57 protein-coding genes (2 of these 57 running past the window's edge) are annotated in these 54,446 nt (G+C 68.8%); 30 read left to right on the top strand and 27 right to left on the bottom strand.

Annotated elements, in window-relative coordinates; genetic code table 11:
* On the bottom strand, positions 1-430 hold the beginning of the coding sequence (locus ACG04R_RS05080) for a sulfate ABC transporter substrate-binding protein (RefSeq protein WP_394406907.1). Its footprint begins 563 nt before the window's first position; 430 of the gene's 993 nt are visible here — the first part of the coding sequence; its start codon is at positions 428-430; its stop codon lies off the left edge, out of view.
* A gap of 75 nt (positions 431-505) precedes the next feature.
* Entirely contained in the window at positions 506-1,480 is a 975-nt protein-coding gene (locus ACG04R_RS05075) for a CysB family HTH-type transcriptional regulator (protein ID WP_394406905.1), read from the bottom strand.
* Between the two features lie 127 nt (positions 1,481-1,607).
* On the opposite strand from ACG04R_RS05075, the gene ACG04R_RS05070 reads away from it, so the two are divergent.
* On the top strand, positions 1,608-2,483 hold the full coding sequence (locus ACG04R_RS05070) for a dienelactone hydrolase family protein (RefSeq protein WP_394406903.1): 876 nt from the start codon (positions 1,608-1,610) through the stop codon (positions 2,481-2,483).
* A gap of 62 nt (positions 2,484-2,545) precedes the next feature.
* On the opposite strand, the gene ACG04R_RS05065 is transcribed toward ACG04R_RS05070, so the two are convergent.
* The 7 genes from ACG04R_RS05065 to ACG04R_RS05035 form a co-directional block, all read right to left on the bottom strand.
* A complete protein-coding gene (locus ACG04R_RS05065; protein WP_394406901.1) occupies positions 2,546-3,109 on the bottom strand; it encodes an RBBP9/YdeN family alpha/beta hydrolase in 564 nt (187 codons plus the stop codon).
* A 169-nt stretch (positions 3,110-3,278) separates the two neighbouring features.
* Positions 3,279-3,497: a TOBE domain-containing protein gene (locus tag ACG04R_RS05060; RefSeq protein WP_394406899.1), complete on the bottom strand. Its 219-nt coding sequence runs from the start codon at positions 3,495-3,497 to the stop codon at positions 3,279-3,281.
* A 110-nt stretch (positions 3,498-3,607) separates the two neighbouring features.
* Positions 3,608-3,943: a hypothetical protein gene (locus ACG04R_RS05055; protein ID WP_394406897.1), complete on the bottom strand. Its 336-nt coding sequence runs from the start codon at positions 3,941-3,943 to the stop codon at positions 3,608-3,610.
* A 145-nt stretch (positions 3,944-4,088) separates the two neighbouring features.
* Complete coding sequence (locus tag ACG04R_RS05050; protein ID WP_394407259.1) at positions 4,089-5,147, bottom strand: sulfate/molybdate ABC transporter ATP-binding protein; 1,059 nt, start codon at positions 5,145-5,147, stop codon at positions 4,089-4,091.
* The gene (gene cysW / locus ACG04R_RS05045; protein ID WP_394406896.1) at positions 5,147-6,028 is read right to left on the bottom strand and encodes a sulfate ABC transporter permease subunit CysW; all 882 of its coding nucleotides are present in this window, start codon (positions 6,026-6,028) and stop codon (positions 5,147-5,149) included. Before cysW ends, ACG04R_RS05050 begins: the two co-directional genes overlap by 1 nt.
* Complete coding sequence (cysT, locus tag ACG04R_RS05040) at positions 6,025-6,864, bottom strand: sulfate ABC transporter permease subunit CysT (protein ID WP_394406894.1); 840 nt, start codon at positions 6,862-6,864, stop codon at positions 6,025-6,027. The genes cysW and cysT overlap by 4 nt, the downstream gene beginning before the upstream one ends.
* A 158-nt stretch (positions 6,865-7,022) precedes the next feature.
* Positions 7,023-8,033 carry a sulfate ABC transporter substrate-binding protein gene (locus tag ACG04R_RS05035; protein ID WP_394406892.1) on the bottom strand — a complete coding sequence of 337 codons (1,011 nt, stop codon included), beginning with the start codon at positions 8,031-8,033 and terminating at the stop codon, positions 7,023-7,025.
* Between the two features lie 192 nt (positions 8,034-8,225).
* On the opposite strand from ACG04R_RS05035, the gene cynS reads away from it, so the two are divergent.
* The 3 genes from cynS to ACG04R_RS05020 all read left to right on the top strand — a co-directional run bounded on the left by cynS (position 8,226) and on the right by ACG04R_RS05020 (position 9,971).
* On the top strand, positions 8,226-8,669 hold the full coding sequence (cynS, locus tag ACG04R_RS05030; RefSeq protein ID WP_394406890.1) for a cyanase: 444 nt from the start codon (positions 8,226-8,228) through the stop codon (positions 8,667-8,669).
* A gap of 121 nt (positions 8,670-8,790) precedes the next feature.
* Positions 8,791-9,606, top strand: a complete 816-nt coding sequence (locus ACG04R_RS05025) for a hypothetical protein (protein WP_394406888.1) — start codon at positions 8,791-8,793, stop codon at positions 9,604-9,606.
* Positions 9,603-9,971 carry a hypothetical protein gene (locus ACG04R_RS05020; RefSeq protein ID WP_394406886.1) on the top strand — a complete coding sequence of 123 codons (369 nt, stop codon included), beginning with the start codon at positions 9,603-9,605 and terminating at the stop codon, positions 9,969-9,971. The genes ACG04R_RS05025 and ACG04R_RS05020 overlap by 4 nt, the downstream gene beginning before the upstream one ends.
* On the opposite strand, the gene ACG04R_RS05015 is transcribed toward ACG04R_RS05020, so the two are convergent.
* Genes ACG04R_RS05015 through modB form a run of 4 tightly spaced genes read right to left on the bottom strand, consistent with a single transcriptional unit; the run spans position 9,949 to position 12,870 of the window.
* Positions 9,949-10,746 carry a TOBE domain-containing protein gene (locus ACG04R_RS05015; protein WP_394406885.1) on the bottom strand — a complete coding sequence of 266 codons (798 nt, stop codon included), beginning with the start codon at positions 10,744-10,746 and terminating at the stop codon, positions 9,949-9,951. The genes ACG04R_RS05020 and ACG04R_RS05015 overlap by 23 nt on opposite strands.
* Complete coding sequence (locus ACG04R_RS05010) at positions 10,743-11,453, bottom strand: ABC transporter ATP-binding protein (RefSeq protein ID WP_394406884.1); 711 nt, start codon at positions 11,451-11,453, stop codon at positions 10,743-10,745. The genes ACG04R_RS05015 and ACG04R_RS05010 overlap by 4 nt, the downstream gene beginning before the upstream one ends.
* On the bottom strand, positions 11,450-12,190 hold the full coding sequence (gene modA / locus ACG04R_RS05005) for a molybdate ABC transporter substrate-binding protein (protein WP_394406883.1): 741 nt from the start codon (positions 12,188-12,190) through the stop codon (positions 11,450-11,452). Before modA ends, ACG04R_RS05010 begins: the two co-directional genes overlap by 4 nt.
* Positions 12,187-12,870 carry a molybdate ABC transporter permease subunit gene (gene modB / locus ACG04R_RS05000; RefSeq protein ID WP_394406881.1) on the bottom strand — a complete coding sequence of 228 codons (684 nt, stop codon included), beginning with the start codon at positions 12,868-12,870 and terminating at the stop codon, positions 12,187-12,189. Before modB ends, modA begins: the two co-directional genes overlap by 4 nt.
* Positions 12,871-12,954: 84 nt before the next feature.
* Here modB and ACG04R_RS04995 point away from each other — a divergent pair, with 84 nt between their 5' ends.
* Both ACG04R_RS04995 and ACG04R_RS04990 read left to right on the top strand, forming a co-directional pair.
* Entirely contained in the window at positions 12,955-13,890 is a 936-nt protein-coding gene (locus ACG04R_RS04995; RefSeq protein ID WP_394406879.1) for a VTT domain-containing protein, read from the top strand.
* A gap of 122 nt (positions 13,891-14,012) precedes the next feature.
* Positions 14,013-14,189, top strand: coding sequence for a hypothetical protein (locus ACG04R_RS04990; protein ID WP_394406877.1), 177 nt, complete (start codon positions 14,013-14,015; stop codon positions 14,187-14,189).
* A 175-nt stretch (positions 14,190-14,364) separates the two neighbouring features.
* Here ACG04R_RS04990 and ACG04R_RS04985 read toward each other — a convergent pair whose 3' ends face one another.
* Positions 14,365-15,159, bottom strand: coding sequence for a DODA-type extradiol aromatic ring-opening family dioxygenase (locus ACG04R_RS04985; protein ID WP_394406875.1), 795 nt, complete (start codon positions 15,157-15,159; stop codon positions 14,365-14,367).
* A 100-nt stretch (positions 15,160-15,259) separates the two neighbouring features.
* On the opposite strand from ACG04R_RS04985, the gene ACG04R_RS04980 reads away from it, so the two are divergent.
* The 4 genes from ACG04R_RS04980 to ACG04R_RS04965 are packed head-to-tail and all read left to right on the top strand — an operon-like array spanning position 15,260 to position 20,487.
* Positions 15,260-16,558, top strand: coding sequence for a hypothetical protein (locus ACG04R_RS04980; RefSeq protein ID WP_394406874.1), 1,299 nt, complete (start codon positions 15,260-15,262; stop codon positions 16,556-16,558).
* The gene (locus tag ACG04R_RS04975; RefSeq protein ID WP_394406872.1) at positions 16,555-17,238 is read left to right on the top strand and encodes a hypothetical protein; all 684 of its coding nucleotides are present in this window, start codon (positions 16,555-16,557) and stop codon (positions 17,236-17,238) included. Before ACG04R_RS04980 ends, ACG04R_RS04975 begins: the two co-directional genes overlap by 4 nt.
* Positions 17,238-20,054 (top strand): ATP-binding protein, encoded by a 2,817-nt coding sequence (locus ACG04R_RS04970; protein ID WP_394406870.1) that lies wholly within the window; start codon positions 17,238-17,240, stop codon positions 20,052-20,054. Before ACG04R_RS04975 ends, ACG04R_RS04970 begins: the two co-directional genes overlap by 1 nt.
* On the top strand, positions 20,047-20,487 hold the full coding sequence (locus ACG04R_RS04965; protein ID WP_394406868.1) for an acyl-CoA thioesterase: 441 nt from the start codon (positions 20,047-20,049) through the stop codon (positions 20,485-20,487). The genes ACG04R_RS04970 and ACG04R_RS04965 overlap by 8 nt, the downstream gene beginning before the upstream one ends.
* On the opposite strand, the gene ACG04R_RS04960 is transcribed toward ACG04R_RS04965, so the two are convergent.
* Positions 20,484-20,993 carry a hypothetical protein gene (locus tag ACG04R_RS04960; RefSeq protein WP_394406866.1) on the bottom strand — a complete coding sequence of 170 codons (510 nt, stop codon included), beginning with the start codon at positions 20,991-20,993 and terminating at the stop codon, positions 20,484-20,486. The two genes, ACG04R_RS04965 and ACG04R_RS04960, sit on opposite strands and share 4 nt — an antisense overlap.
* A gap of 86 nt (positions 20,994-21,079) precedes the next feature.
* Here ACG04R_RS04960 and ACG04R_RS04955 point away from each other — a divergent pair, with 86 nt between their 5' ends.
* Together ACG04R_RS04955 and map are read left to right on the top strand one after the other, a co-directional pair.
* Positions 21,080-21,340, top strand: coding sequence for a ParD-like family protein (locus tag ACG04R_RS04955; RefSeq protein WP_394406865.1), 261 nt, complete (start codon positions 21,080-21,082; stop codon positions 21,338-21,340).
* Positions 21,337-22,128, top strand: coding sequence for a type I methionyl aminopeptidase (gene map, locus ACG04R_RS04950; RefSeq protein WP_394406863.1), 792 nt, complete (start codon positions 21,337-21,339; stop codon positions 22,126-22,128). Before ACG04R_RS04955 ends, map begins: the two co-directional genes overlap by 4 nt.
* 20 nt (positions 22,129-22,148) lie before the next feature.
* Here map and ACG04R_RS04945 read toward each other — a convergent pair whose 3' ends face one another.
* Positions 22,149-23,063 (bottom strand): S1/P1 nuclease, encoded by a 915-nt coding sequence (locus ACG04R_RS04945; RefSeq protein WP_394406862.1) that lies wholly within the window; start codon positions 23,061-23,063, stop codon positions 22,149-22,151.
* A gap of 776 nt (positions 23,064-23,839) precedes the next feature.
* The gene (gene metE / locus ACG04R_RS04940) at positions 23,840-26,167 is read right to left on the bottom strand and encodes a 5-methyltetrahydropteroyltriglutamate--homocysteine S-methyltransferase (protein WP_394406860.1); all 2,328 of its coding nucleotides are present in this window, start codon (positions 26,165-26,167) and stop codon (positions 23,840-23,842) included.
* Positions 26,168-26,263: 96 nt separating this feature from the next.
* Here metE and ACG04R_RS04935 point away from each other — a divergent pair, with 96 nt between their 5' ends.
* The gene (locus tag ACG04R_RS04935; RefSeq protein ID WP_394406858.1) at positions 26,264-27,187 is read left to right on the top strand and encodes a LysR family transcriptional regulator; all 924 of its coding nucleotides are present in this window, start codon (positions 26,264-26,266) and stop codon (positions 27,185-27,187) included.
* Between the two features lie 98 nt (positions 27,188-27,285).
* Positions 27,286-27,636 (top strand): hypothetical protein, encoded by a 351-nt coding sequence (locus ACG04R_RS04930; RefSeq protein WP_394406856.1) that lies wholly within the window; start codon positions 27,286-27,288, stop codon positions 27,634-27,636.
* A 1-nt stretch (position 27,637) separates the two neighbouring features.
* On the opposite strand, the gene ACG04R_RS04925 is transcribed toward ACG04R_RS04930, so the two are convergent.
* Positions 27,638-28,741 carry an acyltransferase family protein gene (locus tag ACG04R_RS04925; RefSeq protein ID WP_394406855.1) on the bottom strand — a complete coding sequence of 368 codons (1,104 nt, stop codon included), beginning with the start codon at positions 28,739-28,741 and terminating at the stop codon, positions 27,638-27,640.
* 202 nt (positions 28,742-28,943) lie between these two features.
* On the opposite strand from ACG04R_RS04925, the gene ACG04R_RS04920 reads away from it, so the two are divergent.
* The gene (locus ACG04R_RS04920; RefSeq protein WP_394406853.1) at positions 28,944-29,327 is read left to right on the top strand and encodes a hypothetical protein; all 384 of its coding nucleotides are present in this window, start codon (positions 28,944-28,946) and stop codon (positions 29,325-29,327) included.
* 45 nt (positions 29,328-29,372) lie between these two features.
* On the opposite strand, the gene acnA is transcribed toward ACG04R_RS04920, so the two are convergent.
* Positions 29,373-32,096 carry an aconitate hydratase AcnA gene (gene acnA, locus ACG04R_RS04915; protein WP_394406851.1) on the bottom strand — a complete coding sequence of 908 codons (2,724 nt, stop codon included), beginning with the start codon at positions 32,094-32,096 and terminating at the stop codon, positions 29,373-29,375.
* 77 nt (positions 32,097-32,173) lie between these two features.
* Between acnA and ACG04R_RS04910 the strand changes: the two genes are divergently transcribed.
* The 12 genes from ACG04R_RS04910 to dut all read left to right on the top strand — a co-directional run bounded on the left by ACG04R_RS04910 (position 32,174) and on the right by dut (position 43,876).
* A complete protein-coding gene (locus ACG04R_RS04910; protein WP_394406849.1) occupies positions 32,174-33,523 on the top strand; it encodes an MATE family efflux transporter in 1,350 nt (449 codons plus the stop codon).
* Positions 33,524-33,600: 77 nt separating this feature from the next.
* Positions 33,601-34,575 (top strand): BMP family lipoprotein, encoded by a 975-nt coding sequence (locus ACG04R_RS04905; RefSeq protein WP_394406847.1) that lies wholly within the window; start codon positions 33,601-33,603, stop codon positions 34,573-34,575.
* A gap of 8 nt (positions 34,576-34,583) precedes the next feature.
* Positions 34,584-36,119 carry an ABC transporter ATP-binding protein gene (locus ACG04R_RS04900; protein ID WP_394406845.1) on the top strand — a complete coding sequence of 512 codons (1,536 nt, stop codon included), beginning with the start codon at positions 34,584-34,586 and terminating at the stop codon, positions 36,117-36,119.
* On the top strand, positions 36,116-37,219 hold the full coding sequence (locus ACG04R_RS04895) for an ABC transporter permease (protein ID WP_394406843.1): 1,104 nt from the start codon (positions 36,116-36,118) through the stop codon (positions 37,217-37,219). Before ACG04R_RS04900 ends, ACG04R_RS04895 begins: the two co-directional genes overlap by 4 nt.
* Complete coding sequence (locus tag ACG04R_RS04890; protein ID WP_394406841.1) at positions 37,219-38,184, top strand: ABC transporter permease; 966 nt, start codon at positions 37,219-37,221, stop codon at positions 38,182-38,184. The genes ACG04R_RS04895 and ACG04R_RS04890 overlap by 1 nt, the downstream gene beginning before the upstream one ends.
* A gap of 1 nt (position 38,185) precedes the next feature.
* The gene (cdd, locus tag ACG04R_RS04885; RefSeq protein WP_394406839.1) at positions 38,186-38,602 is read left to right on the top strand and encodes a cytidine deaminase; all 417 of its coding nucleotides are present in this window, start codon (positions 38,186-38,188) and stop codon (positions 38,600-38,602) included.
* An 8-nt stretch (positions 38,603-38,610) separates the two neighbouring features.
* On the top strand, positions 38,611-39,447 hold the full coding sequence (locus ACG04R_RS04880; protein WP_394406837.1) for a purine-nucleoside phosphorylase: 837 nt from the start codon (positions 38,611-38,613) through the stop codon (positions 39,445-39,447).
* The gene (gene deoC / locus ACG04R_RS04875; protein ID WP_394406835.1) at positions 39,444-40,208 is read left to right on the top strand and encodes a deoxyribose-phosphate aldolase; all 765 of its coding nucleotides are present in this window, start codon (positions 39,444-39,446) and stop codon (positions 40,206-40,208) included. Before ACG04R_RS04880 ends, deoC begins: the two co-directional genes overlap by 4 nt.
* Positions 40,209-40,210: 2 nt before the next feature.
* A complete protein-coding gene (gene deoA / locus ACG04R_RS04870; RefSeq protein WP_394406833.1) occupies positions 40,211-41,521 on the top strand; it encodes a thymidine phosphorylase in 1,311 nt (436 codons plus the stop codon).
* Entirely contained in the window at positions 41,521-42,222 is a 702-nt protein-coding gene (gene trmB, locus ACG04R_RS04865; RefSeq protein WP_394406831.1) for a tRNA (guanosine(46)-N7)-methyltransferase TrmB, read from the top strand. The genes deoA and trmB overlap by 1 nt, the downstream gene beginning before the upstream one ends.
* A complete protein-coding gene (gene coaBC / locus ACG04R_RS04860) occupies positions 42,222-43,427 on the top strand; it encodes a bifunctional phosphopantothenoylcysteine decarboxylase/phosphopantothenate--cysteine ligase CoaBC (RefSeq protein ID WP_394406829.1) in 1,206 nt (401 codons plus the stop codon). The genes trmB and coaBC overlap by 1 nt, the downstream gene beginning before the upstream one ends.
* On the top strand, positions 43,427-43,876 hold the full coding sequence (gene dut, locus ACG04R_RS04855; RefSeq protein ID WP_394406827.1) for a dUTP diphosphatase: 450 nt from the start codon (positions 43,427-43,429) through the stop codon (positions 43,874-43,876). Before coaBC ends, dut begins: the two co-directional genes overlap by 1 nt.
* Positions 43,877-43,916: 40 nt before the next feature.
* Here dut and ACG04R_RS04850 read toward each other — a convergent pair whose 3' ends face one another.
* Complete coding sequence (locus ACG04R_RS04850) at positions 43,917-44,435, bottom strand: FKBP-type peptidyl-prolyl cis-trans isomerase (protein WP_394406824.1); 519 nt, start codon at positions 44,433-44,435, stop codon at positions 43,917-43,919.
* A gap of 40 nt (positions 44,436-44,475) precedes the next feature.
* On the opposite strand from ACG04R_RS04850, the gene ACG04R_RS04845 reads away from it, so the two are divergent.
* Positions 44,476-45,591: a JmjC domain-containing protein gene (locus ACG04R_RS04845; protein ID WP_394406822.1), complete on the top strand. Its 1,116-nt coding sequence runs from the start codon at positions 44,476-44,478 to the stop codon at positions 45,589-45,591.
* A complete protein-coding gene (locus tag ACG04R_RS04840; RefSeq protein ID WP_394406820.1) occupies positions 45,588-46,085 on the top strand; it encodes a hypothetical protein in 498 nt (165 codons plus the stop codon). Before ACG04R_RS04845 ends, ACG04R_RS04840 begins: the two co-directional genes overlap by 4 nt.
* Positions 46,086-46,586: 501 nt before the next feature.
* Here ACG04R_RS04840 and ACG04R_RS04835 read toward each other — a convergent pair.
* The 7 genes from ACG04R_RS04835 to ACG04R_RS04805 all read right to left on the bottom strand — a co-directional run bounded on the left by ACG04R_RS04835 (position 46,587) and on the right by ACG04R_RS04805 (position 52,996).
* Positions 46,587-47,366 carry an MBL fold metallo-hydrolase gene (locus ACG04R_RS04835; RefSeq protein WP_394406819.1) on the bottom strand — a complete coding sequence of 260 codons (780 nt, stop codon included), beginning with the start codon at positions 47,364-47,366 and terminating at the stop codon, positions 46,587-46,589.
* A 91-nt stretch (positions 47,367-47,457) separates the two neighbouring features.
* Entirely contained in the window at positions 47,458-48,627 is a 1,170-nt protein-coding gene (gene bamC, locus ACG04R_RS04830; protein ID WP_394406817.1) for an outer membrane protein assembly factor BamC, read from the bottom strand.
* 121 nt (positions 48,628-48,748) lie between these two features.
* Positions 48,749-49,630: a 4-hydroxy-tetrahydrodipicolinate synthase gene (gene dapA, locus ACG04R_RS04825; RefSeq protein WP_394406815.1), complete on the bottom strand. Its 882-nt coding sequence runs from the start codon at positions 49,628-49,630 to the stop codon at positions 48,749-48,751.
* A gap of 30 nt (positions 49,631-49,660) precedes the next feature.
* On the bottom strand, positions 49,661-50,170 hold the full coding sequence (locus tag ACG04R_RS04820) for a class I SAM-dependent methyltransferase (protein WP_394406813.1): 510 nt from the start codon (positions 50,168-50,170) through the stop codon (positions 49,661-49,663).
* Positions 50,171-50,175: 5 nt separating this feature from the next.
* On the bottom strand, positions 50,176-50,301 hold the full coding sequence (locus ACG04R_RS04815; protein ID WP_394406811.1) for a hypothetical protein: 126 nt from the start codon (positions 50,299-50,301) through the stop codon (positions 50,176-50,178).
* On the bottom strand, positions 50,298-51,524 hold the full coding sequence (locus ACG04R_RS04810) for an MFS transporter (RefSeq protein WP_394406809.1): 1,227 nt from the start codon (positions 51,522-51,524) through the stop codon (positions 50,298-50,300). Before ACG04R_RS04810 ends, ACG04R_RS04815 begins: the two co-directional genes overlap by 4 nt.
* Before the next feature lie 14 nt (positions 51,525-51,538).
* Positions 51,539-52,996 carry an amidohydrolase family protein gene (locus ACG04R_RS04805; protein WP_394406808.1) on the bottom strand — a complete coding sequence of 486 codons (1,458 nt, stop codon included), beginning with the start codon at positions 52,994-52,996 and terminating at the stop codon, positions 51,539-51,541.
* Between the two features lie 56 nt (positions 52,997-53,052).
* Here ACG04R_RS04805 and ACG04R_RS04800 point away from each other — a divergent pair, with 56 nt between their 5' ends.
* Positions 53,053-54,446 carry the 5' portion of a DNA topoisomerase IV subunit B gene (locus ACG04R_RS04800; protein ID WP_394406807.1) on the top strand. The gene runs 601 nt beyond the window's last position, so only the first 1,394 of its 1,995 coding nucleotides appear in the window; its start codon is at positions 53,053-53,055; the stop codon falls past the right edge of the window.

The following is a 54,446-nucleotide window of genomic DNA, read 5'->3' as shown; positions in this document are numbered from 1 at the left end:
TGGGCGTGATGACGTCGACGCCGGGGCGGACCAGGTCCGGCCAGTCCTTGATGTGCTTGGGGTTGCCCTTGCGCACCAGGAGCACGATGGTGGACGTGTAGGGCGTGGCGTTGTTCGGCAGCTTCTTCTGCCAGTCGAGCGACAGCAGCTTGGCATCGGCCAGCGCGTCCACGTCGTAACCCAGGCCCAGCGTGACGACGTCGGCCTCCAGGCCGTCGATGACCGAGCGGGCCTGCTTGCCCGAGCCGCCGTGCGAGGCCTTGATGCTCAGCGTCTCGCCGGTCCTGGCTTTCCAGGCCGCGGCGAAAGCCTTGTTGAAGTCCTGGTAGAGCTCGCGTGTCGGGTCGTAGGAGACGTTCAGCAGCGAGGTCTGGGCGAAGGCGCCGTTGGCGGCAATGGCGAGCGAGAAGGCGGTGAGAAGGCGGCGCATTGTGTTTGAGTTAGGGAGGGAGACCTCACTCTAGGGAGGCCGGGTTATGCGGGGAACGAAGAAGAGCGCGCTAGCTCATGCGGCTTTCGACCAAGCCAGCACCGGCTCGCGGCTGTCCGTGGGTACAGGCGCCGGCTCGTGGCGCGCGGCGTCCACGACCTCGCGCTTCAGTGGCGAGGCGAAGGTCTGGATGAACTCGTAGACGTAGTCGCGCAGGTAGGCGCTGCGGCGCACGGCCAGGCGGGTCATGTTGTCCTCGAACAGGTGGCGTGCGTCGATGGCGCGCAGGTGTCGGTCGCGCTCCTCGTCAAAGGCGATGGCCGCGACGATGCCCACGCCCAGCCCCAGCTCCACATAGGTCTTGATGACGTCGGCGTCCATCGCGCTCAGCACGATGTGCGGCGTGAGCTGTGCGGCCGAGAAGGCGTCGTCGATGTGCGAGCGGCCGGTGTAGCCGGGCTCGTAGGTGACGATGGGGAACTGCGCGACGCGGGCCAGCGTGAGCGGCCCTTCCAGCAGCGGGTGGCCCGGCGGCACGATGACCGAGTGCGTCCAGCGGTAGCAGGGCAGCGCCACCAGTTCGGGGTACTGCGCCAGCGCCTCGGTGGCGATGCCTACGTCGGCCTCGCCATCCAGCAGCAGCCGCGCGATCTGCTGCGGCGAGCCCTGCTGCAGGTGCAGGCTGACGTCGGGGTGATGGGCGCGGAAGTCCCGCACGGCGGGCGGCAGCGCGTAGCGCGCCTGGCTGTGCGTGGCGGCGATGCGCAGGCGGCCGCTGCCGGCCTGGGCGAAGTCGTCGGCCGCGCGCTTGAGGTTCTCGGCCTCCTGCAGCAGCCGCTCGATGACCGGCAGCACCTGCTCGCCGGGCTCGGTCAGGCCGGTCAGCCGCTTGCCGAAACGCACGAACAGCTCGATCCCGAGTTCCTCTTCAAGCTCGCGGATCTGCCGGCTGACACCGGGCTGCGAGGTGTGCAGGGCCTGAGCGACTTCGGTCAGGTTGAAGCCGCGGCGCTGGGCTTCGCGGACGGAGCGGAGTTGCTGGAAGTTCATGCGGGGCGATTCTGCAAACCGCGCCTTCCTCTGTCGTCGAATGATTCGCCATATCGTTATGCGTTTCCCGGCAGTTGCGGGCGTCGGATCGACATCTACAGTCAGTCCACCTTTCAGGAGCCTGCTCATGCATAAGCCCATTCCGCCCCAGGCCTGGCCTTTGTTCGACCGCTACGTGCACGGCGACCTCAGCCGGCGCGGCTTTCTCGAGCAGGCCGCCACCTTTGCCGGCGGCCCGGCCGGTGCCGCCGCGTTGCTGGCGACGCTGAGCCCTGACTTCGCTGCCGCGCAGCTGGTCAAGCCCGACGACGCGCGCCTCGTCACGCGCAAGCAATCCTTCTCGTCGCCTGACGGCAACGGCCAGGTGCACGGCTACCTCGCCAAGCCGGCCGTTGCTGCGGGCAAGCTGCCGGCCGTGCTGGTGGTGCACGAGAACCGCGGCCTGAACCCGCACATCGAGGACATCGCCCGCCGCGTTGCGCTGGCCGGCTACGTGGCCTACGCACCCGACGCGCTGGCGCCGCTGGGCGGCTACCCGGGCGACGAGGACAAGGCCCGCGAGTTGTTCGGCAAGCTCGACCCGGCGAAGGCGCGCGCCGACATCGTGGCCGGCGCACGCGGTTTGCTGACGCTGGCCGATGCGAATGGGAAAGTCGGTGTCGTCGGCTTCTGCTACGGCGGCTCGCTATCCAACCATATCGCCACTCAGGTGCCTGAATTGGCCGTGGCCGTGCCGTTCTACGGCGGCGCGCCCGCGCTGCCGGACGTGCCGCGCATCAAGGCACGGCTGCTGCTGCACTTCGCGGGCAACGACGAACGCGTCAACGCGACCTGGCCGCCATACGAAGCCGCGCTGAAGGCCGCTGGCGTGCGCTATGAGGCGTTCACCTATGCCGGCACGCAGCACGGCTTCAACAACGACACGACGCCGCGTTTTGATGCGGCAGCGGCGCAGCAGGCGTGGGAGCGGACGTTGGCTGTGTTCAAGGCAGTACTCGGCTGAGTGATCGCGGATGTGGAGCGGGCCGCTGCGAAGCGGCCCGTTTCGCTTTCGGCGAGTTCAGCTCAGACGGCGAACGCCCACTCTCGGAACTCCGCGTGCCGCGCCCGTGCCGCCTCGACCCAGCTCTTGGCCACCGGCAGCGGCCCGAAGCCGGCCTCGGCATTGATGTGGCCCACGGCGCCGAGGTTGCTGTAGCTGGCGCCCCAACGGTGGGCCCAACGCGCGGCGCTGGCGGCGCTCATCCACGGGTCGTTGCTGCTGGCCAGCAGCCGCGAGCGGCACGGCAGGCGGTGGTGGGGCAGGGCTTCGGCCAGGCCGAACTTGTCGGGCTCGGCCGGCGCGACGAACAAAGCCTCGCGGATGGGCGAGTCGGGGTGGTCCGCCAGATGCCGGGCCAGCGCCAGGCAGCCGAAGCTGTGCGCGACGGCCAGCCATTCGCCGTCGCCCGCAACCTCCAGCGTGCGCTGGATGCGCTCGGCCCAGCGCTCCAGTTCCGGTTTGCTCGGGTCGCGCTGCGTGACGCGGCGAGCGTCGCGGTACTGGCCCTGCAGCCAGCTCTGCCAGTGCGCTGGCCCGCTGTCGTGCAGGCCCGGGATGATGAGGATGCGAGGAGCGCTGTACGGCATGGCGGCCTCAGAGGGTGGGAGGGAGTCCGGCGTGCCCGAAAGGGCTCGCCAAGGCGGTCCGATCTAGGCGCAAAGCGCAGCCGCAGCCAGGGCTACGGCGAGCATTTGCAACGACGAGCGGGGCGTTTTGGTGAGTCGAGGCAGGCATGCTGGATTCCTTCTCACCCTCTTAGAGCGTGGCGATGGACACCTCGGTGGACTTGACGAGGGCCACCACTTCGCGGCCGACCTCGAGCCCGAGATCCTTGACCGAACGCGTCGTGATGACCGACGTGACGACATCGCCGCCACGCGTGACGACGTCGACCTCGGAGACGACAGGGCCTTCGATGATTTCCTTGATGGTGCCGCGGAACTGGTTGCGGACGTTGATGGCGGTGATGCTCACGAGAGGCTCCAGAAGATGCGTGGAGCCAGTGTGCGCAACCCGGCGTTCCCAGAGAACGAAGCAATCCTCAGCAGCGCATGCGGCTGCCGATTAAGGCGTGTGCGCCCGTGTCAGCGCGGTTTGGCAGCCTTGGTGACTGCCTTCGCGTTGGGTGGATCGTTGGGCAGCAAGGCGGAGCAGTCGGTGTACAGGCCGTCCGGGGAGGGGTGTTCGATGCAGTACTCGTAGTCCGCGCGCGTCGGGCCGTGTGGGCCGGCGGCGGGCGGGTCGAAGTGCAGCGGTGTGTTGTCGGCGCGTTTCGGCATGCCGGTGGCGCTGGCCGCACTGGCGGCCGCCGCCGGGCGGGGCTTGTCGGCGGCGCCGGCGTGCTGGGGCAGCGCGCAGAAGCCGAGGGCGGCACAGGTGGCGAGGTCGAGCAATCGACGCGTGGGGGTTCGAGCAGGCATGGCGGTCTCCCGGGCAGGGTCCGCCGGCAGCTGTAGTCGGCGTCGACCCTTGCCTTGAAAGACGAGAAAACTACGCCAAACCGGCCAGCCGCAAATCCGTAACCTTGTGGAAGAGCGGACTTGCCAGGAAATCCCTGGGGCGCGCCTAGATGCCCGCGCCGGCCTCGAACAGGCTGAGCCGGTTGGCCGCCAGCTTGACGCGCTGGCCGCCCTGCAGGCGCAGCGCCTCGGCCTCGTCGCGGGTCAATTCGGCTTCCAGCGGCTGGCCGTCCGGGCCGATCAGCTCGACGCGGGCGCTGGCGCCGAAGGACAGCACACGCTCCACCGTGGCCGACAGGCCGGGAGCGGCCTCGTCGGTCAGGATGCGCAGGTCGTGCGGGCGGGCGTAGGCCTGCACCTCGCCGCCGTCGTGCGAGCCGGCGTGCGGCAGCTGGTGCTCGCCGATGTGCAGCACGTTGCCGCGCGCCTGGCCGACGAAGCGGTTGGCCGCGCCGAGGAAGCCGTAGACGAACGGCGTGGCCGGGCGCTCGTAGACCTCCTGCGGCGTGCCGACCTGTTCCACCCGGCCGTGGTCCATCAGCACGATGCGGTCGGCCACTTCCAGCGCTTCGTCCTGGTCGTGCGTGACGAAGATGCTGGTGATGTGCAGCTCGTCGTGCAGGCGGCGCAGCCAGCGGCGCAGTTCCTTGCGCACCTTGGCGTCCAGCGCGCCGAAGGGCTCGTCCAGCAGCAGCACGCGCGGCTCGACGGCCAGCGCGCGGGCCAACGCAATGCGCTGGCGCTGGCCGCCGGAGAGCTGCGGCGGGAAGCGGTCGCCCAGCCAGTCCAGCTGCACGAGCTTGAGCAGCTCGGTGACGCGCTTCCTGATCTCGGATTCCGGCAGGCGCTGCTTGCGTGGCTTCACGCGCAGGCCGAACGCGACGTTGTCGAACACCGTCATGTGGCGGAACAGTGCGTAATGCTGGAACACGAAGCCCACCTGGCGCTCGCGCACGTGCGTCTCGGAGGCGTCCTCGCCGTCCAGCAGCACGCGACCCGCGTCGGCCTGTTCCAGGCCGGCAATGATGCGCAACAGCGTCGTCTTGCCGCAGCCCGACGGGCCCAGCAGCGCGACCAGCTCGCCGCGCGGGAAATCCAGCGAGACGTCACCCAGCGCCGTGAAATTGCCGAAGCTCTTGTGGATGTTCTGGACCTGGATGCCCATCATGCTTCCTTCGACGCGACCGACGCGCGCCATTCGATGATTTGCTTGATCACCAGCGTCGCCAGCGCCAGCAGCGCCAGCAGCGAGGCCACGGCGAAGGCCGCGGCGAACTGGTATTCGTTGTAGAGGATCTCGACGTGCAGCGGCAGCGTGTTCGTCAGGCCGCGGATGTGGCCGGACACGACCGACACCGCGCCGAACTCGCCCATCGCCCGCGCGTTGCAGAGGATGACGCCGTACAGCAGGCCCCACTTGATGTTGGGCAGCGTGACTCGGCGGAAGGTCTGCCAGCCGCTGGCGCCCAGCACGGTGGCGGCTTCCTCCTCGTCCTTGCCTTGCGCCTGCATCAGCGGGATCAGCTCGCGGGCGACGAAGGGGAAGGTCACGAACACGGTGGCCAACACGATGCCGGGCACGGCGAACACGATCTTCAGGTCGTGCGCCTGCAGCCACGGGCCGAACCAGCCGTTGGCGCCGAAGATCAGCACGTACATCAGACCGGCCACGACGGGCGACACCGAGAACGGCAGGTCGATCAGCGTGATCAGCAACTGCTTGCCGCGGAACTCGTGCTTGGCGATCAGCCAGGCCGCGCTGACGCCGAACACGACGTTCAGCGGCACGGAGATGATGGCGGCGGTCAGCGTCAGCTTGATGGCCGCCACCGTGTCCGACTCGCTCAGCGATGCGAAGTACAGCTCCCAGCCCTTGCGCAGCGCCTCGGTGAAGACGGCCACCAGCGGCAGCAGCAGGAAGATGGCGAAGAAACCCAGGCCCAGCGCCAGCAGCGTCAGCCGCACGCCGGTGGACTCGCGTGTGGCGGGGTTGTCCTGATACTTGGCGCGAGCGCGCGCCGGGGCGACGTGCAGAGCGGTACTCATTTGCGGACACCCCGTTGCGAACTCCAGGCCTGCAGGCCGTTGATGAGCAGCAGCAGCACGAAGCTGAAGATCAGCATGACGGCGGCGATGGCCGTGGCGCCGACGTAGTCGTACTGTTCCAGCTTGGAGATGATCATCAGCGGCGTGATCTCGCTGACCAGCGGGATGTTGCCGGCGATGAAGATCACCGAGCCGTACTCGCCGACGGCGCGCGCAAAGGCCAGCGCGAAGCCGGTCAGCAGCGCCGGCAGCAGCGTGGGCAGCACGACGAAGCGGAAGGTCGTCCAGCGCTGCGCGCCCAGCGACGCGGCGGCTTCCTCCAGCTCGGTCTCCATGTCTTCCAGCACCGGCTGCACGGTGCGCACGATGAACGGCAGGCCGATGAAGATCAGCGCCAGCAGCACGCCCAGCGGCGTGAAGGCGATCTTGATGTCGTACTTGGCGAAGATCGAGCCGACCCAGCCGTTGGGTGCGTACAGCGCCGTCAGCGCGATGCCGGCCACGGCCGTGGGCAGCGCAAAGGGCAGGTCGATCAGCGCGTCCACGAGCTTCTTGCCCGGAAACTCGTAGCGCACAAGGCACCAGGCCAGGATGAGACCGAAGACAAGATTGATGACGGCTGCGATCAGCGAGGCGCCGAAGCTGAGCTTGTACGACGCGATGACGCGTGGCGACGTGGCGGCGGCCCAGAAGGCGTCGAAACCATGGCCCGACGATTTCAGGAACACCGCGGCCAGCGGGATCAGCACGATCAGGGACAGGTAGAACAGCGTGAAGCCCAGCGTCGGCGCAAAGCCGGGCAGGACACGCCGTCTACTCAGGGAGAAGGAAGTCATGTGGTTTTAGTGTTTTGGCATTTCGGGCCAAGCGCCGGGCCGCTCCCAAGCCGGCCCGCCTTGGCGATGTGCCTGGCGGTCGATCCGCCAGGCATCGCCGTCCCCTCGGGGGACCGATCAGCTTCGCCCGCGTTCAGCGCGGCGAACTGAGCGAGGGGTCAGCGCTTGATCGCAGCCATCACCTGATCGAACGTGCCGCCATCGGCGAAGTGCTGCTTGCTGACCTTGGCCCAGCCGCCCAGCGTCTGGTCGACGGTGAACAGCTTGATGTTGGCGAAGCGCTGCGCGTGCTTCTTGAAGACGGCCGGGTCGCGCGGGCGGAAGTTGTTCTTCGCAATGATTTCCTGTGCCTCGGGGCTCCAGTGGAAGTCCAGGTAGGCCTTGGCCAGTGCGGCCGTGCCCTTCCTGGCGGCGACCTTGTCGACGATGGCGACCGGCGCATCGGTCTCGATGGAGACGCTGGGGTTGACCTGCTCGAACTGGCCGCGGCCGAACTCGTTCTCGATCAGCTCGACCTCGGCTTCGAACGTGACCAGCACGTCGCCGATGCCGCGTTGTGTGAACGTCGTTGTGGCGCCGCGGCCGCCGCCGTCCAGCACGGGAACGTTGGCGAAGACCTTGGTCACGAAGTCCTTGGCCTGGGCTTCGCTGCCGCCGTTGGCGACGACGCTGCCCCAGGCGGCCAGGTAACCATAGCGGCCGTTGCCGGTGACCTTGGGGTTGGGGATGATGACCTGCACGCCGGGTCGGGCCAGGTCGGCCCATTCCTTGATGCCCTTGGGGTTGCCCTTGCGGACGAGGAAGGTCATCGTCGACGAGTAGGGGGCGGCATGGTTGGGGAAGCGGTTGCGCCAGTCGGCAGGCGTGAGGCCGGCGCTGGCGAGCTGGTCCACGTCGGTGGCCTGGTTCATCGTCACGACATCGGCTTCCAGCCCGCTGATGACCGCGCCGATCTGCTTGCTGGAGCCGCCATGGCTCTGGTTGACGGTCACGTTCACGCCCTTGGCCTTCTGCGCGGCGACGAAGGCGGGGTTGATCTGCTTGTAGAGCTCGCGGGCCACGTCGTAGGAGACGTTCAGCAGCGTCGGGTCGGCGGCGAACGCGGGCAGCGTGGCAGCCGAGGCGATCAAGGCCAGGACGGTACGGCGAGAGGGCAGGAAGGAGGGCATGGCATGGCCGGGCTATGAACGAAGCCGAGAGGGTGCCCGAAGTTGCTTATGCGAGGAACGACAGTTTCCTTATTTCCTTATTCGATCCGCACCATTGCGTGGCATGGCGCTTGCTGCCGCATGAGCGGGCACCAGCACGGCGCAGGCCTGCTTGCCGTGTCCACCTGTTTCCCAACCCCTGCCGGAGCCGACATGAGCCGCCTCGAAGTCACCGAAAAAATCATCGCCACCAAGGTGGCCAAGGGCCTGAAATGGGCCGACGTTGCGAAGGCCGTGGGCCTCAGCAAGGAGTGGGTCACCGCCGGCTGCCTGGGTCAGATGACCTTCAACGACGCCCAGGCGGCCACGCTGGCCGGGCTGTTCGACCTGACCGAAGCCGAGACGCAATGGCTCAAAGTGGTGCCTTACAAGGGCAGCCTCCCCACCTCGGTGCCGACGGACCCGCTGATCTACCGCTTCTACGAGCTGATCAGCGTCTATGGCACGACGTTCAAGGAACTGATCCACGAGGAGTTCGGCGACGGCATCATGAGCGCCATCGACTTCAAGATGGACCTGCAGCGCGAGCCCAACCCAGCGGGGGACCGCGTCAGCATCGTCATGAGCGGCAAGTTCCTGCCGTACAAGACCTACTGAGCCGGTTCGGGTTCGTGCAGCTGCGATAGCCGTGCTTGCGCAGATGCAAAGCCGCGCCCCGGGGGCTTGGCTGTACATTGCCGCCCGCATTCACCAGGGCGCCGCAGCGCGGGAAACGAACATGAGCACGGAACACGACACCACGGGCAGCAGCAATCCGCAGGACATCTCGGCCCGCTTCACCGCCGCCCGCGCTGCCGGCCAGTCGCTCCAGGCCTACCCCGGCATGCCGCCCACGACGCTGGACCAGGCCTACGCCATCCAGGCCGCGGCCGTCGCCCGCTGGCCTGACGCCGTGGCCGGCTGGAAGGTCGCCCGCGTGAACCCGGCCTTCGCCGCGCAGTTCCCCGAGGAGCGCCTCATCGGCCCCGCCTTCGCGGCCAACATCCATCGCGTGGCGGCTGGCGAGGCCGCACGGTGCCCCGTGTTCGACGGCGGCTTCGCGGCCGTCGAGGCCGAGGTGGTCATCGTCGTCGCCGAGGACGCGCCCGCCGGCAAGGCCGACTGGACGGCCGACACGGTGCTGCCCTTCGTCAAGTCCATGCACATCGGCGTGGAAGTGGCCAGCAGCCCGCTCGCCACGCTGAACGACATCGGTCCCGGCGCGATCATCTCCGACTTCGGCAACAACTGGGGCGTCGTCGTCGGCCCGGAGATCGTGAACTGGCGCGAGCTGGAGACGATAGCCGTCGAGACCTTCATCGACGGCCAGTCGGTGGGCACCGGCAAGGTCGCCATCAAGCCCGGCCCGCTGGGCGCGCTGGCCTTCACGCTGAACAAGCGCGCGCTGCAGGGCACGATCCTGCGCGCGGGCGACGTCATCTCCACCGGCATGATCACCGGCGTGCACGACATCCGCATCGGCCAGCAGTCGCGGCATGTGTTCGCGGGTGTGGGCGAGGTGGCGGTGCAGATCACCAAGGCGGCCGGGCGGTGAGCCGTATCCCGCCGCCCAAGGTCGCACCGGTCGTCGTCGATGGCATTCGCTACGCCCAGATGGCTGGCGATCTGGCGGCAGACGGTCAGATGGGCGGCATGCTCGCCGCGTTCGGCGCCGGCGGCGAGGTGCTGTGGACGCTGAAGGTCTACGACAACCGTCGGCTCATCACCAACCTCGAAGGCGATGTGCAGGACGTCTTCTTCCGCTCGATGTCCGTCGACCCGGATAGACGGCTGCGCATCATCAACGAGAGCGGCGGCATTTTCCTTGTCGACCTGCAGACGCGCAGCGTGACGGCGGCCGGGGAAGTCAGGCGGGTGCACCCTGACGGGCTGCAGTTCATGCCCGAACCGCCAGCATGACCGCGTAAGCCTTGAACACCGCCGTCGCCGGTTGCCCCACGGCCAGCCCCAGGCCGTCCACCGCATCGTTGGTGACGCTGGCCGTCACTATCGTGCCGCCCGGCAGCGTCAGCCCGATGAGCGACGACACTGCGCCGCGGTCCACGCGGGAGATCGTGCCGGCCAGCTGATTGCGGGCCGACAGCCGGTAGCCGCCGAAGTCCGTCACCAGCACCACCTCGCTGGACTTCACGAGCGCCAGCGCTTCCTTGCCGGTCTGCACCTTCAGCTCCTGCGCGGCCTGTGTCGTCAGCGATGCAGTGACCTCCTGGCCACCGTCCAGCGCGATGCGCACCGTCGTCGTGGCAGGCCCCGGGTTCACGCCGGCGATGCGGCCGAAGAACTGGTTGCGGGCGGTGGTCTTCATGCTCATCCTTTTCAGCAGCGCATCCAGCGCCGGTTGGGTGGCCAGCCAGGCGGCCTGATCGTGCAGGAAGGCCGTGTGCCGGGCCTGCAGCTCGCGCCATGCGGCCAGCAGTGCGTGGCCCTCGGCCGTCAGCGTCGTGCCGCCGCCGCCCGCGCCGCCGGTGGCCTTGTCGACCAGCGGCGCGTGGGTCAGCGCGGTCGCGGCGTCCAGCACCAGCCAGGCGCCCTTGTAGCTGTAGCCGGCGGCCTTGGCTGCCTTCTGCAGCGAGCCGGTCAGCGCCAGCGCGGCCAGCAGGTCGAAGAAGCGGCCATCCAGCCGGCCGGCCAGGCGCAGCTCGCCCTGCAGCAGCGGGTGGTCGCCCGTGCTCATGGCGCAGCTTCCAGTGCTGCGCGCAGCCCGGGGTCATCGGCCTTAAGGCTGCTCTGGACGCCGCCGCCGTCAAGCAGAAAGACCTCGTCGGCGAGCGCGATGACATCCTCGGGGTCGTGGCTGACGATGACGGCAGGGATGCCCAGGCGCTGGCGCAGGTCGCGCAGCTCGGCGCGCAGTTGCCGGCGCAGCGTGGTGTGCAGCGCGGCGAAAGGCTCGTCCAGCAGCAGTACTTGCGGGTTGCAGGCCAGCGCGCGGGCCAGCGCCACGCGCTGCTGCTGGCCGCCGGACAACGTCGCCGGGCGGCTGCGGGCCATCGCCGTCAGGCCGAAGGACTCGATCAGCTCGTCCACGCGCGTGGCGTCGTCGGCCTTCAGCCGCTTGCGCCAGCTTGTCAGCCCGAAGGCGACGTTGTCGCGCACGCTGAGGTGCGGGAACAGCGCGTAGTGCTGGAACAGATAGCCCACGCGGCGGGCCTCGGGCGGCAGGTCGATGTTGGCCGCGGTGTCCAGCAGCGCGCGGCCATTCAGCTTCACGTGCCCGGCCCGCACGGGCAGCAGCCCGGCCATGGCCTGCAGCGTCAGTGACTTGCCGGCACCCGACGGGCCGTACAGCGCGACGAAGGGCGCGTCGGTCGCGAAGGCAATGTCGAGGTCGAAGCGGCGGCGCTTGTCGCTGACCGAGAGCTGGAGCGAGACGTCGATCAAGGCTTGCCGAAGCCGTAGCGCGCCAGGACGGCCTGCGCCTCGGCGCCGCCGAGGAAGGTGACGAAGTCGCGCGCCAGCGCGGCCTGCCTGCTGTCCGCGACGACAGCGACGGGGTAGGTGACCGGTGCATGCCCGCCCACCGTCATCGCGATGGCGACCTTGCCCCTGGCCAGCTCGGCATCGGTGCGGTAGACGAAGCCGGCCTCGACCTCGCCGCGGGCCACGTAGTCCAGCACCTGGCGCACGTTGTCTGCGAACACGAGCTTGGGGCTCAGTGCGGACCACAGCTGCGCGCTGCCCAGCGCCTGCTGCGTGTAGCGGCCCACCGGTACCGAGGCGACCTTGCCGACGGCGATGCGCTTCACCTCGGGCTTCTTCAGGTCGATCAGCGTGGCGATGGCCGGTGCGCCTTGGGCCGGCGTGACCAGCACCAGCGTGTTGGCGGCGAAGTCGCGCCGCGTGTCGACGGCGATGACCTTCTGATCCACGCCGCGGTTCATGGTCTCCTGGTCGGCGCTGGCGAACACGTCCACCGGTGCGCCCTGCGCGATCTGCTGCAGCAGCACGCCCGAAGCGGCGAAGTTGAAGCGCAGCGTGGCGCCCGGCCGGGCAGCCTCGAACTTCGGCGCGATCTCCTTGAACGCGTCCGTCAGGCTGGCGGCGGCCGAGACGGTGAGTTGCTGGGCGGACGCCAGCAAGGGGAGGGCGAGGGACAGCGACAGCAGCAGGCGTTTCATGACGGCGAACGTTGGAGGAATCGGTTGGACAGGACGAGGACGGACACCGACACGGCGGACACGATGAGGGCAAGCAGCAGCGCCAGGTCGTCGCGGCCGGCCTGCACGGCGTCGTAGATGGCCATGGACGCGGTCTGCGTTTGGCCGGGGATGGAGCCGGCCACCATCAGCGAGGCGCCGAACTCGCCCATCGCGCGGGCGAAGGCCAGCAGCGTGCCGGCCAGGATGCCGGGCCAGGCCAGCGGCAGCGTCACGCGCACGAAGGTGCTCCAGGGCGACTGACGCAGCGTGCGCGCGGCAGCCTCCAGGTTGCGGTCCACCTGCGCGAAGGCGCTGCTGGCACCCTTGAGCACCAGCGGCAGCGCCACCAGCGTGGACGCGATGACGGCGCCGTGCCAGTTGAAGATGACCGTGTAGTCGAAGTGCTCGCGCAGCCAGCCACCCAGCGCGCCGTGTCGCCCCATCAGCACCAGGATGCCGTAGCCCAGCACCGTGGGCGGCAGCACCAGCGGCAGCATGCAGACCGCCTCCAGCACGCCGCGGCCAGGCAGCTTCGTGCGTGCGAACAGCCAGCCCAGCGCCACGCCCAGCGCCAGCGCCAGCAGCGTGGCGACGACGGCCACCCGCAGCGTCAGCGCGAGCGGCGCGGCGTCGAACTGGGTCCAGAGGTCGGTGGGCATGGGTCGTAATGTAATCAAGTACATCGCGATGGACTTGACCCAGCGCGGGACGCGCGGCGGCACTATGCTGGCCGGCACAACGCCATGGACCTGCTGACCGACCTCTTCTCCCACTACGGCCTCGTCGCCGTTGCGCTGGCTGTGCTGCTGGAGCAGCTGGGCGCGCCGCTGCCGTCCACGCCCGTGCTGCTGCTGGCAGGCGTGGCGTCCGCCGAGCGCGACGGCTTCGCGGTGCAGTCTTTTCTTGTCGCGACGCTGGCCGCGCTGCTCGCCAACGGCCTGTGGTTCTGGGCCGGCCGGCGGCTGGGGCGGCGCGTGCTGGCCACGCTGTGCCGCATCTCCATCTCGCCGGACAGCTGCGTGCGCCAGAACGAGGCCAGCTTCGCCCGTCGCGGCGTGCTGACGCTGGTCATCGCCAAGTTCGTGCCGGGGCTGTCCATCCTGGCGCCGCCGCTGGCCGGGGCGCTGGGCATGCCGGCGCGGCGCTTCCTGGGCTGGAACCTGCTCGGCTCGGCGCTGTGGGCCGGTGTGTCGGTCGCCGCGGGCCGCGTGTTCCACGCGCAGATCGACGCGCTGTTGAACGTGCTCAGCCGTCTCGGCAGTCTCGCGCTGGCCGGTGCCGGCATCGTGGTGCTGGTGTACCTGGGCTGGCGGCTGTGGCGGCGGGCGCTGGTGCGGCGCGAGCTGACGCGCTTCGAGCGGCTGGGCCCGGCCGAGGCGCTGGCGCTGCGCGACGGGCGGGGCGACATCGTCTTCGTCGACGTGCGGGCCTGCTCGCCCGAGATGCCGCTGGCCAGCCGCATCCCCGGTGCGCGTCATCTCGACCTCGGTGCATTGGGCGACACGGCGCTGGCCGGCTGGCCGCCGGCGGGCGAGTTCATCACCTACTGCGCCTGCCCCAACGACGCCTCGGCCGTGCGCGCCGCGCAGTGGCTCAAGGCACAAGGCCGCCAGGCGCGCGTGCTGCGCGGTGGCATCGAGGCCTGGACACAGGCGGGGCTGGCGCTGGAAAACAGCTGAGCGCGGTGCCGATTCGTGCAGGAAGTCGCGAACCGCGGCGGTGGCGGGGTGTGTTGGATACGCGTTTACCCTAAACTAGGGTTTACCCGATAAGAGCGGGGCCACAAGCCCCATCCAACACCATGAGCCTGATCGAGAACCTCTTCCGCTCCCTGCGCAACGTGCTGACGCCCGAGACCCTCGAGGACGTCGAGGAGCGCTACCTGTCCGACGCCATCGACCACGCCGACCTGGAGCGCCGCATCGCGATCCAGTCGCGCGCCTATTCGTCGATGACGCCGCTGAACATCGGCCGCTGAGCGGCCCGCGCGTTTCCCGCGCACCACTGGCGGCCCCGTGAGGGGCCGTTTGCTATTGGGAAGGCGCCTGCGTCGGCGCCGTCACGCCGATCAATCGAGTGAATGGGTGACTCACGCCTGAGCAGGCGGGCCGACGCAGAAGCTTCCCTCAGGGCGCGCAGCCCCGCCCGCCGGATCAGCCGAACCGGAAGCTCGATGCCGTGATGCCGCCCAGGTAGTCGGCCTCGTGATAGCTGCATTGCCCTGCATCGCCCTCGGCGGCACCGGCGGCAACCATCAACGGCAGCAGGTGCTCCTCGCGCGCATGGGCCTGCCGGGCGGCCGGCGCCTGCTCCCAGGCCTGCAGCCGCTCGGCGCGGCCGTCGGGGGCGGGCAGCGCGGCCTGCAGCCAGGCGTCGAAGGCGACGGACGGTGCCGTGCCGGCGCCGTTGAACATCAGCCGCAGGTTGTGAAAGCTGAAGCCGCTGCCGAGGATGAGCACGCCCTCGTCGCGCAGCGGCGCCAGTGCGCGGCCCAGCGCCAGGTGGTTGGCCGGGTTCAGGCCGCGCTTGAGCGACAGCTGCACCACCGGCACGTCGGCGTCCGGGTACATGGGCACCAGCGTGCAGAACGCGCCGTGGTCGAAGCCGCGTTGCGCGTCCCGCGCCGCGGGCAGGCCGGCGGCCTCGATCAACGCGACGACGCGCTCGGCCAGCGCCGGGTCGCCCGGCGCGGGGTAGACCACCTCGTAGGTGTGCGGCGGGAAGCCGCCGTAGTCGTACAGCATGCCCGGCGCGGGCGAGGTCATCACTGTGAAGGCGGTTTCCTCCCAGTGCGCCGAGATCATCAGGATGGCTTTCGGCTTCTCGGGCAGCGTGGCCGGGAGCGCCTGCAGCGAGGCCTCCAGCTTCGCGTGAGCCTGGCGGTAGTCGCCATCCATGAACGGCCAGGGGCCGCCGCCGTGGGAGAGGAAGAAGGTGGGCTGTCTCATGATGGCTGCCAGTGTGGACCGGTGTCGCCCGCCCGGGGTTCAAACCGCTCGGCGGCACCGATCAAAGCCGCTGAACGGCCTCCCCGATAATCCGCGCCCCATGTCCCAGCCCACGCCGCTTCCCGAAACCGACGACGCCCTGCGCGTCGAGGACTACTTCCGCGACGGCAGCGTCCCCGAAGAGGCGCTGCTGTGGTGGCAGCTGGAGCGCCAGGAGGCGCTGCTGGCCGCCCAGCGGGCGCTGTTCGGCGGCCCGGCGCCGCTGGTAAGGCTGCGGGTCTGGGTGTTCTTCGAGCTGATGGCGCTGCGCGAGTCGCGCCTGACGCGCGAGGCGCTGAACCAGGCCTTCCACGTGCTGCGCGACGAGGCGCTGGACAACGTGCTCAAGCGCCTGCGCGAGGCCGACCTGCTGGCCTGGGATGCCACCGCGCAGACTTACGCCGTCACGCCGCTAGCCCAGCAGCTCGTGGGCATCCTGCAGCCGCTGACGCAGGAGCAGGCGCCCGACGGCGACCTGGCCTCGCTGCTGGCCGGCGTGGCCGGTGCGCATCAACTGGGCACCTTGCAGCCGGCCCAGCTGCAGCATCTGCTGGCCCAGCTGTCCCGCCTGTACGACGAGTTCGCCGACGCCATCGCCAGCGGCAGCGAATTCGCGCTGCGCCGCGCGCGCACCCGTTTCGAGAAGGCGCTGACGCTGGTGGACCGTGCCGGCGAGGCGCTGGGCGCCATCATTGCGCAGGCCGAATCGGCCGGCGAGGCCCGCCTGGAGCGCCTGGCCCGCGAGCTGGGCCTGGCCCAGGCGCGGCTGCTGGCGATGGCCAGCCAGTTCAACCGTGCGTTGCAGCAGGCCGACCGCCAGCGCGTGACGCTGGGCTCCACCGGCATCACGACGACCGACGTGCGCCGCTGGCTGCAGAGCCAGGGCGACCTTGCCACGCTGCTGAACGGTGCCTGGGAGCGGCCCGTGCACCCGGTGCTGGTCGCGCAGCGAGACCTCGTCGACACGGCCGAGGCCGAGTTCGAGCGCGACCGCCCGAAGCCTTCCGAAGCCGCCGCGCTGCCGCAAGGCCAGGCCGCGCCGACCGGCGAGCTGGCCGTCATGCAGCTGCCGCCCGACATGGACCAGATGCAGGCGCTGCTGGCCGCCTGGTCCGCCGAACCCATCGAACGCGATCTGACGCCGGCCATCCTCGGCGGCAGCTATGCCCGCGCCGCTTACCGCGCGCAGCTGCTGCCGCTGCTGGGCGACGCGCAGGCCCGCCACCTGAAGGGCGCCACCGGCGACATGGCCCGCCAGCCGTGGTCGGTGCGCTGGTCCGCCGAACAAGGCCCCGTGGATGACGAGTTCGTCAAATGGATGAGCCGCGGCGTCCTCACACCCGATACCTCTTCTTCATGAGCCCACTCGACGACTCCCAGCAACTCGCCGCGCAACTGCTGGCCCGCCGCTGGCTGCCGCGCAGCCACCCCCTCGTGAAGCGCGCGCTGATCGACACCGAGCTGTGGAACCAGCTCGGCGCGCGCCTGGCCGGCGTGGGCCTGCAACTGGTGGACAACGTGCACGCCGACCACATCGCCGTGGCGCTGCTGCGCCCTGCCGAGAGCGCCGTGTTCGGCGAGACGGGCCTGGCTGCCAACAACAACCTCGACATCCCGCGCGACGGCGTGGCGCTGCTGGTCATCCTGTGGTCGCTGATCGTGTTGCCCAAGCGCCAGCGCCAGGTCGCGCGCAGCGACGCCATTCACGCCGGCCAGGGTGAGTTCTTCGCCACCGACAAGCCCATGCCACAGGCCGCCAGCGTGGCGCCGCTGATCAGCTACCGCAGCCTGCTGGCCGACTTCGGCGACCAGCTCGGCAAGAAGCTGCGGCTGGACACCAACCTCAAGCTGCTGGAGCGCCACGGCTTCATCACGCGCCGCGGCGAGGACATTGCCGAAGGCCCGCTGCTGGACCTGCTGATCGACTACGACCTGCTGGCGCCGCGCATCCTCGACGGCGCGCTGGGCGACGTGCTGGCCCGCGCTGGTCATCCCGTGTCGCGCCCCGAAGAGGCCGAACAACAAGACATTGACGACTGATGTTCCACCTGCAATCGCTTGAACTGCTGCACTGGGACTACTGCCAGCGCGTCACGCTGCCGCTGGACGGCGCCATCATCACCATCGCCGGCCCCAACGGCTCGGGCAAGACCACGCTGCTGGACGCGATGCGCACGCTGCTGGGCCTCGAATGCTCGGGCGGCCGGACGTACAAGACCTACGCCCGCCACGCCAACGCCGAGACGGCCTGGCTGCGCGCGCTGGTGGACAACCGCCCGCGCTCGCGCCAGAACAGCAGCCGGCCGTTCGCATCGTCGCTGCTGTACGCCGACCAGGTGACGCTGGCCTGCCGCATCGAGCGCCACGGCGGCGACTGGGTGCGCCGCTACGTCATCCTCGACGGCGTGCACGAGATCGAGCAGCTCGCCGAGAAGGGCGACCGCGACTGGCTGGGCATCGAGGCCTGGAAGAAGCGGCTCGAAGCGGCCGGTCTGACGCGCGCCATCGGCCGTGTGCTGGCGCTGGAGCAGGGCCAGACCGACCGGCTGTGCGAGCTGTCACCTAAGGAGTTGCTGCGCCTCGTGTTCGAGGTGTTCGGCGACCAGGAAGTGCTGGATCGCTACGAGCAGGCGCGCAGCCACCAGCAGCAGCTGGGCAAGGAAGTGGAGCAGGCCGGCGCCGAGCTGGCGCACACGCAGGCGCAGCTCAGCGACCTGGCCAACCGCGTCAACAGCCACCGCCAGTACCAGCTCAAGATCCAGGAGCGCGAGCGCCTGGCCACCGAGGTGCTGCCCGTGCTGCGCTGGAGCGAGGCCCGCGAGCGCATCACCCGCGATGCGCGCGAGCTGCACCGCCAGCGCCTGTTCGCGTCGGGCGACGTGAAGGCGCTGAGCGAGAAGCGCGCCGCGCTGCACAGCCTGTTCACGGCGCAGGAGGCGGCCAAGGGGCGGCTGAAGGCGTTGGAAGGCGAACGGCGTGATGCCCGCACCGCGTTCGATGCCGCCCGTGAGGCCGAGCGGCCCGCTGAAGCGCTGGTCAAGCGCGAGGACGAGCTGAAGGCGCTGGCCGACGTGGAGGCCGACGCCGCCGCGCTGACGGTCAAGCTGCAGGAGCTGGCCACCGAGCGCGACCGCCTGCGCGCCGACTACACGCGCGCCAGCGACAAGGCTTCGCGCGCGCAGACGCAGCTCGGCGAGCTGAGCGGCAAGCGCCTGCCGCCGCCGCCGCCCGAGGTCGCGCCGATGAAGCGCGCGCTGGACGACGCGGGCATCGCCCACTACCTCGTGGCCGATTCCATCGACATCGCCGACGAGACCTGGCGCGCCGCCGCCGAAGGCCTGCTGCGCCCGTCGCGCTGGGTCGTCGTGCTGAAGCACCGCAGCGACGAGAGCCGCGCCTTCGACATCGCCGCCAAGCAGCGCTACCGCCACTACGTCGTGGCCGACACCTCGCCCGTCACGCAGGCGCCCGCCGGCTCGCTGCTGGCTGCGCTGAACGTCAGCGCGCCGCTGCCGTCGTGGCTGGCGCGCCAGCTGGGAGGCATCCGCTGCGTCATGTCGACGGAAGAGGGCGCCCAGGTCGGTGGCGAATGGATCACCACCGACGCCTACTACCGCGACGCCCGTGGCGGCCGCAGCGTGTTCGTCGAGCCGCGCGACCACCAGTTCGGCGCGTCGGCCGTCGATTCGCGCCGCGGTGCGCTGGAAAGCGAGCTGGCACGCTGGGACGGCGAACTGAGCCGCATCGCCAAGGCCCAGGCCGAGGTCGAGCGCCAGTTCAAGGATGTGCAGCGCGCGGCCGTGGGCCACAAGGCGGCGCAGGAGCTGAGCGAACGCGCGGACGAGTTCGCGGAAGCGCGTGCGCGCCTGCCGGTGCTGCGCCAGGCGCGTGCCGAGGCCGCCTCGCGCATGAGCGCGCTCGACAGCGAGCACGACCGCGTCGTGCGCGAATCCACGCGCAGCGAGCAGGCTTACGAAGGCGCGCAGATCGCGCTGAAGGACGGCGAGGGCTCGGCAGCCAGCCGCCTGCGCGACCACGAAGCCAAGCGTGAGGCGCTGCGCAAGGCGTCTCAAGAGTCACGCAAGCAGAAAGCCCAGTTCCCGCCGGCTTGGGTCACGCCCGCGGCACTGGCCGCCGTGCGCGACGAGTTCGAGAACGCGCGCCAGGCCGAGATCCGCGCCCATCACGTGGACCAGGAACTGGAAGGCGGCCACTGGGAGGTGGACGCCAGCGTCGTCGAACGCCACGCCCGCATGGCCGCGCAGGTGAATGAGCAGGACAGCCAGCTCAGCGACCGCCGCGCCAGCAACGAGCTGGCCCGCATCGCGGCCTTCAACGCCCGCGAGCGCTACATCGACGTGCTGCGTGCCACCGTGCGCCGCTACAAGAAGAATGTCGCCGAGCTGGGCGAGCTGGCCGGCACGACGGCCGAAGCCATCCTGCCGCACCTGGACAACGACGACACCGTGCTCGCCCAGGCCGGCCTGCAGGTCAAGTTCAACTTCGACGGCAAGGGCGAGGTGGGCCTGAACGACGGCGAGGCCTCGGGCGGCCAGCAGGTGCTGAAGAGCCTGATCCTGCTCGTCGGCCTGATGAAGGACGACGAGACGCCGGGCGGCTTCGTCTTCATCGACGAGCCCTTTGCCCACCTGGACGTGCGCAACATCCAGCTCGTCGGCCACTTCCTGCGCAGCACGCGCGCGCAGTACCTGCTGACGACACCGATCACACACAACGTCGAGGTCTTCGAGCCCAGCGAGATCACGCTGGTGACCAGCAAGAAGCCGCGCGGCGAACGTTGGGCGCCGCCCATTGCGGTGCTGGCGCGGCGGCCCGAAGTCTCGGTTTATGAATGACTGGGACCTGCCGTCGCCGTTCACGCTGGCGCTGACGCCGGCGGCCGAACACATCGACGGGCTGGGCCACACCAACAACGCTGTCTATGTGCAGTGGTGCGAGCAGGCGGGCTGGGCGCACTCCGAGGCGCTGGGCCTGAGCCTGTCCGACTACCGCCGGCTGGACCGCGCGATGGCCATCCGAGAAGGCCATTACGACTACCTGCTGCCGTCGTTCGAGGGTGAGGCGCTGGTGCTGGGCACGTGGCTGACCGCCAGCGACGGCAAGCTGACGATGGAGCGGCGCTTCCAGCTGCGCCGCGCGAGCAACGGCGTCACGCTGGTGCGGGGCCGCTGGTTGCTGGTCTGCATCGAGATCAGCAGCGGCAAACCGAAGCGCATGCCCGCGGAGTTCCTGGTGGGCTACGAGGCGGCTGTCGTCACCACAGGCTAGGGGTACGGCCGCACGCTGGAGAGCGGCGCGAAGTCGAGCTTGTGGCGGTTGGCGTCCCACTGCAGCGGGCGCCAGCAGGCCTGCATGGCGCTGCGCGGCGTGTCCTCCGTGACCTTCTGTCCGCAGAGCGGCCCGCCGACGGCGAGCCAGAGCTTGCCCTGTTCCACGCGCATGCCCTGCGCGCCATGCTCGAAGGCACTGGCCGCGCTGCCGTCGGCGGTGGTGATGAAGACTTCAACCGAGCCGTCGCCACCGGCACCCACGGACAAAGAGGCGGCGCCTTCGCAGTCGAAGGCTGCGGTGTGGATGACGTAGTCGTTGCGACCGTCCCCGTTCAGATCCACCGTGCTGACCAGACCTGGCGAGGCGCCCGGCTTGCCGCCAGCACTCCGGCACTCGGCATTCATGGTTTTGACGACCTCGCGCACCGCGGCAGGAAGCGGTGGGGCGGCGAGTGCCTTCGACGACAGGGCCAGTGCGGCCAGCAAGGCAGGGATGAGACGCATGGCCGCGAGTCTAGGCGGCACGCATCCCGGGCCGCGGCGTAAAAAGTGCTTATACGTTTTGTATATGAATCGTATATAGTGCCGTCATGGGAATCGTCAAAATCTCCGATCCGTTGCACGAGAGCCTGCGCGTTGCGAGCCAGGCCTTGTCGCGCTCCATCAATGCGCAGGCCGAGCACTGGATGCGCATCGGCATGCTGGCCGAACTGCATCCGCAGCTGAACCACAGCGAGATCTGCCAGCTGCTGATCCGCGCCGAGCAGGAAGGCGGCCTCGACCTGGCGCGCCTGGCCGGCTGGGCTCAACCGGCCAAGGCCAAGGCGAGTGTCAAAGGAGGGCGCGCATGAAGAGCCTCAAGCTGCGCAGCCCCGAGGAAGTCGCCAAGGCCCGCACGGCCGGGCACCTTATTGCCGAGGTGCTGGCCATGCTCAAGCCCCACGTCGTGCCCGGCGTGACGACGGAGGAGCTGGACGACATCTGCCACGACTACATCGTCAACACGCTGAAGTGCATCCCGTCCAACGTGGGCTATCACGGCTTCCCCAAGACGGCCTGCATCTCGCCGAACCATGTCGTCTGCCACGGCATCCCGAGCAAGGACAAGAAGCTGAAGAAGGGCGACATCGTCAACGTGGACGTGACGCTGACCAAGGATGGCTGGTTCGGCGACAGCAGCCGCATGTTCATCGTCGGCGAGGCCAACGTGCTGGCGCGCCGGTTGGTCATGACGACCTACGAAGCCCTGCGCGCCGGCATCCGCCAGGTGCGCCCGGGCGCGACGTTGGGCGACGTGGGCCACGCGATCCAGAAGGTCGCCCACGCGGCCGGCTTCAGCGTCGTGCGCGAGTACGGTGGCCACGGCATCGGCGACGTCTACCACGACGAGCCGCACGTCAACCACTTCGGCCGGCCGGGCGAAGGCTTGCGTCTGCAGGAGGGCATGATCTTCACGATCGAGCCCATGATCAACGCCGGCGGCGCCGGCATCCGAGAGCTGAACGATGGCTGGACGGTCGTCACGCGCGATCACTCTCTGTCGGCGCAGTGGGAGCACATGGTCACGGTGACGAAAGACGGCTTCGAGATCCTGACGCCGTGGCCTGATGGGCCGGGCGACTACCCCGCCATCGACTGAGTTGCCGCCGCGGCAGCGGCCTACTTGAACGCGTCGTTGAGCAGGTTGGCCAGGCGCACGCCGGCCTTGGCGAGAGCCTCTTTCACGACGGGCATGGCGCGGGCGTCGTACTTCGTGTCCAGCACCTCGCCGGTGCCGCCGTGGTCGTTGACGAAGGTCTTCTCGCCGCTGAAGTTGTAGGCCGTGTCCTTGGCCTTGGCGTTGGCCTCGCCGGCCCAGTCTTCGATGGACCCGGCGAACCAGAGCGCCACGTTCTGCGGCGTGATGAGCTTGGCGACTGTCGCCGCGGCCTTGGGCACGGAGGTGCCGCCGAGCTTCTGCACCAGCTGCGTGTCCCAGTAGCTGTGCAGGTTGCTCTGCTTGCTGGACGGCGCGGCCTCGATGGCGACGGCGTTGCCGCCCTGGTCGTGATGGTCGGCCGAGTGCAGCGGCTGATGGATGTCGCCGACGAAATGCACGATGAATTTCAGCGCCAGCGTCTTCTCGGCGGCCGGCGTCGAGGGATCGCCGAGCTCCTGGCGGAACTGCTCCAGCTTGTCGACGGCGCAGGCGTCGGCCGGGCCCTGGCTGGCCGGCGTGCCCGCGGGCAGCGGCGGGCGGCCGAAGCAGGCCTGTTGCAGCGTGCCGCCGTCGGTCTCGATGTCCACGAAATGCCACTGGTGGGTGGCCGTGTAGCGCACCTTGGTCGTGTTTCGGTCGGAATCCCGGTACTTGTCGGCCCACGTCGCGCGGCTGACGAAATCGGGCTTGGTGAGCGCGTCCTTGTCCTGGGCCAGCAGCGCATCGACGGCCTTCCTGGCCTTGGGCGTCAGGCGCTGGTAGGCGAGGGTGGCGACGATCTCATGCCCCTCGTCGCCCCAGGCGAAGGACGGGGTGGGCGCGGCGAGCATGGCGGCTGCGAGGAGGCCAGTGGCGAGAGCGGGACGAAGGCCCATGGTGGTTCTCCGAAAAAGCTGCACACCCGTTGCCGGGACGGATGCGCAGTGTTGTCGGCCTTCGTGACTGATGGAAGACGATGGGACGCAAGGCCATCAGCAATCCTGTGGAGGCTGCGCCGATTAGGTAAGGAGTCTGCGAACGCCGATATCCCGGACCGTGGACTTGTTTGGCGTTCACTTCGCTCATCCCAACCTACCGGGCTTCCACAGCTGCCACCACTTCCGGGGTTCCTGAATCACCGCGAGGGGCGGCGCACTTTTGACATGTGGGCCCGTGACGATGCCATCGCCGCCAATTGAATAGTCGCAGCAGTCTGTTCGTCTCAAGCGGGCAAGGATTCTTGGGTCTTGCCCCCCATATCGGAGCGCATCTACGCAACACACTTCAATCGCGCAACAGGCCTGCTCAATCTCTTCTTCTGTCTCAGGTTGTCTGACGAAGTAGGTATCGGAATTTGTCTCCGTCAGTGGCGCGAGCAGCGTGGGGGCTTTGTTTTCGGGAACGGCGCATGAGAGGCATTGCCCGCACCAGGTTCCGTCGGCGGCGATGTCGCCTAATGTGTAGAACGCCCCAGGTGAGTTCTTGGGAAAGCGGCCGCTGTGTTGAAAGTAGTCGTGGCTCATGACGGGTGTGCTCGTCTCGTGCAAGGCTTTTCGTGAGAACAGGGCTGTGTGTGCTGGACAGCTTCCTGGTGGGGCATTCCAACGCACCGGGCGAGCGCCATGATGCCAGTCAGGCTTGCCCGAGCATGAGATCCCGCGGGTGTCGCCCATCAACCCGCCTGCGGCACCTCCCGCCGCAACTCCATCGCCGCCTCCACCATCCTCCCCAACGCCGCCTCCGTCTCCACCCACCCCCGCGTCTTCAACCCGCAGTCCGGGTTGACCCACAGCAGTGCCGGCGGGATGACCTCGGCGGCCTTCTTCAGCAGCCGCAGCATCTCGGCGGTTTCCGGCACGCGGGGCGAGTGGATGTCGTAGACGCCGGGGCCGATCTCGTTGGGGTAGCGGAAGTCCCCGAAGCCGCGCAGCAACTCCATGTCCGACCGGCTGGTCTCGATGGTGATGACGTCGGCGTCCATCGCGGCAATCTCCGGGAGGATGTCGTTGAACTCCGAGTAGCACATGTGGGTGTGGATCTGCGTGTCGTCGCGCACCGGGCTGGCCGACACGCGGAAGGCGCGGGTGGCCCAGGCGAGGTAGTCGCCCCAAGCGTCGCGGCGCAGCGGCAGGCCTTCGCGGATGGCGGGCTCGTCGATCTGGATGACGGCGATGCCGGCGGCCTCCAGGTCGGCCACCTCGTCGCGGATGGCGAGCGCGATCTGCAGCGCGGTGTCGGCGCGCGGCTGGTCGTCGCGTACGAAGGACCATTGCAGGATGGTGATGGGGCCGGTCAGCATGCCCTTCATCGGCTTGGGCGTGAGGCTTTGCGCGTAGACGGTCCAGCCCACCGTCATTGCCTGGGGACGCGACACGTCGCCGAACAGCACCGGCGGCTTCACGCAGCGGGAGCCGTAGCTCTGCACCCAGCCGTTGGCCGTGAAGGCGAAGCCGGCGAGCTGTTCGCCGAAGTACTCGACCATGTCGTTGCGCTCGGCCTCACCGTGCACGAGCACGTCCAGCCCCAGCGCCTCCTGCTTTCGCACGGCGAGTTCGATCTCGCGGTGCATGGCTTCGTGGTAGGCCGCCTCACTCAGCTCGCCGCGCTTGAAGGCGGCGCGAGCGGCGCGGATCTCGGGTGTCTGCGGGAAGGAGCCGATGGTCGTCGTCGGGAAGGCCGGCAGCCGCAGCCGCTGGCGTTGCGCGGCATGGCGGACGGGGAAGGGCGAGCGGCGCTGGTCGGCGTCTGCCGGCAAGGCCTTCAAGCGTGCACGCACAGTGCCATTGCGAACGCGCCGGCTGGCCACGCGGTCGGCGCGGACTATGCGCGACTCGGCCAGCTCGCGGGCCACGCTTTCCTCGTCACCCCACAGCGCGCGCTTGAGCACGCGCAGCTCGTCCAGCTTCTCGACGGCGCCGGCCAGCCAGCTCTGCAGTTCCGAGTCCAGCGCCTTGTCGTGGCGCAGGCTGAAGGGCACGTGCAGCAGCGAGCACGACGGCGCCACCCAGAGCCGCCCGCCGCGCAGGGCTTTCACATGGCGCAGCTGCACGAGGGCGGCGTCGAGGTCGCTGCGCCAGATGTTGCGGCCGTCGAGGATGCCGACCGACAGCTCGCGGTCCTGCGGCAGCAGGCGGGCGATGGGCAGCAGCTCGGCCGGCGTGCGCACGGCGTCGACGTGCAGGCCGGCGACGGGCAGCTCGCAGGCGAGGTCGAGGTTGTCGCCCAGCGGCGAGAAGTAGGTGGCGAGCAGCAGCGGCTGGCCGACGACGCCCAGGCGCGCATAGGCCTGGCGCAGCGCCTCGCGCCAGGCGGGGGCCAGGTCCAGGCCGAGGATGGGTTCGTCCAGCTGCACCCAGGTCACGCCGCGGGCGGCCAGACGGGTCAGCAGTTGTTCGTAGGCGGGCAGCAGGCGCTTGAGCAGCGCGAGGCGGTCGAAGCCGTCCTGCTTGCTCTTGCCCAGGAACAGGAAGCTCACCGGCCCCAGCAGCGCGACCTTGGGGCTGGCGGGCAGGGCGATGGCCTCATCCACTTCGGCCAGCAGGCGCTCGGCGTTCAGCGTGAAGACCGTGGCGCTGTCGAACTCGGGCACGAGGTAGTGGTAGTTGGTGTCGAACCACTTGGTCATCTCCAGCGCCGGCACGCCGTCGCCGGGCGCGCCGCCGCAGCCGCAGGCCTCGGTGTGGGCGTGCGTGGCCGTGCCGCGGGCCATCGTGAAGTAGCGCTGCAGCGGCGGCTCCTGGCCGGTGAAGCCGAAGCGCGCCGGCTCGCAGCCGAACAGCTGGATCAGGTGGGCGACGTGGTCGTAGAGCGCGAAGTCGCCGACGGTGACGTGGTCCAGCCCGGCGTCCAGCTGCAACTGCCAGTGGCGGGCGCGCAGTGCGGCGGCCTGGGCTTCCAGCTCGGTGGCGAGCAGCTCGCCGCGCCAGTGGCGCTCCAGCGCCGTCTTCAGCTCGCGGTGTTCGCCCATGCGCGGGAAGCCGAGAATATGAGTCTTGATCATGTTGAATCGAATGATGCTGAAATCGATTTGGGATGATCGGCACTCAGGCAGAATGAATCAAACGAAACGTTTTCGCGTTCATCACAAGTCCTGCTCATGCAAACGCCGCTCGAACTCCGCCACCTGCGCACGCTGGTCGCCCTGCGCGAGGCCGGCAACCTGTCGCGCGCGGCGCAATTGCTGAACCTGACCCAATCGGCGCTGTCCCACCAGCTCAAGGGCCTGGAGGAGCACTACGGCGCCGAGCTGTTCGCGCGCAAGAGCAACCCGCTGGCGTTCGGTGTCGTCGGCCAGCGGCTGCTGAAGCTGGCGGACGCCGTGCTGCCGCAGGTCGACGAGGCCGACCGCGACGTGCGCCGGCTGGTGGACGGTTCGGCCGGCCAGTTGCGCATCGCCGTGGAGTGCCACACCTGCTTCGACTGGTTGATGCCGGCGATGGACGCCTTCCGCGAGCGCTGGCCCGAGGTGGAGCTGGACATCGTGTCCGGCTTCCAGGCCGACCCGGTGGGCCTGCTGCACCAGGACCGCGCCGAGCTGGCCATCGTGTCGGACGTGGATGCCGACGAGACCGGCGTCGCCGTGCACCCGCTGTTCAGCTTCGAGATCGTCGCGCTGCTGCCCAAGGGGCACGCCTTGCTGGCCAAACCCTGGCTGGAGGCAGCCGACTTTGCCGGCCAGACGCTCATCACCTACCCGGTGCCCGACGAGATGCTCGACCTCGTGCGCCGCGTGCTGCAACCCGCCGGCATCATGCCGCCGCGGCGCACCAGCGAGCTGACGGTGGCGATGCTGCAGCTCGTCGCCAGCGGCCGGGGCATCGCGGCGCTGCCGCTGTGGGCCGTGGAGGGCTACCTGGCGCGCGGCTACGTGGCGCGGCAGCGCATCGGCGAGGGCGGGCTCACGGGGCGGCTTTACGCCGTCAGCACCGAAGGCCTGGCCGCCAAGCCTTTCCTGGCAGACTTCGTGCGGCTGATGCGCGAGACCTCGCTGCTGAACCTGGCCGGTGTGAGCCTGCTGTAGGCCTGCCGCTGCCGGGCGGCCGTCGTCAGCGCCGTCCTACGCGCCTGTGGCGGGGTGCCCGACGGCAACTGTCACATCCGTTCTGCATGATGCTTCCCATGTCGCAGAACCTGTCTTCCTCCGCGCCGCTGCAGGCGCTGCCGGTCGCGGCCGACGACGTCGTCGACGCCGACCTCGATGTCAGCCTCAGCACGCCGTCCACCGTCGTCGTCAGCGCCCGGCTCGAAGTCGAGGCGCTGGACGCGAGCGGCCCGCACAGCCTGGACCTCGCGCTGGTCATCCCGCGCTCGCAGTGCCGCGGAGAGCGCCCGCGCCTGGGTGCGCTGCTGGACGCCGCCCATGCCGCCGTGGCCCGCGCGATGCGGGCTGGCACCACACCGCTGGTCGGCCTGCCGCGCCGCGTTGTCACGCTGGTGGCCGGCGAGCCGCACCTGATCCCGGTCTTCTGACTCAGGCGGCAGCGACTGGCGCGGGCCGTGCGCCCAGCCGGTCGCGCAGCCGCAGGCCCGGCCGCTCGACCGCGTGGTGCAGCGCCGCGCCGGCCGCGAGGATCGCAACTGCATAGACCGGGAACAGTGCCAGACCCTGCAACGGCAGCGCCGGCGCCAGCCATTCGTGCACGGCGTGCATGGCCAGCTTGTGGCTCAGGTAGACGCTGTAGGAGATGCCCGCCAGCCAGCCCGCGCCCGGCACGGTCCAGCGCCCCAGCCAGCCCAGCGGCGCCGTGGCCGACAGCACCACCAGCCCGAAGCCGGCCGACAGCAGCGGCCAGCCCACGGTGTTGGCGGGCAGGCCGGTGCGGTCGCGGAACAGCCACAGCGCGGCGCCGGCCAGCGTCATCCCGCCCAGCAGCAGCGCCGTCGACCGGGCCTGCAGCCGGGCCCACAGCGCCGGCCGGTACACCTGCAGCGTGGCCAGCACGATGCCGGTCAGCAGACCGTCCAGGCGCGTCCAGGTGGGGTAGTAGATGTCCTCGACGAACCAGGCACGTTGCGGCTGCTGCGCGTCGTCGTGCAGCCAGATGCCGGCGCGCAGAGCGATGCCTCCCAGCACGATCAGCAGGCACAGCGCGGTGAAGCGGGTGGCCGAGGGGCGCCGCGTGAGCGCGAGCGCCAGCAGCGGCACCACGAGGTAGAAGTGCTCCTCCACGCACAGCGACCAGGCGTGCGAGAACGCCTGGTTCTGGCCGTAGTCGACGAACAGGTTGAGCGTGAAGGTCGCGAACTGCCACCAGGCCTCCAGCCCCGGCGCCTCGCGCAATGCGGGGAAGGCCAGGTAGACGGCCAGCACCACCCAGAAGGCCGGCAGGATGCGCCAGGCCCGGCGCCAGTAGAAGTCGCGCAGCGACAGCGCTTCACCACGCCGCAGTGCGCGCAGCAGTTGCGAGCCGATCAGGAAGCCGCTGAGCACGAAGAAGATGTCCACGCCCGCCCAGCCGAACCGGGTGAGCCACTGCCAGTCGGGGCCCAGGCCGCCGATCAGGAAGGTGTGGAAGCACATGACCCAGACGATGGCAATGCTGCGCAGCAGGTCGAGGCCAGGGAGGCGATGCATGGTCGGGAGTCTTTGCGTGAGGCTGGGAGGCGCGGCAGGATATCGTCAGGCCCAGGGGGCACCGCTCTCGCAGCTGCCGCCGGTCAAGACCTGGTTTGGCGCCCCGAATGTCAGCGCAGAGGCGGCTAGCCGGACGGGCGTGTTCAACGCCTCGGTCACCAGCATCGGCATGCCGGCGGGCGGCACGTAGACGGAAACCGAGATGTTCCGGCGTCCGCTGACGCCTGAAGAAGACAGCCGGGCAGGGCGGCTCAAGGTGAACATTGCGCAGTCCATCTTCGAGGGGCAGCGGCGCGGTGACGGGCGCAACAACCCCAACGGGTGGGTGGCGGCCGACGAGGCTCTGGTGCGCGAGGCGGAGCTGCTCTTTCAGAAAACCGAGCTGTCGATCGGCGGCTACGAACTCACGCTGCTGGCTGATGTCAACGGGCGCGAGCCGGTGCTCAAGCGGCTGTCTCTGGTCATCTACGACTACCACCTGCTGACACTGGCCTCGCAGATGAGCGACATCAAGTACGGCGCCGGCATCACCATGCCCATGAATCCCGCCAAGGAACTCTGGGTCATCACGAGCAACCTGCCCTGAGCGGGGCAGGTTGCTCGGTGGGCCGCCGACGGCCGCGCCGGATGGTCAGGCGGCCAGCAACTGCCTCAGCACGAAGGGCAGGATGCCGCCATGCTTGTAGTAGTCCACCTCGATGGCCGTGTCGATGCGCAGCGTCAGCGTGACGGCCTGCGTCGTGCCGTCGGCGCGGGTGATCGTCATCCAGGCGTCGCCTTGCGGCCTGATGTCGTCGGCGAGCTTGATGTCGATCGTCTCGGCGCCAGTCAGCCCCAGGCTTTCCCAGCTGTCGCCGGGCTTGAACTGCAGCGGCAGCACGCCCATGCCGATGAGGTTGCTGCGGTGGATGCGCTCGAAGCTCTTGGCCACCACCGCCTTGATGCCCAGCAGCTGCGTGCCCTTGGCCGCCCAGTCGCGGCTGGAGCCGGTGCCGTACTCCTCGCCGGCGAAGACGACGGTGGGCGTGCCCTCGGCGATGTAGGCCATCGCGGCGTCGTAGATGGTCGTCTGCTCGCCGTTCTTCAGCGTGAAGCCACCCTCCACGCGTGAGCCGTCCTCGCGGGCCGGCAGCATCAGGTTCTTCACGCGCACGTTGGCGAAGGTGCCGCGCATCATCACGTCGTGGTTGCCGCGGCGCGCGCCGTAGGAGTTGAAGTCGGCCTTCTGCACGCCGTTCTCGGTCAGGAACTTGCCCGCGGGCGTCGTCTCCTTGAAAGAGCCGGCCGGGCTGATGTGGTCGGTGGTGATGGAGTCGCCGAACAGCGCCATGACCTTCGCACCCTTGACGCCTGACACCAGCTGCCTGGGCTCCATCGTGAAGCCCTCGAAGAACGGCGGCTGGGCGATGTAGGTGCTCTTGGGCCAGTTGTAGACCTGGCCCTTGACGCCCTTGATCGCATCCCACAGCTTGCCGGGCTTCTTGGCGACCTTGTCGTAGTTCTCCTTGAAGGCCTTCGCGTTCATCGCGTACTTCATCAGTGCGTAGATCTCGTCGCTGGTGGGCCAGATGTCGCCGAGGTAGACGGGCTTGCCCTTCCTGCCGACGCCGACCGGCTCGGTCATCAGGTCGCGGGTCACGTTGCCGGCGATGGCGTAGGCCACCACCAACGGCGGGCTGGCCAGGAAGTTGGCCTTCAGGTTGGGGTGGATGCGCGCCTCGAAGTTGCGGTTGCCCGACAGCACGGCGGCGCAGACGAGGTCGTTGTCCTGGATGAGCTTGTTCAGCTCCGGCGTCAGGTCGCCGGCGTTGCCGATGCAGGTCGTGCAGCCGTAGGCCGCGACGTTGAAGCCGAGCTTCTCGAGGTAGGGCAGCAGGCCGGCTTTCTCCAGGTACTCGGTGACGATGCGCGAGCCCGGGGCCAGCGAGGTCTTGATGTGGGGCTGGACCTTGAGGCCGGCTTCGACCGCCTTCTTGGCCAGCAGGCCGGCGGCCAGCAGCACGCCGGGGTTGCTGGTGTTGGTGCAGGACGTGATGGCGGCGATCAGCACGTCGCCGTTCCTGATCTCCAGGCCGGACTCGGTCTTGAAGGTCTTGCCGAGTTTGTCGGCGGGCTGGTTGAAGCCGTTCTCTGCCACGGGCTTGCTGAAGAGCTCGCCGAACTTGGACGACAGGTGCGTGATCTCGATGCGGTCCTGCGGGCGCTTGGGGCCGGCTAGGCTGGGCGCGACGGTACCCAGGTCAAGGGTTACGACGGAGGTGTAGTCCAGCTCGCCCTTCTTCGGGATGCCGAACATGCCCTGCGCCTTCCAGTAGGCCTCGAAGGCTTCGATCTCGGCCTTGCTGCGGCCTGTGCCCTTGAAATACTCGACGGTCTTCTCGTCGACCGGGAAGAAACCCATCGTCGCGCCGTACTCGGGCGCCATGTTGCCGATGGTGGCGCGGTCCGGCAGCGACAGGCTGGCCGTGCCCTCGCCGAAGAACTCGACGAACTTGCCGACGACCTTGTGCTTGCGCAGGATCTCGGTGACGGTCAGCACCAGGTCGGTGGCCGTCACGCCTTCTCGCAGCTGGCCGGTCAGCTCGAAGCCGACGACGTCCGGCGTCAGGAAGTAGACCGGCTGGCCCAGCATGCCGGCCTCGGCCTCGATGCCGCCGACGCCCCAGGCGACGACACCGATGCCGTTGATCATCGTCGTGTGGCTGTCCGTGCCGACGAGGCTATCGGGGTAGTAGACGCCGTCCCTGGTCTTGTGAACGCCGCGCGCCAGGTATTCGAGGTTAACCTGGTGCACGATGCCGAAGCCGGGCGGCACGACGCCGAAGGTGTCGAAGGCCTGCATGCCCCACTTCATGAATTCGTAGCGCTCGCGGTTGCGCTCGAACTCCAGCTTCATGTTGAGGTCCAGCGCCTTCTTGGTGCCGTAGTGGTCGATCATGACCGAGTGGTCGACGACCAGGTCCACCGGCACCAGCGGCTCGATGGTCTTGGGGTTCTTGCCCAGGCTGGCTGCGACGTTGCGCATGGCGGCCAGGTCGGCCAGCAGCGGCACGCCGGTGAAGTCCTGCAGCACGACGCGGGCGACGACGAAGGGGATCTCGTCGACCCGGTCGGCCACCGGCTTCCAGTTGGCCAGCTGCTCGACGTGCTCGGCCGTCACCTTCTTGCCGTCGCAGTTGCGCAGCACGCTTTCCAGCACGATGCGCATGGAGACGGGCATTCGCGCCACGTTGGGATGGCTCTCGGCCAGCTTGGGCAGCGAGAAGAACTGGCCGGACTTGCCGGACGCGGTCTTGAACTCGGCCTGGGTGTGGGCAAACGCGTGGATCGATGTGACGGCCTTGGGTTTCGGCATGGTTACTCCTTTACGATGCCGGGCGATTTTGGCGAGCTTGTTGTGACTTGTGTGAAACCCGGCCTTAGGAGTCAGCCTTGACGGCTCCATCTGCTCGCCCCCGGCTCTTTCCGCTGACCTGGCCGCTGCTGCTCGAACTGCTGCTGGGCATCGGTATCGGCATCATCGGCACAGGCCTGGCGGCCCGGCTGTCGGATGACAGCGGCGCCGCCTTCGGCCTGGCCAATCAGGTCTTCGCGGCCATCTTCGTGCTGTTTCGCGTCATCGGTGCTGGCGTCAGCGTGGCCGTCACGCAGGCGCTGGGCGCCGGCCGGCGCGACCAGGCGGATGCCGTCGCCCGCGCCGTCGTCGGCGCCAGCACCTGGCTGGGCGCGGGCGGTGCCGTGATGGCGCTGCTGGCGGCCGGGCCGTTGCTGCAGCTGGTGAACGCGCCTGCCGAAGTGGCGCCGCTGGCTCGCGTGCTGCTGCAGGCCCTGGCCCCGGCGCTGCTGATCGACGCGATGAACGCGACGATGTCCAGCGTCATGCGCGCCCACTTGCGCAGCCGCGAGGCGCTGGCGGTGGTCATCGTCATCCAGATCGTCACGCTGACCGTCGCGCTGCTGGCCATGCCCTACCTGGGCCTGCCGGGCTACGCGCTGGCTTGCCTGTGCGGCCGTGGCACCGGCATGGCGCTGCACATCGTGCTCTGGCGCAGCCGGCTGAACCTGCGACTGCGCGGGGAGGACTGGTGGCGCCTGAAGCGCGCGCCGCTGGCCACCGTGCTGCACATCGGCGTCCCGGGCGCGGCGGAGAACATCTCCTGGCGCCTGGCCTTCATGACCAGCCTCGCCGCCGTGGCCCACTTGGGTGCGCTGGCGCTGGCGACGCACGCGTACACGATGCAGTTCCTGCAATTCATCCTGATCTTCGGGCTGGCCGTCGCCTTCGCGGTGGAGATCCTGGTCGGGCACATGATCGGGGCGGGGGAGCTGCACGCGGCGTACAGAATGGTGCGCAAGGCGCTGGGGCTCGGCATCGTCGTCGCGCTGGTGGTGTCCAGCAGCTTCGCGTTGGCGGGGCCGTGGCTGCTGAAGAAGTTCACGGCCGACCGGCAGATCATCGAGCTGGGCAGCACGCTGCTGTGGTGGACGGTGCTGGTGGAGCCGGGCCGCGTGTTCAACATGGTTGTCATCAACGCGCTGCGGGCCGCGGGCGATGCACGCTACCCCGTCATCGCCGGGGCAGCCTCCATGGCGCTGGTGCTGGCCGGGGGCAGCTGGTTCCTGGGCGTGCACCTTGGCTGGGGGCTGGTTGGCGTGTGGATTGCTTATGCCGCTGACGAGTGGATTCGAGGCCTTCTTATGTGGCGCCGTTGGGCGACACTGGGCTGGCTGCCCCACGCCCGTGCATCGCACCGAAAACTGCGGCGGGCCAAGGCAGGGTAATCCGTATTTTTCTGGTCAGTAGAAATTGAGGGATGTTTTCTACAATGCGCGCTTTTCGCCCTGCCCAACGCCAACCCATGAAGTTCGCTCTGCCCCGTCTCTCCCTGGCCCTGATGCTCGCCTGCGGCGCGGCCCAGGCCCAGCAGCCCGCGGTGATCTTCGACATGGGCGGCAAGTTCGACAAATCCTTCAACCAGTCGGCCTACCAGGGCGCCGAGCAGTGGAAGAAGGAAACCGGCAAGGCCTATCTCGAGTTCGAGATCAGCAACGACACCCAGCGTGTGCAGGCCATCCGCCGCATGGCCGAGAAGGGCGCCAGCCCCATCATCAGCGTCGGCTTCGCCCAGGCGTCGGCACTGCAGCAGGTGGCCAAGGACTTCCCCAAGACCCAGTTCGCCATCATCGACGCGCAGGTGAACCTGCCCAACGTGCAGTCGCTGCTCTTCAAGGAACATGAGGGCAGCTACCTGGTCGGTGCCATCGCGGCCCTGGCCACCAAGACCAACAAGGTCGGCTTCGTCGGCGGCATGGACATCCCGCTGATCCGCAAGTTCCAGTGCGGCTACGAGCAGGGTGCCAAGGCGACCAACCCGAAGATCGAGGTGTTCTCGAACATGACGGGCACCACGTCCACCGCCTGGAACGACCCGACCCGCGGCGGCGAACTGGCCAAGGCCCAGTTCACCAAGGGCTCGGACATCGTCTTCGCCGCGGCCGGCGGCACCGGCGTGGGCGTCTACCAGGCCGCCAAGGACGCCGGCAAGCTGGCCATCGGCGTGGACAGCAACCAGAACCACCTGCAGCCCGGCACGATGCTGACCTCCATGGTCAAGCGCGTGGACGTCGCCGTCTACAACGTGCTCAAGGGCTGGAAGCCCGGCGTGCAGGTGCTGGGCCTGAAGGAAGGCGGCGTGGACTACGCGCTGGACAACGACAACGCCAAGCTCATCCCGGCGCCGCTGAAGGCCAAGGTCGACACGATCAAGGCCGACATCGTGGCCGGCAAGATCAAGGTGGCCGACTACATGGCCGACAACGCCTGCAAGTTCTGAGCGGCAGCGTGGTCACCCCCGCTGTTCGCCTGCAGGCGATCTCCAAGCGCTTCGGCGCCGTCCAGGCCAACCGCGAGGTGTCGTTCGACGTTGCGGCCGGCAGCGTTCATGGCCTCGTCGGCGAGAACGGCGCCGGCAAAAGCACGCTGATGGCCATCCTGTACGGCTACTACCACGCTGACTCCGGGACCATCGAGGTCAACGGCCAGCAGGTCCACATCGCCAACTCGCAACAGGCCATTCAGTTGGGCATCGGCATGGTCCACCAGCACTTCATGCTGGTGGAGACGCTGACCTGCCTGGAAAACATCATGCTGGGCGCCGAGGGCGGCTTCTTCCTGACGCCCTCCAAAGCCAAGGTCAGGGCCAAGCTTGAAGCGCTGATGCAAGAGACCGGCCTGCATGTGCAGCTCGACGCCGTCGTGGCCGACCTGCCCGTGGGCGAGCTGCAGCGGCTGGAGATCCTGAAGGCGCTGTACCGCGGCGCCAAGATCCTGATCCTCGACGAGCCCACCGCGGTGCTGACCCCGCAGGAGACCGACCAGCTCTTCGTCACGCTGCGCCGGCTGCAGCAACTGGGCACGACGCTCATCCTCATCACGCACAAGCTGCGCGAGGTGATGAGCCTGTGCGGCGCCGTCACGGTGATGCGCGCCGGCCAGGTCGTCGAGACACGGCCCATCGCGCAGTGGAGCGAGGAGTCGCTGGCCGAATCCATGGTGGGCCGCAAGGTCACGCTCGGGCGGCCCGAGGGTCTGGAGATCAAGACCGGCGAGGTGCGCCTGCAGGCCAGTGGCTTGAACCTCAAGCACGCCAATGGCGTCGCCGCGTTGAAGGACGTGAGCCTGACGCTGAAGGCCGGCGAGATCGTCGGCGTGGCCGGCGTGTCGGGCAATGGCCAGAGCGAGCTGCTGGAAGTGCTCAGCGGCCTGCGCGCGCCCGAGGGCGGCAGCCTGTCGTTGGGCGGCAAGTCGTTCACGCCGGATGCCTGGCTGGACACGGCGCAAGCCCGCCAGCTGCGACTGGCCCATGTGCCGGAAGACCGCCACGCCGTCGGCCTGGTCATGAGCTTCCCGGCCTGGGAATCCGCCGTGCTGGGCTATCAGAACCTGCCCAAGTACCGCAAGGGCGCGGCTATGGACCACGCCGCGATGCGCGACGCAACGCGCCAGATGCAGGAGCGCTTCGACGTGCGCCCGCGCGACGAAAACCTGGGTTCGTCTAAGTTCTCCGGCGGCAACCAGCAGAAGCTCATCCTCGCCCGCGAGATCGGCGAGCAACCGACAGTCTTGCTGGTGGGCCAGCCCACGCGTGGCGTCGACATCGGTGCCATCGAGTTCATCCACGGCCAGCTGCGCGCGCTGCGTGACGCCGGCTGTGCGGTGCTGCTGGTCAGCAGCGAGCTGGACGAGATCCTGGCGCTGGCGGATCGCGTCGTCGTCATGAACTGCGGCCGGATCACCGGTGAACTCGCCATCGAGGACTGCGACGAAAAACGATTGGGCCTCTTGATGGCCGCACAAGAAGAACGAGCGGCCGCATGAGCCAACCTATTCAACTCCCGAAGTGGATCGACATCGGCCTGCTGCCGCTGTGGAACCTCGCCATCGCGCTGGTCGTGGCCGGCCTCGTCGTCATGGTCATCGGCCACAGCCCCTGGCAGGCGCTGACCGTGCTGCTGAACGGTGCCTTGGGCAGCGTGCGCGGCCTGGGCTACTCGTTGTACTACGCGACGACCTTCATCTTCACGGGCCTCGCGGTGGCGGTCGCCATCCACGCCGGGCTGTTCAACATCGGCGGTGAAGGCCAGGCGACGCTGGGCGGCGTGGGCGTGGCGCTGGTCGCGCTGTGGCTGGGTGCCAAGCTGCCGGCCATCGTCATGCTGCCGCTGCTGGTCGTCGCCGCGGCGCTGTTCGGCATGCTATGGGCGGCGCTGCCGGCCTATCTGCAGGCCTGGCGCGGCAGCCACATCGTCATCACGACGATCATGTTCAACTTCCTTGCCGCCGGCCTGAACAGCTATCTGCTCGTGAACTGGCTGCGCCCGGCCGGCAGCATGGCGGTCGAGTCCGCGGACTTTGCCGACAGCGCCCGCATGCCGGCGCTGCACCAGATCGCCGCCGCGCTGGGCTACGAGCTGCCGTCGTCGCCGCTGAACCTCAGCCTCGTCATCGCGCTGGTCGCCTGCGTCTTCGTCGGCTGGTTCCTGTGGAAGAGCGCCGCCGGCTATGCGGTCCGCGCTGTCGGCAGCGCGCCACGCGCGGCCCATTACGCGGGCATCCGCCCGCGGGCCCAGGTGTTGCTGGCGATGGCCATCTCCGGCGCACTGGCCGGCATGGTCGGCATCAACGAGATCTCGGGCGTGCAGGGCAAGCTGACGCTGGACTTCGTCGCCGGCGCCGGCTTCACCGGCATCGCCGTGTCGCTGATGGGCCGCAACCATCCGTTCGGCATCGTGCTGGCGTCGCTGCTGTTCGGCGTGCTGTACCAGGGCGGTGTCGAGGTGTCGTTCGAGCTGCAGGGCTTCAGCCGCGAGATGGTCGTCACGGCGCAAGGCCTGATCGTGCTGTTCTCGGGCGCGATGGCCACGGTCAGCGCGCCGCTGTTCGCGCGCATCTATGCGAAGTTGAAGGGAGGCCGCTGATGGATGAAGTCCTCATCGCCTCGGTGATCGCCTCGACGCTGCGCGTCAGCGCACCGCTGCTGCTGTGCGCGATGGCGGGCGTGCTGTCCGAGCGCGCCGGCGTCATCGACCTGGGCCTGGAAGGCAAGATGCTGTTCGCCGCCTTCGCCGCGGCAGCGACGGCCTCCGTCACGCACTCCACGGGCCTGGGCCTGCTGGCTGCCATCGCCGTGGCCAGCCTGGCGTCCATGGTGCATGGCTTCGCCTGCGTGACGAACCGGGGCGACCAGGTTGTCTCGGGCGTCGCGCTGAACATGATCGCCGCCGGCCTGACCGTCGTGCTGGGCATCGCCTGGTTCCAGCAGGGCGGTCAGACGCCGCCCATCGACCCGGATGTGCGTCTGACGGCGCTGGCGCCGGCCTTTGCCGAGCCGCAGGCCGGCCACTGGTTCGAGTCCATCGTCGGCCATGGTTTCCTGAGTCACAACGTGCTGGTCTACGTCGCCTTCCTGATGGTGGGTGTCGTCTGGTTCTTCCTCGAACGCACGCGCCCTGGCCTGCGGCTGCGCGCCGTGGGCGAGAACCCGGCCATGGTCGAAGCTGCCGGCATGTCCGTACAAGGCCTGCGTTACCAGGCGCTGCTGATGAACGGCGTGCTGTGCGGCCTGGCGGGTTCCTACCTGACGCTGGCGCAGAACGCGTCCTTCTCGCCCAACATGACGGCCGGCCGCGGCTTCATCGCGCTGGCCGCGATGATCTTCGGCAAGTGGAAGCCGCTGCCGACGCTGGGCGCCTGCCTGCTGTTCGGCTTCCTGGACGCGATGGCCATCCGCATGCAGGGTGTGCAGCTGCCGGGCATCGGCGAGGTGCCGGTGCAGCTGATCCAGGCGCTGCCCTACATCTTGACTGTCGTTCTGCTCGCTGGCTTCATTGGCTCCGCCATCGCGCCGAAGGCGTTGGGCCGCCCTTACGTGAAGGAGCGTTGACATGGAGCTGAGCCAAGATCTGCTGAACCGCCTGCTCGCCGAGTCGCTGCGCGCCCGCGAGTTCTCGCATTCGCCGTACTCGAAATACAAGGTCGGCGTCGCCATCCTGGACGAGCAGGGGCGCATCCACATCGGCGCCAACATGGAAAACGCGTCCTACCCGCAGGGTTGGTGCGCGGAGCCGTCGGCGCTGACGGCCATGATCATGGCCGGCGGCAAGCAGGCCAAGGTGGCGCTGGTGACCGGCCCCGGCCCGGACATCATCACGCCGTGCGGCGGCTGCCGCCAGAAGCTCCGGGAGTTCTCCGTCCCCGAAGAGCTTGTCATCATTGCTGGCGATCCTGGCGGCATCCGCCAACGCTGGACCCTGGCCGAGCTGCTGCCCCACAGCTTCGGGCCCAGCCACCTAAATTTCTGAGGTTTTCCATGATCGATAACAAGACCCTCGACGTCGCCATCACCGCGAGCGTCGAGAAGCTGCAATCCCTGTTCGGCAACGCCCCTGAAGTCGCCGTCGTGCTGGGCTCCGGCTGGGCCGGCGCCGTCAGCCATGTGCAGGACGGCAAGAACCTGCCCTACACCGAGCTGCCGGCTTTCCCGCAGCCCAAGGTCGAGGGGCATGTCAACGAGATCGTCGTCGGCAAGATCGGCGCGCAGCGCGTCGTCTTCCTGCGTGGCCGTGCGCACACCTACGAAAGCGGCGAATGCACGGGCATGGCCGGCGCCATCCGCACGCTGAAGCGCTGGGGCGTCAAGCTGCTGCTGCAGACCAACGCCTCGGGTTCGCTGCGCGGCCACATGCCGCCCGGCAGCCTGATGCTGATCGCCGACCACATCAACGCGCCGCAGCGCAGCCCGCTCGTTGGCGAGCAGGGCAGTCACCGCTTCGTCGACATGGTCAACGCCTACGACGGTGATCTGCGCAAGCACGCGCTGGCGCTGGCCAAGCGCGAGAACCTGATGCTGGGCGAGGGCACCTACTGCTGGGCGCTGGGCCCGCAATTCGAGACGGCCGCCGAGATCCGCATGTTCGCCGCCTGGGGCGCGGACGCCGTCGGCATGAGCACCGTCCCCGAGACCATCCTGGCCCGCCATGCCGGCCTCAAGGTCATGGGCATCGCGCTGATGACCAACATGGCCGCTGGCCTGTCGGCCGAGGCGCTGACGCATGACCTGACGCTGAAGCAGGCGCAGGCGTCGGGCGAGCGCGCTTCCGCCTTCCTCGCGGCGCTGGTCGCGAGCCTTGCCGAGCTGACGCTGTGACCACCGATCTGAAGGCCGCGGCCCGCACGGCGCTGGCCTGCCTGGATCTGACCAGCCTCAACGACGCCGACACGGCGGCCGACATCGACACGCTGTGCGCTCGTGCGCAGACGGCGCACGGCCCGGTTGCCGCCGTCTGCGTGTGGCCGCGCTTCGTCGCTCAGGCGCGTGCGGCGCTGCCGGCGGCCATCAAGGTCGCGGCCGTCGCCAACTTCCCCGACGGCGCGCTGGACGTGCAGCGTGCGTTGGCCGACGTGGCCGAGATCGCGCAGGCCGGTGGCGACGAGGTCGACGTCGTGCTGCCTTACCGCGCGTTGCTGGCCGACCAGTCCACCGAGGTGGCCGAGTTCCTGTCCGAGGTCCGCTTCGCCAGCCGCCCGCTGACGCTGAAGGTCATCATCGAATCCGGCGAACTGGCGACGCCCGAGCGCATCGCCCAGGCGACGCGGCTGGCGCTGGCCGCCGGTGCCGACTTCGTGAAGACCAGCACCGGCAAGACCAAGGTCGGCGCGACGCCGGCCGCGGCTGGCGTCATGCTCAAGGAGATCGCCGCGAGCGGCCTGCCCGCCGCCGGCTTCAAAGCCTCGGGCGGCGTGCGCTCGGTGGCAGACGCCGCCGGCTACATCGCCCAGACCGAAGCCGCCCTCGGCGCCGCCGCGCTGAACCCGCAGCGCCTGCGTTTCGGCGCGAGCGGCCTGCTCACCGACATCGAATCTGTTCTCTCCGGCGCTGACTCGGTCGCTTCGACCGCCGCCTACTGACCATGCTCGCTCAAGAAATCATCCGCGCCAAGCGCGACGGCCACGCGCTCAACGAAGCGCAGATCCAGAACTTCGTCGATGGCCTGACGCACAACACCTGGAGCGAAGGCCAGGTCGCCGCGCTCGGCATGGCCGTGTTCCTGAAGGGCATGGGCCGCGACGAGGCCGTGCTGCTGACCCGCGCGATGATGAACTCCGGCCGCGTCATGCGCTGGCCCGACATGCCCGGCCCGGTGCTGGACAAGCACAGCAGCGGCGGCGTGGGCGACAAGGTCAGCCTGATGCTGGCGCCGATGGTGGCCGCCTGCGGTGGCTATGTGCCGATGATCGCCGGCCGCGGCCTGGGCCACACCGGCGGTACCGTCGACAAGCTGGAGGCCATCCCGGGCTACACGACGACGCCCGACCCGGCGAAGTTCGACCAGATCGTGCGCTCGCTGGGCTGCGCCATCATCGGCCAGACGGCCGACCTGGCGCCCGCCGACAAGCGCTTCTACGCGACGCGCGACGTGACGGCCACCGTCGAGAGCGTGCCGCTGATCACTGCGTCCATCCTGTCCAAGAAGCTCGCCGCCGGACTCGAAGGCCTGGCGATGGACATCAAGTGCGGCAACGGCGCGTTCGCGTCCACGCCCGAGTTCGCGAAGGAACTGGCCGAGAGCATCGTGGCCGTCGCCGGCGGTGCGGGCCTGAAGACGCGCGCGTTGATCACCGACATGAACCAGATCCTGGGCACTGATGTCGGCAACTCGCTGGAAGTCATCGAGACCATCCGTTACCTGAGGGGCGAGCACCGCGAGCCGCGCCTGCATGAGGTCACGCTGGCACTGTGCGCCGAGATGCTGGTGCTGGGCGGCCTGGCCGCCGACACGGCCGCTGCGCGTGTGAAGCTGCAGGCGGCGCTGGACTCCGGCGCTGCCGCCGAGAAGTTCGCCAAGATGGTCGTCGCGCTGGGCGGCCCGGCCGATCTGATGGAGCGTCACGGTGCCTACCTGGCTGCCGCGCCGGTCGTGAAGCCCGTGGCCGCGCCGCGCGCCGGCGTCGTCACGACGATGTCGACACGTGACCTGGGCGTGGCCATCGTCGAGCTGGGTGGTGGACGCCGCAAGGCGGGTGACGCCATCGACATGCGCGTCGGTTTCTCCGAGGTCCGCCCCATCGGCACACGCGTCGCCGCCGGCGAGCCGCTGGCGCTCATCCATGCAGCCGACGAGGCCGCCGCCGACCGCGCCATCGCGTCCTACCTCGCCGCCTGCGCGCTGGGCGACGCCGATGTGGCCGCCACGCCCATGGTCATGGCGACAATCGGCTGATGGACGAACAGAACGACAACCCACCGCAGAATCCGCTGCGCCGCCCGATCAAGAGTTTCGTGACTCGGCCCGGCCGCATGGGCACGGGCCAGATCAAGGCGCTGACCGAGCTAGGCCCGAAGTTTGTTCTGCCCTACAAGGTCGAGCGGCTCGACCCCGCTGCGGTCTTTGGCCGTAGCGCGCCATTGGTGCTGGAGATCGGCTTTGGCATGGGCGCCGCCACCGCCGACATCGCCGCCACGCTGCCCGATCACGACTTCATCGGCTGCGAAGTCCACGAACCCGGCGTTGGCGCCTTGCTCAAGCTGATCGGCGAGCGCGAGATCGGCAACATCCGCATCGTCCAGCACGACGCCGTCGAGGTGTTGCGCGATATGGTCGGCGAAGCCGCGCTGGATGGCGTGCACATCTTCTTCCCCGACCCGTGGCACAAGAAGCGCCACAACAAGCGCCGCCTGATCCAGGCGCCGTTCGTGGCCAACCTGGTGCGGCACATCAAGCCCGGCGGCTACCTGCACTGCGCCACCGACTGGCAGCCCTACGCCGAGCAGATGCTTGAAGTGCTGTCGGCCGAGCCTCATCTCCTGAACACCGCGGCGGGCTATGCTGACAAGCCCGCCTACCGCCCCCTGACCAAGTTCGAGAACCGCGGCATCAAGCTCGGACACGGCGTATGGGATCTGGTGTTCAGGAAGCGTTGATGACAAGTCCCCTTCACGGCAAACACATTCTTCTGGCCATGACCGGCGGCATCGCCGGCTACAAGATCGCCGAACTGACGCGCCTGTTCGTGAAGGGCGGCGCGACCGTGCAGGTCATGATGACCGAGGGCGCAGAAGCCTTCATCACCGCCGTGACGATGCAGGCGCTGTCCGGCCGCCCCGTCTACACCAGCCAGTGGGACGCGCGGCCCGACAACAACATGGCCCACATCAACCTCAGCCGCGAGGCCGATGTGATGCTGGTGGCACCCGCCAGCGCCGATGCCATCGCCTCGTTGGCGCAGGGCAGGGCGGATGACCTCGTCAGCCTGACCGCGCTGGCCCGCCGCATCCACGAGTGCCCGCTGCTGGTCGTGCCGGCGATGAACCGCGAGATGTGGGCCCACCCCGCCACGCAGCGCAACGTCGCGCAGATCAAAGCCGATGGCGCCATCGTCATCGGCCCCGCCAGTGGCGACCAGGCCTGCGGCGAGATCGGTGACGGCCGCATGCTGGAGCCGCAGGAGATCTTCGACGACGTCGAGGCCTTCCTGGCTCCGAAGCCTCTGCGCGGTAAGAAGTTGCTAATCACCGCGGGCCCGACCTTCGAGCCCATCGACCCGGTGCGCGGCATTACCAACCACAGCAGCGGCAAGATGGGTTTCGCCATCGCGCGTGCCGCCGCGGAAGCGGGCGCCGAGGTCACGCTGGTGGCCGGCCCGGTGCATCTGACGACGCCGCGTGGCGTGCTGCGCATCGACGTGCAGAGCGCGCAGCAGATGTACGACGCCGTGCTGCCTTTGGCTGCACACCAGCACGCCTTCATCGCTAGCGCTGCCGTGGCCGACTGGCGGCCCGCGCAGACGCACGAGCACAAGATGAAGAAGGCCGAGGGCGGTGCGACAGCGCCGACCCTCGCGATGACCGAGAACCCGGACATCCTCGCCGCCGTCGCCAGGCTGCCCAAGCCACCCTACTGCGTCGGCTTCGCCGCCGAAAGCGAGAAGCTCGCCGAGCACGCCGACGCCAAGCGCCGCCGCAAGGGCATTCCGCTCATCGTCGCCAATCTCGGCCCGGCCACCTTCGGCCGCGACGACAACGCGCTGCTGCTCATCGACGAGCAGGGCCAGCGCGAATTCCCCCGTGCCGACAAGCTCAGCCTCGCGCGCGAACTGATCCAAGAACTCTCGAAACGACTTTCCTGATGCACGCGATTGATTTGCAAGTGCTCGACGCCCGCATGGCCGAGCAGATCCCCGCCTACGCCACGCCCGGCAGCGCCGGCCTCGACCTGCGTGCCTGCCTCGACGAGGCCATCACGCTGGCGCCGGGCCAGACGACGCTTATCCCCACGGGGCTGGCCATCCACATCGCCGACCCGGGGCTCGCCGCCATCATCCTGCCGCGCTCGGGCCTGGGCCACAAACACGGCATCGTGCTGGGCAACCTCGTGGGGCTGATCGACAGCGACTACCAGGGCCAGCTGATGGTCAGCTGCTGGAACCGCGGCCAGACCGAGTTCGTCATCCAGCCCTTCGAGCGCATCGCGCAGCTTGTCATCGTGCCGGTCGTGCAGGCCACGTTCCGCCGCGTCGACAGCTTCGACGCATCCGACCGCGGCACCGGGGGCTTTGGCTCCACCGGCAAGACCTGAAGAAACAAAGGCGCCGTGAGGCGCCTTCTTGTTGAGTGCGTCAGTGCAGCGGTTCGTCGGGTGGCGCGCCGGTCTGGACCATGAAGATGGGCTCACCCACCGAGCCGGCCTGCACCTCTTCCTCGGTTGCCGTACGCACGTCCAGCAGCGTCAGGTGCATGCGCAGGCCGATGCCGGCCAGCGGGTGGTTGCCATCCAGCACGACATGCCCCGGGTAGACCTCGGTCACCGTGTAGATCGCGTCGGGCATGCCCTCTGTCACCGCGCCTTCGGGCATGCCTTCGAACTGCATGCCGGGTGCCACGTCCTCGGGGAACAGGCTGCGTGACTCGAAGCAGACGAGGCCGGAGTCGTAGTCACCGAAAGCCTCCTCGGGCTGCAGCGCCAGCGCCGTCTCGAATCCGGCCTCCTGGCCTTCGAGGGCCTCCTCGACCTTGGTGAACAGGTCGTCGCCCCCCACAAGGAATTCCATCGGTTCGGCCAGCTCGTCGATGAGCTGGCCCTGGGCATCTTCGAGTCTCCAGCGCAGGGAGACGACTGAGGGGCGGGTCACTTGCATGGGATCAATTTTCCCACAGGGCCTCGGCACAATGCTGCAGATGCAGATCGATCTCCCGACCCCCATGCTCGCCGGCCTGAGCCCGGCGCAGTTCATGCGCAAGCACTGGCAGAAGAAGCCGCTGCTGGTGCGCCAGGCCTTCGCCGACGTCCGGCCGCCTGCGTCGCTGAAGGAGCTTGCGGCACTGGCCGCGCGCGACGACGTCGAGTCCCGCCTCGTCACCGCCTTCGACGGCGACTGGAAGCTCAGGCACGGCCCCATCGCCCGCCTGCCGGCGATGAGCAAGCCAGGCTGGACGCTGCTGGTGCAAGGCCTTGACCAGCATGTCGACGCTGCCCGTGAGCTGCTGGACCGCTTCCGCTTCGCGCCCGATGCGCGGCTGGACGACCTGATGTTGTCCGTTGCCAGCGATGGTGGCGGCGTCGGCCCGCATTTCGATTCCTACGACGTGTTCCTCATCCAGCTGGCCGGCAAGCGCCGCTGGCGCATCGGCGCGCAGCGCGATGCGGTGCTGCGTGACGACGTGCCGCTGAAGATCATCGCCAACTTCAAGCCCGATGAAGAGTTCGTGCTGGAGCCCGGCGACATGCTGTATCTGCCGCCGGGCTGGGCGCACGATGGCGTTGCGGTAGGCCCGGGTTGCGTCACCGGTTCGGTGGGCTTCCGCGCGTCGACGGCCGAGGGCATGGCGGCCGAGCTGCTGCCGCGGCTGCTTGACGATGTCGACTTGGGAGGCAAGCTGTACTCGGACCCGCGCCAGGAGGCGACCACGGAGCCCGGGCGCGTGCCGACCGCGCTGCTGGAGTTCGCCCGCCGCGCCGTGGAGATGGCTGCGCAGCGCCCGCAGGCGCTGGAGCGGGCGTTGGGTGAGGCGCTGACGGAGCTGAAGGCCAACGTCTGGTTCGAGCCCGGCGAGCAGTTGCCGCCGGGGCAGGGCGCCGCGCTCGACAGGCGCAGTCGCATGCTCTACGACGCGGCCCATGTCTTCCTGAACGGTGAGAGTTTCCGTGCCGGTGGGCGCGACGCGGCGCTGATGCGCCGCCTGGCCGATTGCCGCGAGCTGACGGCCGCCGAAGTCGCGCGCCTGTCACCCGAGGCACGCGAACTGCTGGACCAGTGGACCGAGGACGGCTGGGTACAGCCGCACGTTTCATGAACGCTCAGCAGTTCGAAGGCCGCGCCGGCTTCCAGCGCCTGCTGGTCGACACCTTCGTCTGGGCCGCTGAGTATGGCTGCCGCGAACTGCATGCCTGGGATGCGAGCTTCGTCGACTGGCCGCTGTCCGATGCCAACGCGCTGACCGCGCTGACCGCCTGGGCCCGCCATGGCCGACAGCTCCATCTGCTGGCGCAGCAGTACGAGGACGTGCAGCGGCGCCATCCGCGCTTTGTGCGCTGGCGGCGCGACTTCGGGCATTGCGTGACGGCGAGGGCGGTCGAGCCGGAGCTGAAGCTCGATGGCGCGCCCGAGAGCTTGCTGCTGGCTGTCTGTCCGGACGGTGGCGCATTGAGCCTGCGGCTCTTCGACCGCCACCTCTGGCACGGCGAAATCAGCGTGGATGCTGGGCAGCGACTGCGCGGACTGGAATGGTTTGATGCCCTGGCGCAACGTTCCAGCGACTCATTTGCGCCCACGACTTTGGGACTATGAGTCTTTGTGACAAGCAAACCCCTATAATCATTGGCTAGGCGAGGGAAGCGCTCGAGGTTTTCCGCGTCTTGTTCTGCGGGGTCGGCAGTTGGTGCCAAGCACTGACGCACGGCCCCAAAATTATGGTGTGCACCGTCGTTTAAACGTTTGAGGACAAGTATGACTAAGTCGATCCTGTTGGCTTCCCTGCTGGCTGCTGCTGCTCTGACCGCTTGCAGCAAGAAGGAAGAACCCAAGGTTGAAGCCGCTCCCGCTGTGACCGCTCCGGCTCCCGCCGCTTCGGAAGCCGCTTCGGCTGCTGCCAGCGCCGTTGACGCTGGTGCTTCGGCTGCCGCCGACGCTGGCGCGTCCGCCGCTTCGAAGTAATCGCTTCGTCCCCACGGAAAGAGCCGTCGCTGCGCAAGCAGCGGCGGCTTTTTTCTTTTCCGGGTTTCCTGTCGACCCGGAATCAGGTATCGAAAGCCTGAATTACAAAACTTTGCGCTGGGTTGAATCGGGTCGTCAGCCGACCTGGACCCAGTCGAAACCCAGCGTTGGATCGGCGACGCGAATATCGCCCGCCGCGCAGCCCAGTACCGTTGCCAGTGCCGCGCGCGCCAGGCTCGGCGAGTTGTTCTTCTCGCTCAGGTGCGCGGCGACGACAGCGCCCAGCGACGTATGCAGGCAGCGCGACAGCAGGTCCGCCGCGGCCTCGTTGGACAGATGCCCATGCGTGCCCAGGATGCGCCGCTGCAGCGACGGCGGGTAGGGCCCCGACCTCAGCATCGCCTCGTCGTGATTGCACTCCAGCAGCAGGGCCTGGCAGCCTTGCAAGGCCGCCGACACGGTGGCCGGTGCGGAGCCCAGATCTGTGACGATGCCCAGCCTCACGGCACCATCGCTGATGCAGAGTTGCAGAGGCTCCTGGGCGTCGTGCGGGACGGTGAACGGCGCCAGTTCCAGGTCGCCCAGCGTGATGGCCTCGCCGCTGCGTGCCACGCACAGCAGGCTGGCTTCGAAGTCGTCGCAGCCGATGGCGCGCCAGGTGCCGCGGCTGGTGATCAGCGGAATGCGGTGACGGCGCGCGAACGCGACCGAACGGCCGACGTGGTCGCCGTGCTCGTGCGTGATGAAGAGGGCGTCGATGCCGGCCGGCGTGCAGCCGGCGATGGCGAGCCGGCGCGTCAGCTCGCGTTCACTGAAACCCGCGTCGACGAGGATGCGCGTGGTCGTGATGCCCTGGCTGGCCTCGACAAGCGTCGAGTTGCCGCTGCTGCCGCTGCCGAGATTGCGAAAACGCATGGAAAAACCGCGCCGTAGCGCGGTTCTCAGGTATTGCCGGTCACCCCGATTTGCCCGCATTCAGCGTGGCAGGACGGGGCGACGAGGGGCTTCACTTCAGGTCGTCCATCAACAGGCCAAGGATGCGCTTGGCGTTGTCGTTGGTGACGGCCTGGCCGCGGTCGTCGAGGATGCGCACCGTGCTCTTGTCGCCTTCGGCCTTGACCGACACGCGGTAACGCACCGGTGCGGCGGTCTTGGCGCCGAACAGGCGCTGGAAGAAGTTGGGTTCTTCCTCGCCGGCCTTCTCGGGGTCGGCGTAGCGCAGGTAGAACAGGCCGGCGGCGCGGTCACGGTCTTCGATCGTGAAGCCATGGCGATCCAGCGACAGCCCGACACGGCGCCAGGCGCGGTCGAAGGCGTCGGCGACAACGAGGCTGTCGGGCACTTCGGTCAGCGGACGGCGGGCTCGCGGGGCTTCGCCGCCGGTGGCCAGCGGCGACGGCTGGGCCGTCGGTGCGGACGCGCCGGCGACGACGGCCTTGGCGGCCGACTCCTGGCCGCCCAGCTTGAGCATCAGGCGCGACAGCATCTCGGCTTCCAGCGACGGGTCGCTGGGGCGGTTCTGCCAGGCGGTGGAGTCCTTGGCGGAGGTCGTGTAGACCTCCTGCATGCCGCGATGGCTAATGAAGATGTCGGTGCCGTTGGCGCCGCGTTCGACGCGGGTGCGGTACATGTCCCGCTCACCGGTGGACCACAGGCCGTCGAAGACCTTGCCGATCGTGGAGCGGATGAAGTCGTTCGGCAGCTTGGCGCGGTTCTCGGCCCAGTTGGTTTCCATGATGCCGACCTCGGGCTGCTCCTTGGTCAGTTCCAGGCCACGCTCCTGCCAGAAGGCACGCAGTTGCGGCCACACCTGCTCGGGCGTGGCGGAGGTGTGCAGCCAGCGGTCGGCGCCGCTGCGCTCCAGGCGGACATCACCGGCCGCATTGGGGGCGACGCTATTGGTGGCCATCGAGCCGGCCGTCGGCGTGGCCGGGCGCGTGGCGGACAGCGCGGAGGCGGTGATGGAGCCGCCTTGCACCTGGGCGCGGCTGTCCTTGGCGAGCTGGGTCAGATCGGGCGGGACGTCCAGGCCCGTGGTCTGCCGCGACTGGGTCTTGTAGTCGACCTTGTCCGACGAGAACATGCCGTCGAGGGTGCTGCAGCCGGCAAGGGACAGGACGAAGGCCGTGCAGGCCAGGCGGGTCGCCGTGGGGCGATGCGAGAAAAGGGACGTCACGCTGGAATCTCTCCGAGGGAACAGGTTGCCCACCTGCGTGGGCAGCCGCGCATTAGACCAGAGCCGCGAAGCCACGAGATCGGGGGCTTTCGGGACTTTGCGCTGCTTTGCAGCGGGCTTCTTAGAGCAGCCCGGCTTCGATCAGCGCCTGGCCGACACTGGCCTGGCCGGCGGCCGTCAGCGGCGTGATCGGCAGGCGCAGCGCGGCGCCGCAGCGGCCGAGGCGCGACAGCGCCCACTTGGCCGGGCCGGGGCTGGGTTCGCAGAACAGCTGCTTGTGCAGGCCGAGCAGCTTGAGGTGGATCTTGCGGGCCTCGACGGCGTTGCCTTCGATGGCCAGGCGGCACAGCTCGGCCATCTCGCGCGGTGCGACGTTGGCCGTCACGCTGACGTTGCCGTGGCCGCCCAGCAGCATCAGCGCGACAGCGGTGCCGTCATCGCCGGAGTAGATGTGGAAGCCTTCGGGCGCGTGCTTGATGAGGAAGGCGGCGCGCTCGATGTTGCCGGTGGCCTCCTTGATGCCGAACACGCCGGGCAGCGAGGCGCAGCGCAAGGTGGTCTCGGGCAGCAGGTCCGCAACGGTCCGGCCGGGCACGTTGTAGAGCATCATGGGGATGTCCACAGCCTCGGCGATGGCCTTGAAGTGCTGGTAGATGCCTTCCTGCGAGGGCTTGTTGTAGTAGGGCACGACGGACAGCGTGCAGTCCGCGCCGACCTCCTTGGCGTAGCGGCTCAGCTCGATGGCCTCGGCCGTGGAGTTGGCGCCGGTGCCGGCCAGGACGGGGATGCGGCCCTTGGCATGCTCGACCGCGACGCGGATGATTTCGCGGTTCTCCTCCATGCTGACCGTGGGCGACTCGCCGGTGGTGCCGACGACGCCGACGCAGGCGGTGCCGGATTCGACGTGCCAGTCGATCAGGCGACGCAGGGCGGGGTAGTCGATGCTGCCGTCCTCGTTCATGGGCGTGACGAGGGCGACGATGCTGCCGAGGATGGGCTTCATGGTGGAAATGTCTGAAGGGATCTGGTGATTTTAGGCTGCCCCGAGTGTCGGGGACGCCGGCCGGACGGCCGCAACGCGCTGGACGAAGCGCGAGTTGACGCCGCCTTCGAACAGATCCTCATAGGCCACGACACGCCAGTCACCGCAGACGCGCAGCAACTCGCCCCGCTGCAGCAGGAAATCGGGCCGGGCCGGGCGGCCGATGGTCTGCTGGCCGTCGGCGAAGGTTTCCCAGATCAGCCAGCCGCCCGGCTTGACGGCGGACTTGACGGTGTCGAACAGGGGGCGCCAGAGGTAGTTGGCGACGATGACCAGATCGAACTGGCGATCGGCGAGGGGCCAGGGGGCGTTTTCGATGTCGGCGTCGATGATCTCCGCCAGCCCCCGCAGCGGCGCAGTGGCCGTCTTATCGCGGTCGACGCCGGTGACCTGCCAGCCCACCTCGGCGAGCCAGCGCAGGTTGCGGCCGGAGCCGCAGGCCAGGTCCAGCGCGGTCGCGGGCGGCCGTGGGGCGAAGCGCTGCAGCCAGGCGGACGGCATGCCGGTCATCCGAAGCAAGCCCAGATCTGCTCGCTGAGCTGGATCATGACCGCCGGGTGGCGGTAGGCCAGCGCGGTCAAGGCCAGCGTGGCCAGGACCAGCATGGGCACGATCCAGCGGCGCGGCTTCATGCCGGTTGCGCTCCCGGCGCGGATCGGTCGATGGGCGCCTCGCGCACCGGCAGGTTGGCGAGCATGGCCATGACGCCCAGAGCGATGGCGAGGACCCAGACGACGTCGTAGCTGCCGGTGGCGTCGTAGAGCTTGCCGCCCAGCCACACGCCCAGGAAGCTGCCGATCTGGTGGCTGAAAAACACGAAGCCGCCCAGCATGGACAGATGCTGCGCGCCGAAGATCTGCGCGACGACGGCGTTCGTGGGCGGCACCGTGGACAGCCACAGGAAGCCGATCACCGCGGCGAATACGTAGACGCTGAGCGGCGTCAGCGGCACGGTGATGAAGGTGGCGATGGCGACGGCGCGCAGGCCGTAGATGGCAGACAGCAGGTAGCGCTTGGGGAGGCGCTGGCCCAGCGAGCCGGCGGCGTAGGTGCCGAAGATGTTGAACAGTCCGATCAGCATCAGCGCGCCGGTCGACACCTCGATGCCGAGGCCGTGGTCCTTCAGGTAGCTGGGCAGGTGCACGCCGATGAAGACCACCTGGAAGCCGCAGACGAAATAACCCAGCATGAGCAACTGGAAGCTGCGATAGCCGAAGGCCTCGCGCAGCGCCTGGCCGATGCTCTGGTGGCCGGCCGCGGGGCCGACTGCCTGGCGTTCGCGGATGCCCAGCGCCAGCGGCACGATGAGCAGCGCCGTGCCAGCGAGCAGGAACAGTGCCGTCTGCCAACCGAGGTGGCTGATGAGCCAGGTTTCGAGCGGGATCATGACGAACTGGCCGAACGAGCCCGCCGCGGCGGCGACACCAAAGGCCCAGGAGCGCTTCTCGGGCGACACGGTGCGGCCCAGCACGCCGTAGATGACGGCGTAGGTCGAGCCCGACTGCGCGATGCCGATCAGCACGCCGGCACCGAGCGTGAATGTCAGCGGGCTGCTGGCGACGGACATCGCCAGCAGGCCCAGCGCATAGGCCAGGCCGCCGGCGATCAGCACCTTCCAGGAGCCGAAGCGATCGGCCAGCATGCCGGCGATGGGGCCGGCGGCGCCCCAGGCGAGGTTCTGCACGGCTATCGCGAACGAGAAGGTCTCGCGCGTCCAGCCGCGCTCGGTGATGATGGGCTGCAGCCAGAAGCCGAAACCGTGGCGGATGCCCATCGACAGCGTGACGATCATGGCGCCGCACAGCAGCACCTGTTGGACGGACAGGCCGGAGGCTGCGGGGCGGGCGGTGTTCATGCCGGCGACTGTAATCAGCGCGAGGTGGCCTTGCTGGTCGTCTTGGATTGCGTCTTGGTCGCCGTCTTGCCGGAAGTCTTGGCGGTTGACTTGGTAGCTGCCGACTTGGCCGAGCCCTTGGTGGTGGCCTTGCCCTTTCCGGACTTCTTGCCCGCGACCTTGCGGGTTGGCGCATCGGCGGTCGACGCGCTGGCCTGCGAACTGGACGCGGCGACGTCGGCCAGCCGGGTCAGCAGCCGGCCCTGCTTGACGCGCAGCATCGGCATGTCGACCTGGGCCAGGTCGGCGATCGGGTCGCTGCCCAGCACGAGGAAGCTCGCCTCGCAGCCGGGCTCGAAGCAGCCCAGCTTGCGGCCCGGGAAGAGGGCGCGCGGCGTGTCGACGGTGGCCAGGCGCAGCAGCGTGGCAGGTTCCAGACCAAGGTCTTCCAGCGCGTGCAGTTCTGCGCGCGCCGTGCCGATGAAGACGTCCGATCCGATCAGCAACTGCACGCCGGCGGCCTGCAGGCGGGCGAGGTTGGCGCGCTGCACGTCGCGCAGCGCCGCCAGTGCCGCGGGTTCCTGCTTGAACAGGGCGGTAGCGGCCGTCGTCGTGATGACGGCGGTGTGCTGGTGGGCCGCTTGGGCGGCGGCGGCCTCGGTGATGGCGAAGTGCTCGGGCGGCTCGTCCAGCATGTTGGCGTAGCCGGGCAGATGGGCGATGACGTCCACGCCGGCGGCCAGCGCGGCATCGAAGTCGGCGGCGGTCTCCACGTGGGCGACGACCTTGCGGCCATCGGCATGGGCCAGCCGGGTCAGCGCGGCGGCCGACTCGGGCGTCAGGCCCAGGCGGCCGAAGTGTTCGGTCATCTGGCGCAGCTCCGGGCGCTCGCTGTGCGCCAGCACGAGGCGTAGCCACTGGCCGCCGCGTGCCTTGATGGCCGGCCATTGCTGGACGGCCTGCTCGGGGCTGTCGACGAGGACGATCTGCTTTTGCGCTGCGGCAGCCTCAGCCGTGGGCTCGGGCAGCACGGCGGCCAGCGGGTAGCCGTCGCTCGACGTGATGCAGGCGGTGATGAAGCTGACGTCCGGCGCAGCCGGCGCGGCGGCCAGCGGCTTGACGGCGGCGACATTGTCCGGGTCACCGCACAGCATGGCGGCGTAGAACACGCCCTGGTCGATGTAGGCGTCGGCGAACTGGCCCCAGCCCCAGGCGGTCTGCAGATTGTGGTTGTGCGCCTCGGCCAGCGGGCCGATGAGCACCTGCCCGCGCATGTCCATCTTGCGGTTGACCTTGGGCGGCTTCTTCGCGACGAACACGCCGTTCTCGACGTAGAGGTTGCCACGCTGGATGGCGTGGCCGTCGAACCAGCGGGCGTTTTTCAGCTCCCACGACAGCGGCGCGCTGGCCTGGTAGGGCTGTTGCGGAGGAAGTGGGGTCTGGGCCTGTGAAAAAATACAGGTCAGCAACAGGCAAGCAATCAGGAATCTCAAGCTTCGGAACTCGGTCTTCGAGGGCCGCGAATCCTACTTCTTAGAATCCCGCCCCTATGTCGAGTCGTCCGTCTTCCTCTTCCGCCGCCAAACCCGCCGAGTACGGCGAAGCCTCCATCCGTGTTCTGAAGGGGCTGGAACCCGTCAAGCAGCGGCCGGGCATGTACACCCGGACCGAGAACCCGCTGCACTGCATCCAGGAAGTCATCGACAACGCCGCCGACGAAGCTTTGGCCGGCCACGGCAAGCGCATCGACCTGACGCTGCATGCCGACGGTTCCGTGTCGGTCGCAGACGACGGCCGCGGCATTCCGTTCGGCCTGCACCCCGAGGAGGGCGTGCCGGTCATCGAGATCGTCTACACGCGGCTGCATGCCGGCGGTAAGTTCGACAAGGGCTCGGGCGGCGCGTACAGCTTCTCCGGCGGCCTGCATGGCGTGGGCGTGTCGGTGACGAACGCGCTGGCCAAGCGGCTGGAGGTGGCCGTCTGGCGCGATAAGCAGGTCGCCGGCATCGCCTTCGAGCATGGCGACGTGGTGCAGCCGGTCGTCGCCCGCCCGGCGGTCAGTGGCGACCGCAAGCAGGGCACGACGGTGCGGGTGTGGCCCGACCCCAAATACTTCGAGAGCGCGGAGCTGCCGCGTCACGAACTGATTCATCTGTTGCGCTCCAAGGCCGTGCTGATGCCGGGCGTGATCGTGACGCTGAAGATCGAGAAGACCAACGAGGTCACCACCTGGCAGTACAAGGCCGGCCTGCGTGACTACCTGGCCCAGTCGATGAACAGCGACCCGCTGATCCCGCTGTTCGAGGGCGAGGGTTTCGCCACCGCCGGCGAGAGCGAGAACTTCGCCGAAGGCGAGGGTGCTGCCTGGTGTGTGGCTTTCACGGAAGACGGCGCACCGCTACGCGAGAGCTACGTGAACCTGATCCCGACGGTGGCGGGCGGTACGCACGAGTCGGGCCTGAAGGATGGCCTGTTCGGCGCGGTCAAGGGCTTCATCGAGATGCATTCGCTGCTGCCCAAGGGCGTCAAGCTGATGCCCGACGACGTGTTTTCGCGGGCCAGCTTCGTGCTGAGCGCCAAGGTGCTGGACCCGCAGTTCCAGGGCCAGACCAAGGAGCGCCTGAACTCGCGCGACGCGCTGCGGCTGGTGTCCGCCTACGTGAAGCCGGCGCTGGAGCTATGGTTGAACCATCACGTGGACCACGGCAAGAAGCTGGCCGAGCTGGTCATCAAGCAGGCGCAGACGCGGCAACGCGCCAGCCAGAAGGTCGAGAAGCGCAAAGGCTCCGGCGTGGCCGTGCTGCCCGGCAAGCTGACCGACTGCGAAAGCCGCGACCTGACCCTGAACGAGGTCTTCCTCGTCGAAGGCGACTCCGCAGGCGGCAGCGCCAAGATGGGCCGCGACAAGGAAACCCAGGCCATCCTGCCGCTGCGCGGCAAGGT

The organism is Pelomonas candidula (assembly GCF_043555985.1).
GTDB classification, from domain to species: Bacteria; Pseudomonadota; Gammaproteobacteria; order Burkholderiales; family Burkholderiaceae_C; genus Pelomonas; species Pelomonas candidula.
The sequence above is the reverse complement of the archived record's forward strand: the minus strand, read 5'-3'. Positions and strand labels throughout refer to the sequence as shown.

Coding starts and splice junctions, on each gene's coding strand:
- ACG04R_RS04820 (WP_394406813.1), bottom strand. CDS start 50,170: ATGCCGTCCGCCTGGCTGCAGCGCTTCGCCCCACGGCCGCCCGCGACC.
- map (WP_394406863.1), top strand. CDS start 21,337: ATGAAGAGCCTCAAGCTGCGCAGCCCCGAGGAAGTCGCCAAGGCCCGC.
- ACG04R_RS04920 (WP_394406853.1), top strand. CDS start 28,944: ATGTTCCGGCGTCCGCTGACGCCTGAAGAAGACAGCCGGGCAGGGCGG.
- ACG04R_RS04945 (WP_394406862.1), bottom strand. CDS start 23,063: ATGGGCCTTCGTCCCGCTCTCGCCACTGGCCTCCTCGCAGCCGCCATG.
- ACG04R_RS04995 (WP_394406879.1), top strand. CDS start 12,955: ATGGACCTGCTGACCGACCTCTTCTCCCACTACGGCCTCGTCGCCGTT.
- ACG04R_RS05055 (WP_394406897.1), bottom strand. CDS start 3,943: ATGCCTGCTCGAACCCCCACGCGTCGATTGCTCGACCTCGCCACCTGT.
- deoA (WP_394406833.1), top strand. CDS start 40,211: ATGCTCGCTCAAGAAATCATCCGCGCCAAGCGCGACGGCCACGCGCTC.
- ACG04R_RS04850 (WP_394406824.1), bottom strand. CDS start 44,435: ATGCAAGTGACCCGCCCCTCAGTCGTCTCCCTGCGCTGGAGACTCGAA.
- ACG04R_RS04890 (WP_394406841.1), top strand. CDS start 37,219: ATGGATGAAGTCCTCATCGCCTCGGTGATCGCCTCGACGCTGCGCGTC.
- ACG04R_RS04955 (WP_394406865.1), top strand. CDS start 21,080: ATGGGAATCGTCAAAATCTCCGATCCGTTGCACGAGAGCCTGCGCGTT.
- coaBC (WP_394406829.1), top strand. CDS start 42,222: ATGACAAGTCCCCTTCACGGCAAACACATTCTTCTGGCCATGACCGGC.
- ACG04R_RS05035 (WP_394406892.1), bottom strand. CDS start 8,033: ATGCCCTCCTTCCTGCCCTCTCGCCGTACCGTCCTGGCCTTGATCGCC.
- metE (WP_394406860.1), bottom strand. CDS start 26,167: ATGATCAAGACTCATATTCTCGGCTTCCCGCGCATGGGCGAACACCGC.
- cynS (WP_394406890.1), top strand. CDS start 8,226: ATGAGCCGCCTCGAAGTCACCGAAAAAATCATCGCCACCAAGGTGGCC.
- ACG04R_RS04930 (WP_394406856.1), top strand. CDS start 27,286: ATGTCGCAGAACCTGTCTTCCTCCGCGCCGCTGCAGGCGCTGCCGGTC.
- dapA (WP_394406815.1), bottom strand. CDS start 49,630: ATGAAGCCCATCCTCGGCAGCATCGTCGCCCTCGTCACGCCCATGAAC.
- ACG04R_RS04980 (WP_394406874.1), top strand. CDS start 15,260: ATGTCCCAGCCCACGCCGCTTCCCGAAACCGACGACGCCCTGCGCGTC.
- ACG04R_RS04840 (WP_394406820.1), top strand. CDS start 45,588: ATGAACGCTCAGCAGTTCGAAGGCCGCGCCGGCTTCCAGCGCCTGCTG.
- ACG04R_RS04815 (WP_394406811.1), bottom strand. CDS start 50,301: ATGAAGCCGCGCCGCTGGATCGTGCCCATGCTGGTCCTGGCCACGCTG.
- ACG04R_RS05025 (WP_394406888.1), top strand. CDS start 8,791: ATGAGCACGGAACACGACACCACGGGCAGCAGCAATCCGCAGGACATC.
- ACG04R_RS04985 (WP_394406875.1), bottom strand. CDS start 15,159: ATGAGACAGCCCACCTTCTTCCTCTCCCACGGCGGCGGCCCCTGGCCG.
- ACG04R_RS04895 (WP_394406843.1), top strand. CDS start 36,116: ATGAGCCAACCTATTCAACTCCCGAAGTGGATCGACATCGGCCTGCTG.
- ACG04R_RS05070 (WP_394406903.1), top strand. CDS start 1,608: ATGCATAAGCCCATTCCGCCCCAGGCCTGGCCTTTGTTCGACCGCTAC.
- ACG04R_RS04810 (WP_394406809.1), bottom strand. CDS start 51,524: ATGAACACCGCCCGCCCCGCAGCCTCCGGCCTGTCCGTCCAACAGGTG.
- modB (WP_394406881.1), bottom strand. CDS start 12,870: ATGCCCACCGACCTCTGGACCCAGTTCGACGCCGCGCCGCTCGCGCTG.
- ACG04R_RS04905 (WP_394406847.1), top strand. CDS start 33,601: ATGAAGTTCGCTCTGCCCCGTCTCTCCCTGGCCCTGATGCTCGCCTGC.
- ACG04R_RS05050 (WP_394407259.1), bottom strand. CDS start 5,147: ATGGGCATCCAGGTCCAGAACATCCACAAGAGCTTCGGCAATTTCACG.
- cysT (WP_394406894.1), bottom strand. CDS start 6,864: ATGACTTCCTTCTCCCTGAGTAGACGGCGTGTCCTGCCCGGCTTTGCG.
- ACG04R_RS04975 (WP_394406872.1), top strand. CDS start 16,555: ATGAGCCCACTCGACGACTCCCAGCAACTCGCCGCGCAACTGCTGGCC.
- ACG04R_RS04960 (WP_394406866.1), bottom strand. CDS start 20,993: ATGCGTCTCATCCCTGCCTTGCTGGCCGCACTGGCCCTGTCGTCGAAG.
- ACG04R_RS04925 (WP_394406855.1), bottom strand. CDS start 28,741: ATGCATCGCCTCCCTGGCCTCGACCTGCTGCGCAGCATTGCCATCGTC.
- cdd (WP_394406839.1), top strand. CDS start 38,186: ATGGAGCTGAGCCAAGATCTGCTGAACCGCCTGCTCGCCGAGTCGCTG.
- ACG04R_RS04845 (WP_394406822.1), top strand. CDS start 44,476: ATGCAGATCGATCTCCCGACCCCCATGCTCGCCGGCCTGAGCCCGGCG.
- modA (WP_394406883.1), bottom strand. CDS start 12,190: ATGAAACGCCTGCTGCTGTCGCTGTCCCTCGCCCTCCCCTTGCTGGCG.
- ACG04R_RS04835 (WP_394406819.1), bottom strand. CDS start 47,366: ATGCGTTTTCGCAATCTCGGCAGCGGCAGCAGCGGCAACTCGACGCTT.
- ACG04R_RS04965 (WP_394406868.1), top strand. CDS start 20,047: ATGAATGACTGGGACCTGCCGTCGCCGTTCACGCTGGCGCTGACGCCG.
- dut (WP_394406827.1), top strand. CDS start 43,427: ATGCACGCGATTGATTTGCAAGTGCTCGACGCCCGCATGGCCGAGCAG.
- ACG04R_RS04935 (WP_394406858.1), top strand. CDS start 26,264: ATGCAAACGCCGCTCGAACTCCGCCACCTGCGCACGCTGGTCGCCCTG.
- trmB (WP_394406831.1), top strand. CDS start 41,521: ATGGACGAACAGAACGACAACCCACCGCAGAATCCGCTGCGCCGCCCG.
- cysW (WP_394406896.1), bottom strand. CDS start 6,028: ATGAGTACCGCTCTGCACGTCGCCCCGGCGCGCGCTCGCGCCAAGTAT.
- ACG04R_RS04970 (WP_394406870.1), top strand. CDS start 17,238: ATGTTCCACCTGCAATCGCTTGAACTGCTGCACTGGGACTACTGCCAG.
- ACG04R_RS05075 (WP_394406905.1), bottom strand. CDS start 1,480: ATGAACTTCCAGCAACTCCGCTCCGTCCGCGAAGCCCAGCGCCGCGGC.
- ACG04R_RS04880 (WP_394406837.1), top strand. CDS start 38,611: ATGATCGATAACAAGACCCTCGACGTCGCCATCACCGCGAGCGTCGAG.
- ACG04R_RS05065 (WP_394406901.1), bottom strand. CDS start 3,109: ATGCCGTACAGCGCTCCTCGCATCCTCATCATCCCGGGCCTGCACGAC.
- acnA (WP_394406851.1), bottom strand. CDS start 32,096: ATGCCGAAACCCAAGGCCGTCACATCGATCCACGCGTTTGCCCACACC.
- ACG04R_RS04990 (WP_394406877.1), top strand. CDS start 14,013: ATGAGCCTGATCGAGAACCTCTTCCGCTCCCTGCGCAACGTGCTGACG.
- ACG04R_RS05015 (WP_394406885.1), bottom strand. CDS start 10,746: ATGAGCACGGGCGACCACCCGCTGCTGCAGGGCGAGCTGCGCCTGGCC.